This window comes from Mesorhizobium sp. M1334 (assembly GCF_040317995.1).
GTDB lineage: Bacteria > Pseudomonadota > Alphaproteobacteria > Rhizobiales > Rhizobiaceae > Mesorhizobium.
This window is the reverse complement of record NZ_JAMYLM010000004.1, coordinates 227,181-283,243: the sequence shown is the minus strand read 5'-3', so window position 1 is coordinate 283,243 and position 56,063 is coordinate 227,181. Positions and strand designations below refer to the sequence as shown.

Sequence of the window (56,063 nt, the reverse complement as noted above, 5' to 3'; positions counted from 1 at the left end):
GACCTTGCGGCTTTCGCCCTTGCTGGCCGAAGTCACCAGCCAATAGCCGAGCCCGCTCTGGGCGCGTATGCCGAACGGCGCAACGAGACGGTCGTCGGCCAGCGCGTCGGCGGCCAGCAACTGCCAGCCGAGCATGACGCCGTGACCGGCAATCGCCGATTCCAGGCACAGCATCGGATCTGTGAAGCGCGCGCCTTTCATGAAGGTGACCGGCTCCACCCCGGCCGCTTCGAACCAGCTCTTCCAACTGATCATCGACCTTTCGTCGGTGATCGCCCAGGTCAAAGCAAGGTCCTCGATCGCTTTCAGCTTGCTGGCGATCACCGGTGCACAGACCGGAAACACCTCTTGCGCCAGCAGCAATTCGGCCCGCCCGCCCGGCCATTTGCCGTCGCCGAGCCGGATGGCGACGTCGATGTCCGAACGATCGAGATCGGCAAGCCGCACCGAGGCATCGATCCGCAGGAGCACGTTCGGATGCCGGGCAAAATGCCGCGACAGCCGCGGCAGCAGCCATTTCGAGGCGAACGCCGGCGCCACCGAAACCACCAGCGTGCACTCCGAGCTTTCATCGGCAAGCGCCACCGCCTGTGCGAGTTCGCGAAACCCGGCGCTGAGCCGCGCGGTAAAGACGGTGCCGAATTCGGTCGCCACCAGGCCAGCTGGCGTCCGGTCGAACAGCGCCCGGCCGAGCTGCTTTTCTGTCCGGTTGATCTGCTGGCTGACGGCGCTGACCGAGACGTTGAGCTCGCTGGCCGCCGCCGCAAGCGAGCCCAGGCGGGCAACGGTTTCCACGGCGCGCAAGCCGTTGAGATGGACGCGGTTCAAAGTAGCCATACAGTTTTTCTAAACTCGAACGGCTGAAATCTCAATTGCCAGACACTGCAGGATGCCGGATTCTAAGTGGGTTACGCAGAGTGAGGAGGCAAATCCGATGAAGATTTTGTCATGGCTCGGAGCCTTTTCCCCGATCGGAACGCAGCCACACCGTCATGTCAGCGAGGCCACCAGCTGGGTGACCGATCCGCTGTCGCATCCGCTGCTCGACACCATGTCGGAGCGCGAACTCGCCGACATGCCGTTCAGGCTGACCGCGCGTCGTACCCGCTACGAGACGGCCTTGACGAGGACCTGCTGCGGCAGAGTCTCCTGAACGAAGCACCTCAGGCGAGCCAGCCGCCGACGCGGCTGCGCAACCCCTTCTGGCTCAACAAAAGGCGGATTGTCTCGCGAGCAGGCGCACTTATTGTGCACCGCGATGAACATCGCTTCGCCCTTGCGCCTGGCAATCGCCGGCATGATCGCCCTGGCCGTCGCCATGGGCATCGGCCGCTTCGTTTATACGCCGATCCTGCCTGGCATGATGGACGAGCTCGGCCTGTCGCCGGCTGATGCCGGCTGGATCGCATCTGCCAATTATCTCGGCTACCTCGTCGGCGCGCTTGCCGCCACCGGCGGCTGGGCGCAAGGCCGCGAGCGCCAGCTGATGCTGGCCGGCCTTGCCGCCACTGCGATACTCGCCGGGCTGATGGGCCTGACCGGCACGATGGCCGCCTTCCTCCTCATCCGCTTCCTTGCCGGCCTCGCCAGTGCGTTCGTGCTGGTCTTCATGACCAGCATCGTTTTCGGTCATCTCGTCGCGACGGGGCGAAACGACCTGCAGGCGCTGTATTTCGGCGGTGTCGGTCTCGGCATCGCGACGTCCTCGGCGCTGTTGGCGCTCCTCGTTACCGAACATGCCGGCTGGGCGGCGGGCTGGCTGTGGTCCGCGGCGATTTCGGCCTGCGGCTTTGCCGCCGTCGCCTTGCTGGCCGGCGGCACCTCGGCCGCGAACAGCATCACCGGGAGCGAGCCGGCATTGCCGAAGCACCGGTCGCTGGTGAAGATCATCGTCGCCTACGGCCTGTTCGGCTTCGGCTACATCGTCACGGCAACCTTCCTGGTCGCCATTGTCCGGCAAGGCGGCGGCGGCCGGGTCTTCGAGGCCGTGGTTTGGATGGTCACCGGCCTTGCCGGTTTCCCCTCGGTCTGGCTGTGGCAGAAGCTTACGGCCAGGATCGGGCTTTACGCCACCTATGCCCTGGGGTGTCTGGTCGAGGTGGTCGGGGTCAGCGCCAGTGTCGTCATGGACGGACGCACCGGGCCGCTGCTCGGCGGCCTTCTCGTCGGCGGCACCTTCATCGCCATCACCGCGCTTGGCCTGCAGGCCGGCAGGCAGCTTGCCCCGCAAGCACCACGCCGGATGCTGGCGGTGATGACGGCCGCCTTCGGCCTTGGCCAGATCGTCGGCCCGATCGTCGCAGGGCTGCTTGCGCAGGCTTCAGGTAACTTTTTCCTTGCCTCGATCGTGGCCGCCGCCGTCCTGCTGACCTCGGGTGCGATCGCCTGGTCGGCTGCGCCAAAATCGCCATGATTATGGTCTTGCTCGACGACGGGCATTGGGTAGCGGGCATTTTCTTTCCCACTAATGTGTGACTTTATGCCCGCTGACCAACGCCGCTGATTTGCGCATCGAGCGAGGATTTCGTCACAGTGTTTGTATCCTTCTTCCCGCAGCCGAAGCTCTTTTTTATCTCGGCCGCCCTGTGGAGTGCGGTCATGGTGGCCGTATGGTTTCTTGGTGGCGACCAGCTGGGGGCCTTGATCGGATTGCCGCCCCTCGCAGCGGACGCGGCGCCCATCATCGGCGTTTCCGTCTTCTGGTCGCCTCCATTCATTTGGTTCTACATCTACTTTACACTTGGCGTGCTGCTCTTTTACGCCTTCTGGCATTGGTACTCCCCGCACCCGTGGGATCGCTGGTCAATCCTGGGTTCTTCGCTGATCTTGTTCACGACCTATTTTCAGGTGCAGGTGAGTGTCGCAATTAATGCCTGGTACGGGCCATTCTGGGACCTTATTCAGGGCATTGTCAGCAAAAGTGTGAAGGCCACTGAGAATGATGTTTATGCGCAGTTAATAACTTTCCTCGGCATCGCTCTGGTGGCTGTTACTGTATACGTTCTGACAAACTTCTTTGTGAGCCATTGGGTGTTTCGGTGGCGTACAGCGATGAACGACTACTACATGTCTTACTGGCCTAGGCTGCGCTATATCGAGGGAGCTTCCCAGCGCGTACAGGAAGACACGATGCGGTTCTCCAAGATCATGGAAGATCTTGGAACCAGCTTCATCGACTCGATCATGACCTTGATAGCCTTCATGCCGATTTTGCTAGCCTACTCAAAGCACATCACCGTGTTGCCGTTCGTCGGTCAGGTGCCGCAGCCGCTGGTTATAGCTGCGATCTTCTGGGCGATTTTTGGCACCGTGTGTATTGCCAGCGCTGGCATAAAGCTCCCTGGCTTACAATTCCGCAACCAGCGCGTCGAAGCCGCCTACCGCAAAGAACTTGTTTACGGTGAGGATGATTCGTCCCGGGCGCAGCCGCCAACCGTTTCCGAGTTGTTCGGAAACGTGCGCCGCAATTACTTCCGACTCTATTTCCACTACGTGTATTTCAATGTGGTCCGTTATCTGTATTTGCAATTAAATAACATATTTGCTCTTTTCCTGATGACTCCGTCGATGGTCGCCGGAGCTTTGACGTTGGGTCTTATAAACCAGGTAAATTCGGCGTTCAGCCAGGTGACAACCTCGTTCCAGTACCTTGTCAATTCCTGGTCAACAATCGTCGAGCTCTTGTCAGTTCACAAGCGCCTGCGCGCTTTCGAAGCCACAATCAAGGGCGAACCGCTTCCGGACATCGACCAGCATTATCTGGAACGAGAGCAAGCCGGCTTGCGCCCTGAGGACCAGCCGGCAAGCTGATGACGGCGGGCGGCGATGGGCTTCAGCCGCCCACCGCTGCCTGTCTTTCGCCTCGCCGCGAAACATAGTCGCGAAAGCTGATGCACTCGACGTCGGCCTTGACGCAGACCTCGCCGGCAAAGCGTTCCAGCGCGTTCCAGTAGGCGCCGTCATTCATCAACGTGAAGTGAAAGCCGAGCTCCAGCGGAATGCGCTTGCCCTCGTATTGCGCATCGAAGGCGGCGCGAAAGGCGTGGTAGGTCCGGTCGGCGAACGCTTCCGCCATGCTCGGCCGCTCGAAGCCGCCGGAATGCCCGACATAGAGATTGTAATCCATGGCGATCACCCGCCTTGAGCTCGGCCCTTCCGGGATCTGCGGCAGCGAAAAGCGCGTGATGCCGTTGACGGTCGGCGGCTCGACCGGCCCACGCGAAACGCCGCTTGCGTCAAGCAGGAAGCCGGCCGCGGGCAGCGCCTCGTAAAGCGCCCTGTTTGCCGACAGGTAGGGCGCGCGAAACCCGACCACTGCCCTGCCTGCGAAATCGCGCCAACCCTTCGGTTCGGGTGCAATGCCGTTGATCGAATAGGCGTTTTGGAGAATGTGCTTGAACGAGCCGAACTCGCTCAGCCAGTCGGCCTTGCTCCAGTCCTTGCCATCGAAATGACCGCAGCCATGGCTGCCGATGTCGTGGCCTTCCCTGGCGGCGAGGTTGATCTGTTCGAGCCGCTCGGCAACTTCCTGTTTGGAGGCGGCAAAGCCGATATTCGATTTGCCGGCCGTTTTGCCCGGCGCGGTGTATTCCTTGCGTGTCTCGGGTGACAGCAGGAATACGCAGGAGACAAAATAGGTGAAATGCGCACCTGTGCGCGCGGCCAGCGCCCGGCTGCGCTGCCACTGCGAAATGTCGCGGGCGCTGTCGAACGAGATGATGACCGTCTGCTTCGGTTTTGCCGGCGCCGCCGGCGGGTCGGCAAAAGCCGCGCCGGCAGCAAGCGCGGCAATCGAAAACGCAACAACGCGGGACAAACGGGGCAAAGGCATTTGACCAGATCAAGGAATGTAGAAGCACCGCCTACCGGCGAAATATGGCACGGATACGATCGATCTGTGCGGCCGCCGTTGGCGGTGGCTGCCTCGTGAATGGGCGATTTTCCTGCCGAACCCCTTCCATGCCGGCAAAATTTCGCTAAAACGCGGGCTCATCAACCGCCCCGGCCGGGGGCATGAATGGTTTTGATCCATGTCGGACGACAGTTTTATCCGCGAAGTCAACGAAGAGATTCGTCGCGACCAGGCGCATGCGCTGTGGGACCGTTTCGGTCCCGCCTTGCTCGTATTGGCCGTGCTGGTGGTGCTCGGCACTGCCGCTGTCGTTGGCTACCGCTATTGGGACGAGACCCGCGCCAACCGCTCGGGCGATGCTTTTTCGCAGGCGCTCAAGCTCGCCAATGAGGGCAAGAACGACGAGGCGCTTGCCGCTCTGGAGGCGTTGGAGAAGGACGGCTACGGCGCCTATCCGCTTCTCGCCCGTATGCGCGCGGCAACCGTCAAGGCGGACAAGGGCGACGTCGACGCCGCCGTCAAGGATTTCGACGAGGTCGCCGCCGACACCAAGATCCCCTCGGGCATTCGCGACATGGCGCGGCTCAGGGCTGCGCTGCTGCTGGTCGACCACGGCTCTTTCGCCGATGTCTCCAGCCGCGTCGAGTCGCTCACCGCCGAGACTAACACGCTGCGCCATACGGCGCGCGAGGCGCTTGGCCTTGCCGCCTGGAAAGAAGGCAAGGCGGCGGATGCATTGAAGCTGTTCGACCAGATCGCCGCGGACGACGGCGCCCCGCGCAACACGCGCGAGCGGGCGACGTTGATGTCCGAGCTGATCCGCGGCTCGGGCGGTGTATCGTAACAACGGATGACCTTCAAAGTCGCCATCATCGGCCGGCCTAACGTCGGCAAATCGACCCTTTTCAATCGGCTGGTGGGAAGGAAGCTGGCGCTTGTCGACGACACGCCCGGCGTCACCCGCGATCGACGCGTCCATGCCGGAAAGCTCTACGATCTGCATTTTGACGTGATCGACACCGCCGGCTTCGAAGATGCTGCTGCTTCGACGCTGCCCGGCCGCATGCGCGCCCAGACCGAGATCGCTATCCGCGAAGCCGACCTGATCTTTTTCACGATCGATGCCAAGTCCGGGCTGATGCCCGACGACAAGACCTTCGCCGAGATCGTGCGCAAATCCGGCAAGCCGGTTGTCGTCGTGGCCAACAAGGCCGAGGCGCGGGGCGCCCAGGGCGGCATGCTGGAGGCCTGGGAACTCGGCCTTGGCGAGCCGATCCCGGTCTCGGCCGAACATGGCCAGGGCCTGCCCGATTTGCGCGATGCGGTGATCGCCGCACTGGGCGAGGCGCGCGCCTTCGGCGAGGACGAAGAGGCCGGCGAGGAGGAGATCGCCGCCAGCGAGGTGCTGATCGGCGAAGACATCACCGACCCGGACGCCGAGCCGAGCTATGACGATACCAAGCCGATGCGCATCGCCGTCGTCGGCCGTCCCAACGCCGGCAAGTCGACGCTGATCAACGCGCTGATCGGCGAGGAGCGGCTGCTGACCGGCCCTGAGGCCGGCATCACTCGCGATTCCATCTCGGTCGACTGGGACTGGCATGGCCGCCGGCTAAAACTGTTCGATACCGCCGGTATGCGCCGCAAGGCCAGGATCCACGAAAAGCTCGAGGTGATGTCGGTGCAGGACGGCTTGCGCGCCATCCGCTTTGCCGAGATCGTCATCATCGTGCTCGATGCTACTATTCCCTTCGAGAAGCAGGATCTGCAGATCGCCGACCTGATTATCCGCGAGGGCCGTGCCCCGGTAATCGCCTTCAACAAATGGGACCTTGTCGATCATCCCCAGGAGCTGCTGGCCGAGCTGCGCGAAAAAACCGAGCGGCTTCTTCCGCAGGCGCGCGGCATGCAGGCGGTGCCGGTGTCAGCCGAGACCGGGCGCGGGCTCGACAAGCTGATGGATGCTGTCATCAGGACGCATCGAGTTTGGAACAGCCGCGTCTCAACCGGCAAGCTCAACCGCTGGCTGGAGGGCATTCTGGCGCATCATCCGCCACCCGCGGTTGCCGGACGCCGGCTGAAGATCAAATATGTCACGCAGGCCAAGACGCGGCCGCCGGGCTTCGTCGTCTCCTGCTCACGGCCGGACGCGATGCCGCAATCCTATGTCCGTTATCTTTCGAACAGCCTGCGCGAGGCTTTCGACATGCCTGGCGTGCCGATCCGCATCGCCTTGCGCACCTCGGACAACCCGTTCGCCAACAGGGCGAAGAAGCGCCGCTGAGCGCCGCTTCTCCTTTACGCCACGTTGCGAAAGACAGGCGTCGATTGCGTCTGCGGCAACGCTTCCAGTGCTGCCTGCAGCAGGATGTCGCCAAGCCGCGCCGCTATCGGGTCGGGCTCGGCCTCCTTGCGATGCAGGAACAGCGCCATCTTGGGCAAGGCGGACAGCCCGGCGATCTCCGGCGTCATCGCCCTGAGGGTGGCCGGCGCGAGTGGGGGCCGCCTCTGCACCTAATGGGCGGTGTAAGCTCCGTCCACCAGATGGTAGCTGCCAGTAATAAAGCTGGCCTGGTCGGACAAGAGGAAGCATACAAGAGCCGCTACCTCTTCCGGTTTCCCGCGCCTGCCCATCGGCTGAAGACCTGCCATGCGCCGGCTGGCTAATGCCTCCATTTGCTCCGATAAAAGAGGCGTTTCGATCCAGCCGGGGCCGACGACATTGATCCGGATGCCCATCCTCGCATATTCAATCGCCGCAACCTTGGTTAATCCAACGACCCCGTGTTTCGCTGCCGTGTAAGCGGACGCAGTTGGCAAGCCGACGGAACCGAGAACGGAGGACATGTTCACGATGGCGCCTCCGCCTCGATCCAGCATCGCGGCGATTTCGTACTTCATGCTGTAGAAAACGCCATTTAGATTGACGTTTATCAGCTTGTGCCAGTTGTCGAGCGGATAGTCTGCCGTTGCTTTTCGAATGCCGTCGATACCTGCATTGTTTACCGCCATATCCAGTCCGCCGCATTTCTGGACAGTGAACTCGATCAGCTTTTGCACGGCTGCCGCATCCGTGACATCTACCGCAAAGTCGTAGGCCCTGCCGCCTTGCGAGCTTATTTCGGCGGCTCTGCAGTGCGCGGCCTCGGCATCAAGGTCGGCGACAACAATCTCGGCTCCTTCTTGCGCGAGTTGCCGTGAAACAGCCGCCCCTATTCCGGAGCCTGCGCCGGTAACAATCGCGACTTTACCATGGAAGCCAGGATTCATCGTCTCTGTCCTATGCCAATTTTGACATAACCGAACAGAGGCAGACGGTTATCGCAAGAAGTTTCGCTCCAATTCGCTTGTCAATCCTGTGAATTCATTTTGCCACCACACAGCGAGACTTGGCGCGCAGGCCTTGGAATGGTAGAGACGAGGGCGGCGGTAGATGACCAGTTTCCTAGCAGGTACAAATGGAAGAACACCACATTGCGCGCCGGGGGCTCGTGCTGGGTAGTCTGGCTCTGATGGTCTCCGGATGTACGTCGATTTCATCCGCGTTCGGACCAAGGCTTGGCCTGAATCCTCGTTACCGACGACAGCACGTGCGGTACGACGGAAACGAGCCGGCCGGAACGATCGTCGTCGATACTTCGCAACGCTTTCTCTATGCCGTCGAGACGGACGGGTGGGCGACGCGCTACGGCGTTGGCGTCGGCGAGCAGGGACTTTCGTTCAAGGGTACAGCGACCGTCGGCCGCAAGGCGGACTGGCCGTCGTGGACACCCACCGCCAGCATGATGCAGCGCAAGCCGCGCCTGGTGAAGTATGCAGGGGGGGTCCCTGGCGGACCAAACAACCCGCTTGGTGCGCGTGCCCTTTATCTCTATCAAGACGGGCGCGACACCCACTTCCGGATACATGGTACAAACGAGCCATGGACGATAGGCACAGCGGTATCGAACGGGTGCATTCGTATGATAAATGACGACGTCATTGACCTCTACGACCGTACTCCTTTGGGCACGACGGTGGTGGTTGTTTGATGGTGGGCAGGCCTGATCTCCGTTGGATGGTGAACCTGCCAGCACGTCACCGCAAGGGTGCCGCCGGCAACTGGGTGCCAACTGTGTCATTTCTGCACTAGGCGTTGGTGTAGATCGCAGCTAACTTGGTGGGGCTGCATATCGTTTTAGTTGTGGCGATTCTATAGGCTATTCCGCCCCCGGGGAAAGGATTGCTTGATGAACAGGATATTGGTTGCAATGGTTGCTGTGCTCGCCGTTGCCAGCCTGAGCGGCTGCGCGAACGACTGGATCGGCAAAGGAAAGGGTAAGGCTCCGGCACCCGCTCCGGTAGAAGAACCAGTGATTAAGTAAGGACCGGCTTGCATGGGGAAGGGTGCCAAGCCCTTCCCCATACATACGCAGCCGGGGCTTTGGCCGGCTTCATAGCGTACGGCGCGGTTGGCGGGCATAGGCCGTTATTAGGTCTGTGCATTGTGAAGTTCGGGAATGGACGCGGCGATGACGCTTGTAAGTAGCCGTCTCTTGCTTGTGGCGTTGGTGGCCCTCCCGGCAGCGGCATGTCAGACGAAAGACCTGCCGCCCCAGCCGAATTTCGTATCTTATGCCGATGGCGGAGCTGCGCCTAAAAAAAACGACGAGCGGTACTTCATCGAGTTCCGCTCCCGCTACGCCCTAAGCTACGGCCACACCTACGCAGTTTTTGGGCGCCTGGACCGGGCCGGGAGAATGATCGATCCCCAAGTCGCGGGCCTTCACCCGGCTTCGAACAGTGCGGTTCCCTATGTTCTGGGCCATATCGTGCCGGTGCCAGCCGAAACCGGGTGGAGCGACGGTGATCTGGAAGAACCATACAGATCCGCAAGCTGGCAAATCATATTGACCCGGGCCGAATACGACAAAGTCGTTGCCTACATCCGCAAGCTGCAGGCGAGCTCGCATGTCTGGCAGGCGACGGTCTTGAACTGCAACGGCTTCGTGGCGGACATCGCTCATTCCATGGGATATAAGACTCCCGCCATTCAGCTCCGGCCGCAACAATTCATAACCGAGCTTCGGGAGATGAATACATAACCAAGATTCGAGGGATGAATGGGACCGAATGCGATCGGTACTGCCCCTCCGGCTTTCGCGTGTGCGGACTAACTCGGAGAGGATCGCTGCGCCTGAAGGTCGGCCGGTGACGAAATCGAGGCGATGGGTGAAGTGGCCATACTCAGGGGCAGCTGCTACAGTCGCGATCGCAGAAAGGGCGCTGGTGACCTGAAGTGACCATTGCTTTAGCCTCACTTGGCGAGATCATATGGGTGATCGGCATCGTCGCTTGGTACGTGATCCGGTATCCCTTCGAGCGCCGGGCAAGGCGCGTGCGAATAGTAGCTGGCGGCCGCTCAAGTTCCGACACCGTCGGGCTTGCATCGGCTCTCCTTGGCCTGGCGATCCTGCCTGGCTTCTATGTCGCCACCGGCATCCCCGCAGCGGCTGATCATCCGGCCAGCGTGTGGTCGGTGGCGCTCGGAACCATCATCTTCTGCTCGGCGCTGTGGATTTTTCGCTTATCCCACAAGGAACTTGGCCGTAATTGGTCGATTACGCTCGAGATTCGCGAACGGCATGAACTGGTCAGCGCCGGGCCATATGCCTTGGTCCGTCACCCTATGTACACCTCCTTCCTGCTTATGGGGCTCGGCCAGCTCTTTCTGCTGCCGAACTGGGTTGCGGGCATATCGGGTTTGGTTGGTTTCGCAGTCCTTTTCCTGCTGAGAGTGGATAAGGAAGAGCGTATGATGCTGGAGAATTTAGGCTCGCAATACCGTGTCTATATGGAAAGGACCAAGCGAATATTCCCTTATCTTTATTAGAGGTCGTTTTATGCGAGGCCGAGCCCTCAAGCTTTCCGCGCCCCGGCGCCTTGTTGGCGACCTGATGAGGTTTTCGATCGGCGTGCCACGGGTCGCGGTGCAGCGTCAGATGAATCTCGGCCCACTCGTAAGGGCTAGAATGGCGCAGCAGACCAGGCCCTCGTGGACCGCGATCTTCCTGAAAGGGTATGCGCTTCTTGCCCTAGAGATCCCGGAGTTGCGGCGCGCCTATGTCAAGTTGCCCTGGCCGCAGCTTTACGAGTATCCGGCAAGCGTAGCCTCGATTGCCCACGAGCGCGAGTATGATGGCGAGCCGGCCGTTCTGCTGAGCTGCATCAAATGCCCGGAGCGCTACTCCATCACGGAACTTGAGCGATCCATCCACGCGGCTCGATCACGGCCGATCCAGGAGGTCCCGGAGTTTCGGCGTGCCTTGCGGATGGCAGGTGCGCCCGCGCCAGTCAGGTGGCTGCTTATGTGGCTAGGGTTGAACATCGCCCGGCAAAGGGCAAATTACTTCGGTACCTTCCAACTGTCCGTCTATTCTGGTCTCGGTGCGGAATCACTCAACCCGCTGACACCACTGACCACCCTTCTAAACTACGGTCCGATCGGCAAAGACGGATCGGTGAATGTCCGCATCCACTACGATCACCGGGTCATGGATGGAGCGAACGTCGCACGAGCACTGGAGAGATTCGAAAAGATTCTGAACGGCACTGTCGCCAATGAAGTGGTGCTGCTCGGTCAAGGTGTTTCCGCTCCTGCAAGACAGAGGAACGCGACGTGATTTCGCACTGTGAATTCCGGCCAGCTATCGTCGTGATTGGCGGCTCGGGCGGAATTGGCCGGGCGATTGCGAGCGTCGCTGCAAGGGAGCGCGGTGCGGTTGTGCTGGTTGCCCGCTCGCCTGAGGGTTTGGCCGCCGCGGCGTCTGAGGTCAGGGAGGCGGGCGGCGAGGCATTCACGCTCGAGTTGGATCTCGTGGCAGGCGATGCGCCAACGCGCCTGGAGGGCTTTCTGTCCGCACACGGCCTGGTCTGTGATGTCCTGGTCAACAGCGCCGGCTATGGCCTGCGGGGCGCGACGACGGCGCTGCCTATTGATGGTCAACTCGGCATCATCGATCTCAACATACATTCCCTCACAGAACTGACCCTCCATTTTCTGCCGGGAATGGTGGCGCGCCGACGGGGCGGGGTGCTCAATCTCAGTTCCGTGGCCGGGTTCGTTCCCGGGCCTTATATGGCTCTGTACTTCGCTAGCAAAGCTTTCGTGCGCTTCTTCTCAGAGGCGCTTCACCAGGAATTGCGCCGAACCGGTGTGACGGTCACATGCGTTGCACCAGGCCCGGTGTCGACGGAGTTTCTCGAAAGGTCAGGCGCCAATCAGACGGTGCTCTTCAACATCTTGCCCAAGGTGGATCCGCAGTATGTGGCCGAACAGGCGTGGCGAGCGTTCAAATCCGGTCGTCGCCTCGTCGTACCGGGAATCTCGGGCAAGTTGGCTGCCCTTGTGGCAGCGCTCCTGCCTTCCGCGGCGCTGCTGCCCCTGGTCGGCCGGCTGCAGCGCGGCGGCAATGATCAATGTCCTTGCGGTTCAGGTATGAAGTTCAAGAAATGCTGCGGTACCCGCCAGATTCAGCTACGCCGGGGCCCTCGGGGAATTATCCCCTGACCGGACCAGCACGTCACCGAAAAACCTCATTGAAACAAGAGACCGCTCGCCGATGACGGGCGTTAAGTAAGCATGTTGGTAGCATAGAGGCGAGGCTTTCGACATGCTCGGCGCGCCGATCCGCATCGCTTGCGCACCTCGGACACCTGTTCGCCGGCCGGGGGAGATTGGCCGTTCCCTCCGCTTTTAGCCAATCTCCGACGCCGAAAGACGGGTGGGACGGCGAAGCTGCTAATCTCCCCCTCGAGCGGCCCTCGAGGGGGAGATATCCGGCAGGACAGAGGGGCGCGCGAGGGATCGCCAGCATTACTGCTTCTTCGACCGACTAAGTTATGGAGCGCCCTGCGGCCCTTTCGGCTCGTCTGCGCTAAGCCGCTTTCCTCAGACCATCCGCGTCGCCACTTCCCGGCAACGCTTCGAGCGCCGCCTGCAGCAGGATGTCGCCAAGCCGCGCCGCTATCGGGTCGGGCTCGGCCTCCTTGCGATGCAGGAACAGCGCCATCTTGGGCAAGGCGGGCAGCCCGGCGATCTCCGGCGTCATCGCCCTGACGCTGGCCGGCAGGCCGATATCGGTGCGGATCGTCAGTCCGAGCCCCGCGGCGACGGCTGCCCAGATGCCGCCAAGGCTCGGGCTGGAGAAGGCCATCCGCCATGCCAGGCCGGCGCGGTCCAGCGTCTCGGTCGCCACGCTGCGCAGCAGGCACGGCGCTTCGAGCGCCACCAGCGGCAACGGCTCGCCATCGCGCAGGCAGGTCTCGATCTGTTTTGCCGGGCCGATCCAGCGCATCTGGACGCCGGCGACATGCCGGCTGTAGGGCAGCGTCGCGCCATTGTGCCAGGCAAGCGCGATATCGAGGCTGCCCGAAATGATCCTTTCGGCAAGCTCATGGCTGCGCGCGATCCTGGCCTCGATCTTGACCTTGGGATGGGCGCGGGCGAAGCGCCCGAGCACCTCCGGCAGCACCGCCTCGCCGAAATCCTCCTGTAGCCCAAGCCGTACCCAACCCTCCAGCTCGACATCATGGATGGCGGACGCGGCCTCGTCATTGAGCTCGATCAGCCGGCGCGCGTAGCCGAGCATGGTCTCGCCCGCGTCCGTCAGCGCCAGGCCACGCCCAGATTTGCGGAAGATCGGCGTCGCCGCCTGCTCCTCCAGTTTCTTCAATTGCGCACTGATTGCCGAGGTCGAGCGGCCAAGCCGGTCGGCGGCCTTGGCGAAGCTGCCCAGCTCCATGCCGGTAACGAAGCTGCGCAGAACGTCGAGATCGAATGTCACACGTCGCATAGCGATAATCCTGATATTTGGGACATTACGTGAAAAACTTCCTGATTTTCAGTACGAAATTATGGCGGTAGAGACAGCGCGTCAAGAACCGAACGCAACCAGCCCATGCAGGAGCTGAACCATGTCCGCTGTCGCCACACGAGCAGATTGCAAACGCGTCGCCCGGCCGCCGTTACCAGCCTGTCAGAGCAGGCGGCGCTTCGACCCAATCATCGCTGGAAGGTGCTGGGCATCGGCGTCGCCGCCAATGCCTGCTTCTCCGCGACATTCTCCGGCATTCCGGCCACGGCCGTGTTCCTGCGCTCGGGCTATCATCTCTCCAATGGCGAGCTCGGTCTGGCGCTTGGCCTTCTCGGCTTGGGCGTGGCGCTGAGCGAATTGCCGTGGGGGCTGCTGACCGATCGCTGGGGCGACCGCCGCGTGCTGCTGACCGGGCTCGGCGCAACCGCGGTGTGGCTGCTCGTCATGGCCGCGCTGGTCGTGCCGTCACCAGCCCAAATTCCCGGCGTCGCGCTTCTCGCCGCTGCCCTGCTGGTCACCGGATTGCTCGGCGGCAGCGTCAACGGCTCCAGCGGCCGCGCCATCATGGCCTGGTTTGGCGAAGGCGAGCGTGGCTTTGCCATGAGCATCAGGCAGACGGCGGTGCCGCTTGGCGGCGGGCTTGGCGCGCTGGTGCTGCCGTCGCTCGCTTCGGCCCATGGCTTCACGGCGGTCTTCGGATTTCTGGCGGCTGCGTCCGCCGTCTCGACCTCGCTCGCCTGGCGCTGGCTGCATCAGCCGCCGGCGCACGACCATGCCCATTCGAGCAGCGCGGCAAAGCCGGCCGGCCCGGCACCGCTGCGCAACCCGGCCGTCTGGCGCATCGCGACAGCCATCGGCCTGCTGTGCTTCCCACAGGTGGCCGTGCTCACCTTTGCTTCCGTCTTCCTGCATGATTTTGCCGGCATGGGAACGGCCGTGATCAGCGCCAGCCTGGCTGCCGTGCAGGTCGGCGCCATGGTCATGCGCGTCTGGAGCGGCCGCTACACCGACCGTCACGGCAACCGCCGGTCGTTCCTGCGTCTGTGCAGCATGCTGAGCGTGGCCGCCTTCGCCGTGCTTGCGGCGCTCGTCTTGTTTTCGGGCCAATACTTGTCAGGCCAAGCGCCGATGCTGTCGCCGGCGATCGTTGCGATGCTCGTCGTGGCCGGCATCTGCGTCTCCTCCTGGCATGGCGTCGCCTACACCGAGCTTGCGACTCTGGCCGGCGCCAGCCAGGCCGGAACGGCGCTCGGCCTTGCCAACAGCCTGGTCTTCATTGCCTTCTTCCTGGTGCCGATCGCCATTCCCGGGCTTCTCGTGCTCTGCTCGTGGGCAGGCGTCTGGCTGGGTGCGGCTATTTGCGCGCTGATCGCCTGGCCGATCTTTCTTCCGCCAACGGACAGCCGCAAAAGCGCCTGACTTCGACACGAGATGGGAAAACAACGTTCTAAGCTGTTAACGCCCCATCAAGGTTAATGCATCATTGTAGCTCTCCAGTGGGGTCCGTTGCGTTTCTGGAGAGTTCCGTGCATCGACGTGTTTTGACGCGGCTTGTCGCCGCCGCCGGTGAGAAAAAGCGTTCCTTCCTGTCTCCGTTTATTATTGGCCTTGGCATCTGGATCGGCTTTCCGACGGTCGCTGCCTATCAGGACATGACAAGCCTGGTCTCCGGCCTGGAGGCGCCGAGCGTCCGCTGGAACGCCTATGTCGAGAAATCCGTCGCCGGCTCGGTTCACGCCGCCGAAATGCCCTTCCTCGATTCCAGCAGCACCGGCTCGCTGTCCGGCTCCGGCGTGCAACTGCCCGGCATCGGCGCCGTCTCGTTTCGCGGCAAGGGCGGCATCGCCGGCACCACGCCGGACGAAAACCGCATCACGCGTGCCGACAAGAAGGGCCGCATCATCCAGGTCTCGCCCGTCTCGCCGCCGAAGAACTTCAACGCCGGCTCGATCTTCGAGCGAACCTCCTCGCTGCTCCGCCCAAGCATGGACAGCGGCCTGAGGATGGCCTTCGCCAAGCCCGAGATCAAAGGCAAGGAAATCCAGATCGCCGCCTCCTTCCACACGCGTGTCGACAAGAAGCCGGATTCCGGCGTGCCGGCGATGCTTGCCGCGCTGGTCAACAACGATCATCCCGACGTGCTGGCGACCGCCTACGCCTCGTCGGCCCCCGATTACGCCAAGGCGTCGCCTTTCGAGGCCTTGCTGCAGGACGAGGACCCGAACGATGGCCGCTTCATTCCGCCGCTGAGCAAGGGCGATCATTCTTGGATGCAGACGCCGCTGCCGGCGAGCGTCTTTTCCAAACCGGAGCAGGCCTGTCTCGCCAACGGCATCTACTTCGAGGCGCGCGGCGAGTCCGTGCGCGGCCAGGCCGCCGTCGCCCAGGTCATCCTCAACCGTGTCCGCAACCCGGCCTATCCGAACTCGATCTGCGGCGTCGTCTACCAGAACGACAACTGGTTCAACCGCTGTCAGTTTTCCTTCGCCTGCGACGGCAGGAAGAAGCGGATCGACAACCCCGCTGCCTACAAGACCGCCCAGGATGTCGCCATGGCCGTCACAGCCGGCAAGATCTTCATTCCGGAAGTCGGCTCGTCGACCCATTATTACGCCAACTACGTCCATCCGGGCTGGGCGCGGACGATGCAGAAAATGACCAGGATCGGCCTGCATATCTTCTACCGCACCTATGGCGGCGGCTGGAGCTAAGCGCTCTGGCGGCCCTTGCATCTTTCCCGCGAGAGCGGCCGATGGAAGACGCATCGCTGTGGGGATTCGGCCGCAGCCCGCCGGAGACCGCGTCGGGCACGATGTCGCACCCAGGCAAGTAGCTGATTCATAACGAAAAAATACTTGAGCTTGAAGATCCGCCCGTGGCTTGACGGGCGCGGACCCTCTAACTATGTTGCCGGCGACTTTAAGAAGCGGACGGACGGTGACGGTCTGACCGGGCAGGGGGGTTGCGTGGCCGACAAGAATGGGCCAGACGGAACCGGCAAAACCGGCCGCGGCAAGCAGCATGAAGCCGACATCCGCGACGACGATCTTGAGCGCCGCCGGCGCGACCTTGAAGCATCGCTTGCGACAAGGCGGCCGGGTCGGCTCGAGGGGAAAGACGACGCGAAAACGGGCAGTGTGGCCGGGTACGGCCAGGCGCTCAAGCTGTCCAGCGAGTTCATCGCCGGGATAGTGGTCGGTGCGGCTCTCGGCTGGTTTATCGATCGCGTGGCGGGGACATCGCCGTGGGGTCTGATAGTCGGGCTGCTGCTGGGTTTTGGCGCCGGCGTGCTCAATGTCCTGCGTTCAGCCGGGCTTGTGTCGGAATTCGGAACGGGCGACAAACCGCGCGATCCGAAAGAATGAATTGAGGCGCCGCATGCCGGCGCATTGAACAGAATGCTGAAGCCGCCTGCGGCTTTGATGGGGATTTAAAGTGGCTGCTGACAAGGTCGATCCGATCCACCAGTTCCAGATCCATCCGATCGTTCCGATTCACATCGGCGGCTACGACCTGTCTTTCACCAATTCGGCTCTGTTCATGCTTGCGACGGTCGCTGTCGCATCAGCGTTTCTCTACCTCAGCACGTCGAGCCGCAGCCTGGTTCCGGGCCGCCTTCAGTCGGTCTCGGAAATGGCCTATGAATTTGTCGGCAACATGCTGAGGGACGCCGCGGGCACGCAGGGCATGAAGTTCTTCCCGTTCGTGTTCTCGCTGTTCATGTTCGTGCTTGTCGCCAACCTGCTTGGCCTGTTCCCGTATTTCTTCACCGTCACCAGCCATATTATCGTCACCTTCGGCCTCGCCGCGCTGGTGATCGGAACGGTCGTCGTCTACGGCTTCATGAAGCACGGTCTCGGCTTCCTGAAGCTGTTCGTGCCGAAAGGCGTGCCCATCGTGATGATGTTGCTTGTCGTTCCGATCGAAGTGATTTCCTTCGTATCGCGCCCGGTCAGCCTCTCGGTTCGTCTGTTCGCCAACATGTTGGCCGGCCACATCACGCTGAAAGTGTTTTCGGGATTCGTCGTCAGCCTCAGCGCTCTCGGCACGCTTGGCATTGCGGGTTCGGTCCTGCCGCTGGCGATGGCCGTGGCTTTGACGGCTCTGGAGTTGCTCGTGGCGCTTTTGCAGGCCTACGTCTTCGCCGTGCTGACCTGCATGTATCTGAACGACGCCCTGCACCCTTCGCACTGATTTAGAGTTTCCGGCATTGCCGCCGGATGGAACCGCAACGGAATTTTAGATCCAAAGGAGTTGAACAAATGGACGCAGAAGCAGCAAAGTACATCGGCGCCGGCATCGCATGCCTCGGCATGGGCGGCGCGGGCGTTGGCCTCGGCAACATCTTCGGCAGCTATCTGGCGGGCGCGCTGCGCAACCCGTCGGCCGCCGACGGCCAGTTCGGCCGTCTGATTTTCGGCTTCGCCGTGACCGAAGCGCTGGGTATTTTCTCGCTTCTCATCGCGCTTCTCGCCCTGTTCGGCTGAATATTTGTTCGGCTGAACATTGGGAAGAATTGAACAGGCAGGCCGCGATCCTGCGGCGGGCCTGAATTTCGGGGATAGTCCATGTTCGTGACATCTGCCTTTGCGCAAGAGTCCGCGCCAGCCGCAGCGGAAGGCGACACGCACGCCGGCACCGGCGTGCCTGCCGAGGCGCACGGCACGTTCCCGCCATTCAATCCGGCGACGTACCCGTCACAGCTGCTGTGGCTGGCAATCACTTTCGGGCTGTTCTACCTCTTCTTGAAACGGGTAGTGATGCCGCGCGTTGGCGGCATCATCGACGTTCGCAACGACCGCATCACGCAGGATCTCGATCATGCTGCCCGGTTGAAAAGCGAGGCCGATGCCGCCGTTGCCGCCTATGAGCAGGAATTGGCGGAAGCCAAGGGCAAGGCCAATGCGATCGGCCAGCAGGCCAACGATGCGGCCAAGGCGGAAGCCGAAGCTGCCCGCAAGACGATCGAGGCAGCGCTTGACCAGAAGCTTGGCGAGGCCGAGGCGCGTATTTCTTCTATCAAGGCCAATGCGATGAAGGAAGTCGGCACGATCGCCGAGGACACCGCTTCGGCCATCGTCGAGGCGCTTGTCGGCGGCAAGGCCAGCAAGGCTGAAATCGCGGCCGCGGTCAAATCCGTGGCCGGGTGAGGAGCGCATCATGGACGCCACATCTCTCGCGACGCTTTGGGCAACGGTTGCCCTCGTAATCTTCCTCGGCATCGCCATCTACATCAAGGTGCCGGGCATGATCGCCAAGGCGCTCGATGCGCGGGCCGACAAGATCAGCTCCGAGCTCGGGGAGGCGCGCCGGTTGCGCGAAGAGGCACAGCAGCTGCTTGGCCAATACCAGCGCAAGCGCAAGGAAGCCGAGCAGGAGGCGGCGGCCATCGTTGCCGCCGCCAAGCGTGAAGCCGACATGCTTGCCGCCGAGGCGCACCAGAAGACCGAGGACTATGTCGCCCGGCGCACCGCCTTGGCCGAGCAGAAGATCGGCCAGGCCGAGCGCGAAGCGATCGGCGAAGTGCGTGCCAGCGCTGTCGACATTGCGGTCGAAGCCGCGCGCGCGCTGCTGGCCGGCAAGATCGACGCCAAGGCCGGCGCCGACCTGTTCAACGCCTCCCTGCAGGATTTGAAGTCGAAACTGAATTAAGCGACTTCGTCGAGAAATTCATCGGAAGCCGCCGGGGAAACCTGGCGGCTTTTTTGTTGGCGAAAGCGGCAGAGCGCACAATCTCCCCCCTTGAGGGGGAGATGTCGCCAAAGGCGACAGAGGGGGTCGGTACGTCCTGGCGCGACACCACGTGGGACGAAAGAGAACGTTGGCGCTTCACGCGAGGCGACCCCCTCTGGCCTGCCGGCCATCTCCCCCCTCGAGGGGGGAGATTACGCGCTCAGCCGCTTTCGCCAATCTCAATCCAAACCCGAAAAAACCTCTTCCTCCAGCACCTCGGTGCCGCCGAACCGGAACGGCGCGAAGGAGGCGCGGTGCAGCCGCGCCACCGGCCCGTGCAGATCGATCGCCGTGCGATGGCGCACAGTGGCGTAGCCCATATGCAGTTCGAAGCCGTAACGCGCATGATGGCTGCCGCAGCCGCACATCATGCGGTCGCGCAACACCTTGGCGACGATCGAGGCTGCGGCGATCGACTGCGAGCGCTGGTCGCCCTTGATCAGCGCTTTGCCCTCGCAGGGCAGGCCGGGCGGCACGTCGCGGCCGTCGGCCAGTGCCAGCTTCGGCCGGATTGACAGGCCGGCCACTGCACGGCGCATCGCCTCCAGGCTGGCCCTGAGAATGTTGGAGGCATCGATGCCTTCGGCGCTGACCGAGGCCATCGACACGGCGAGTGCGGAGCCGAGGATTTTCATGAACAGCGCCTCACGCTGCAAATGCGTCAGCCGCTTGGAATCATCGAGGCCGTCGGGGATGTTGGCGGGATCGAGCACCACCGCTGCCGCCACCACCGGCCCGGCGAGTGGGCCGCGGCCGGCCTCGTCCATCCCCGCCACCGGCCAAAGGCCTTCGGCCATCGCTCTCGTCTCGAACGAGAAGTCGGGTTTCTCGACGATTTCGAAGAGAAGCGGAGAATCGGAACGCGGGCGAGCCATGGTGCGGCGAGGTTCGCATCGGCTCCGATTCTCCGCAAGTCCCCTCCGGGTCGGGCGGGGCACCGGACCAGGAGGGGGCTACCGTCTGCAAGCCCGGGGACAGGACAGGCCGGACGGGATTTTTCGCCTGCTGCGGCCGCTTCAAAGCGGCTGGCGCGAGACGCTTTGTCACAGCAGCATCAGCTGCTCGGTTGCCTTGGCAGCGGGGACGAACTGGTCGGTCCTGAGCGAGCGCCGTTCGGCATTGAGGCCGAGCCGTTTGGCGGCGATCTCGAAACGCCGGCCAATCTGCCAGGCATAGGGGCCGGAGCCTTTCATGCGCTTGCCCCATTCCGAATCGTAGTCCTTGCCGTCGCGCATCGAACGGATCAGCGACATGACGTGGCGATAGCGGTCGGGATAGTGGCGCAGCAGCCAGTCCTTGAAGATCGGCGCGACCTCCAGCGGCAGGCGCAGCAGCACATAGCCTGCTTCACGCGCGCCCGCTGCCTGCGCCGAATCGAGGATGCGCTCCATTTCCGGGTCGGTCAGTCCGGGGATGATCGGCGCGACCATCACCGAGGCCGGAATGCCGGCGTCCGAAAGCTGTCTGATCGCCTCCAGCCGCTTGGTCGGCGTCGACGCGCGCGGCTCCATCGTTCTGGCCAGCATCCTGTCCAATGTCGTCACCGACAGCGCCACCTTGGCCAACCCGCGCTCGGCCATGCGCGACAGAATGTCGATATCGCGGGTCACCAGTGCCGATTTGGTCACGATGCCGACCGGATGGCCGCGCGCCTCCAGCACTTCGAGGATCTCACGCGTGATCCGGTATTGCTTCTCTATCGGCTGATAGGGATCGGTGTTGGTGCCTATGGCGATGGTGCGCGGCTGGTAATTATCCCTGGACAATTCCTTGTCGAGCAACCGCGCCGCATCCGGCTTGGCAAACAGCTTCGATTCGAAATCCAGCCCCGGCGACAGGCCCATGAAGCTGTGCGTCGGCCGCGCGAAACAATAGACGCAGCCATGTTCGCAGCCGCGATAGGGATTGATCGAGCGGTCGAAGGAGATATCGGGTGATTCGTTGCGGGTGATGATGGTGCGCGGCTTCTCGACCTGTACCTCGGTCTTGAAGGGCGGCAGCTCCTCCAGCGAATTCCAGCCGTCATCGAACACATGCCGGCTGACCGGCTCGAAACGGCCGGACGGATTGATGCCCGCCGACCGGCCGCGATTGCGGTCCGGACGGACGCGCATGCCGCTCTGCTCGATCATCGCATTCGCCATCTCGGCCCTGCCAGCGCCGAAGGCGGCAATGTCGGCACGCACGATCTGTTCCATTTTGGCCCTTTCCCAGGGACTGTCCGCCCGCTGTCGAATCGCTCTGCTCATGAATGTATTCCTATCGCATTGACGAGAACAAAGCAAGAACTTTCTCGCGGCGCGCCGCAAAAACTGGCGCTGCCCACCGCTTTCCGCTATTCGGCTAAACATGCTCAGCGTCCTGATCGAAACCCTGAATGACGAGGAGGGCCTTGCCCGCACGCTCGCCTCGCTGATCGGCGGCGCGGTCGAGGGCGTAGTGCGCGACGTTCTCGTCTGCGATACCGGCTCGACCGATCAGACGCACCGCGTCGCCGAACATGCCGGCTGCCACTATGTCAGTGGCGGCATCGCTGCGGGCATCAGGCAGGCCAAGGGCGACTGGCTGCTCTTGCTGGAACCGGGCGCGCGGCTGGGGGAGGGCTGGATCGACGAGGTCGTCGCCCACACCGCCAGGCAAACCATGGCGGCGCGATTTTCGCGGGCCCGCGGCAGCCGCGCGCCCTTCCTGTCACGCGTATTTGCCGGAAATCGCGCTCTCGCCGAAGGCTTGGTGATCAGCAAGCGTCAGGCCGCCGCGCTGTCTAAGAGCGCCCGCAGCGCCGAAGCGATCGCCCGCGGCCTGGCGACAAGAAGGCTCCACGCCGAGATCTGGGTGGCGCCGCGGAAGTGACGGCTTACCATCCCGGGCCTAGGGAATGCCGCCCAAGCAAATTTTCTGGCGCGTCGTCGCTTATTGTGCATTGCACAAAATCTGGCCGGGGGTTACCATTCCCTGCGAAACGGGCGAATGGGTTTGGGGTGTGCCGGAGCGGCGGCGACGATTATGTCGATGCTGTTCCCCCGACATTTGAGGACCCCGATGACCCTTTCAAGCCCCGACAAGTCCGGCGCTGCAAGCCTCGAGGCGATCGCACGCAACGGCGGTACGCTGCGCCGCATCGCCGCCCGCATCCCGACCTATCTTTCCGACCTTCGCGAGAATCCGGCATGGCTGCCGATGTTCATGCTGGCCCGCACCATGCCGGCGCGGCGGCTGCACTGGCGCGGTGCAAAGCCCGTTCCGCCGGCGCGCAATGTCGGTGAAACGATGTTCGCCGGCGTCGATCGCGATGCCGTCGTCGGCGCGCTGCGGACGGAGGGGCTCTATTCGGGCCTGATGCTGCCGGCCGCCATCCATGAGGAGATCGCCCGCTTCGCCGAGCGCACGCCATGCTTCGGCAATTTCGACCGCCGGCTGGAATTCCTGCCCGAAAAACACGCCGATGCCGAAAAGCATTTCGGCCGCCCGCTGCTCAGCGGTCACTATTTCGAACGGGTCCTCGACTGCAACGCTGCGGTCGCCGTGCAGCGCGATCCGCTGCTTCTCGATATCGCAGCGCACTATCTCGGCAGCCAGGCCAAGCTGATCACCACCCGCGTCTGGTGGAGCTTTCCGACCGGTGGCGTCTCGGACGCCGACAAGAACATGGCCTCGCTCGGCAAATACCATTTCGACCTCGACGACTGGCGCATGTTGAAGTTTTTCTTCTACCTGGTGCCGGTCGACAACGACACCGGGCCGCATGTCTATGTCCGCGGCTCCCACAACCGGCGCATCCTGAAGCACCAGCTGACGCTGCTGGTAGGCCATTCGGCGGAAGAGGTGCTGGGCGTGTACGGCGAGCAGAGCCCGGTAACGCTGACCGGGCAGGCCGGCCTCGGCTTTGTCGAGGACCCGTTCGGCTTCCATATGGGCACCGTGCCGACGCGCACCCCGCGGCTGATGATGGAGGTCGGCTTCGGCGTGTCGCCGCCCTCGCGCCGCCGTTTTCACGGCGAGCCGGTCATTCGCTAAACCGAGGTCGCTTGGCTGACACCTTGGCTCGCCTCAGCCGCGCCGCAAATGCTCGTCCAGCCGCGGCATGATCTCGACGAAGTTGCAGGGCATGTGCCGGTAGTCGAGCTGGGGCTTCAAGATACCGTCCCAGGCGTCCTTGCAGGCGCCGGGCGAGCCCGGCAGCACGAAGACGAAGGTGGCGTTGACGACGCCACCGGTTGCCCGGCTCTGGATCGTCGAGGTGCCGATCTTGTCGTAGGAGATGCGGTGGAACACTTCGGAAAAGCCGTCCATGCGCTTTTCGAAGATCGGCTCCAGCGCTTCCGGCGTCACGTCGCGGCCGGTGAAGCCGGTGCCGCCGGTGGTGATGACGACATCGATCGCTTCGTCCCTTGACCAACCCAGGACCTTGTCGCGGATCTTGTCGCGGTCGTCGGTGACGATGTCGCGGGCGGCGAGGATGTGGCCGGCCTCGGCAATACGGTCGGCCAGCGTCTGCCCGGATTTGTCGTCGGCGAGGCTGCGCGTATCGGAAACGGTCAGTACCGCGATGCGCACGGGAACAAAGGGGCGGCTCACGTCAATCCTGGCCATGGGCCTCAGCCTCCGATGTCATGCTTCGCGTCGCTGCGACAAACCAGTCTGGATGGCGGCCGCGAATATCGACGGCCGCGCGCTTGGCCACGTTGCCGGTCTCGAACAGCCCGAAGCAGGTGGCGCCGGAACCCGACATCCTGGCAAAACCGGCTCCGGCCTTGTTAAGCACGGAAAGCGCCTTGCCGATGGCGGGCTGGATTGCACGCGCCGCAGGCTCGAGATCGTTGCGGGTGATCTCCAGCCAGTTGCGGATGCTGTGGAAGTCGAGGCTGTGCGGCAGCGGCGGCAGCCCCGCATTGTCCCGGCGGCCAAGCGCCTCGAACACGTCGGCCGTCGAGACGGCAGTGCCGGGATTGACGAGCACCAGACCCAGCGCCGGGAAACCCGGCACGAGCGTCAGCTCGTCGCCGACGCCGTGGGCTATCAGCGGCTTGGCAGCGAGGCACATCGGCACGTCGGCGCCGAGCGACAGGCCGATCCGCGCCAGTTCGGCATCGCCGACATCAAGTCCCCAGGTCTGGACCAGGGCGCGCAGCACAGCCGCCGCGTCGCTCGATCCGCCGCCGACACCGGACGCGACCGGCAGGTTCTTTTCGAGCCGGATGGCGACAGCCGGCGCGTGTTGGGAACCGGCCTCGCGACGCAGTGCGTCGCGCGCTCTCACCACCAGATTATTGTCGTCGACCGGCACCGCGGAGGCGTATTTGCCGGACACGGAAAACCCATCGCTGTCGGCAAGTTCTGTCTCGATGCGGTCGCCGAAGCGGGTGAACACAGCCAGGCTTTCGATCATGTGATAACCGTCGGCGCGCCGGCCGGTGACGTGCAGCGCGAGATTTATCTTGGCGTGCGCATGCAATCCCCGGACGCTGGTCTCGGCGTTCATGGGCTCGGCCGCGAGGGGGACGACGGTCAATCCTTGGCCAGACGGTATTCGCCGGTCTTCGGATCCTTGACCAGTGTTCCCATGGTGCCGTTGGCCGTCTGCTTTTCGGCCCGACGTACCTTGGCGGTCACCCGCTCGGCTTCCCTGATGAAGGAGCGGTAGCCGAAATAGGCGGCAATGCCGACGACGGCGAAGAAAATGATCTGCGGCATGTCAAACTCCTCCCTCGCAAGGCCGGCAAGGCCGCCGGTCGGGTCGGTTGATGATTTATGCTAGACGCTTTCACCGGCTTTTCAAAGCCCGAAGCGCGCCCACAGCGCGCGCTCTTCCGCCGCATCGATGACGCCGCTTGCCGCGGCGGCAGCGATGTCGGGCGCCGACAAGCTCGAGCCGAACAGGCCGAAGCGGCCGAACAGGCCGCGCGGCGCGGTGATCAGCTTGAGCTGGGTTTTCGGCCCGAAACGGCTCTTCAGCACGCTGCGCATGTCGCCGAGCGCATCGACCAGCCCGAGTTCAAGCCCCTTCTTGGCCGTCCAGAACAGGCCAGTGAACAGGTCGGGATCGTCCTTGAGCTTGCTGCCGCGCCTGTCCTTGACGAGGTCGATGAAGGTCTCGTGGACCTCCAGTTGCAGCGCCTTCAGGCGCTCGACGTCCTCCTTCTTTTCCGGTTTGAACGGGTCGAGCACCGCCTTGTTCTGGCCGGCGGTGTGGACGCGGCGCTCGACGCCGATCTTCTTCAACAGCTCGGGAAAGCCGAACGAGGCCGACACCACGCCGATCGAGCCGACGATGGAGGACGGGTCGGCAAAGATCTCGTCGCCCGCGACCGCAATCATGTAGCCGCCCGATGCCGCCACGTCCTCGACGAAAACCAGGACCTTCTTGTTCTTCTCGCTCGCCAGGTCGCGGATGCGCCTGAAGATCAGCCGCGACTGCACCGGCGAGCCGCCTGGCGAATTGATCGAGATGGCGACCGCCGGCGCATCGAAGGAAAACAGCTTTTCGAGAAGACCGGCGGTGGAAGCGAGCGACAGGCTCGGCCGGAACTGGCCGCCGCCGGGCATGATCGTGCCGTGCAGCCGGATGACCGGAATGGTGACGACGGTGGAGCGCCAGGATTTCGGCAGCAGGCGGTTGAAAAGGCGTTTCACGAGGGGGCGGTCTCCGGTCGATTTGCTTGAGGCATGTAGGAATTCGCCGGCCAACGGCAATGCCGTCACCCCGGCAATCAGAATGGATCAGTCTCCGAACAGCGACGCCAGCCCGTTATTGATCAGCTCTGCCCGCTCCGAAGGGCCATTGCCTGAGTAGGCATGCAGCATCAGCGGCGGCTGGATCGACAGTTTGCCGCGTGCGCCGAGTGCCGCCCGGACGACGATGCGGATCGCTGCCGCCTCGGGGCGAGGATGGACGGCCAGCATCTCGGCGTCGCCGAAGCGGCCGGCAACGGCATCGAGGATGGCGCCGAGCTGTTCCGGCCGGGCGATGACGGCCAGCCCGCCACCCGGCCTGACCACCGCGGCCGCGCTGCGGATCCAGCTGTCGAACAATCCATCCTCCGAGACATGTGCGGCTTTTCTCAGCGGATCGGGCGTCGCGCGATCCTCGGCGGCATTGAACGGCGGGTTCATGATGACGAAATCGAAGCTGTTGTCCTCGAGGCCGGCGGCCGTTCGCGCCCGGCCCGACAGCGCGACATCGGCGACGAGCACCGAGGCGCGGTCGCTGAGATGCGCATTGCCGGGATGGGCAAGCGTGGTGGTGGCGAAGGCCGCCATTTCCGGGGAACGCTCGACAAGCACGGCCGCGGCAGCGGGGCATCGCGACAGCACCGCCAGGCCGGCGGCACCGGCACCCGCGCCAAAGTCGGCCAGCCGCCCGGCGAAGGAGGACGGCACGGCAGCAGCCAGCATCATCGCATCCATGCCAGCGCGGTGGCCGGCCTTTCTCGGCTGCACCAGCCAGAAGCGACCGCGATGGAAGGCATCGACCGTGTGAGCCGGCATGTCGGGGACAAGGGCAGCGGGCGACGCGGACATTATTTTTGGCGGATCTCGTTGGCGATGCCGGCATCCGTCAGGATGCGCCGCGCCGCATCGGCCTTGTCGGCGTCCACCATGACACGGCGGGGCAGGATGCCGATCGAGCCGTCGAGCACGCTCATGTTCTGGTCGGCGACGAAACAGCCGATACCGGCATCGCGCATCAGCGATTCGACAAACGAAATGATGACGGCGTCGTTGGTGCGGATGAGCTCTATCATCGGATGAAACTCGCAGTTTGCAGCGTTGATGTAAACGTAGGCGTGATCATGTACCAGAGCCGGCGCGCCAATTCGCCTCTTGCCGCACCGGTGGGTGACACCCTAGAGTCTGTCCAGGGACCATGTTGCCGTCGTGCATATCGAGGTTGGGAGTTTTGCCGTGGGTGTCGTTCTCAACATTGAAAACGGGAAGCGCGAAGCCGCCTCGATAAAGGACCTCATCGACCTGACCGCGGCCGACATGGGGCGCGTCAACAAATTGATCCTGTCGAAGGCCGGCTCCGATGTCGAGATGATCCCGGAGATCGCCAACCATCTGATCTCATCCGGCGGCAAACGGCTGCGGCCGATGCTGACGCTCGCCGCCGCCCAGATGTTCGGCTATTCCGGCGACGGCCATGTCAAGCTCGCCACATCGGTCGAATTCATGCACACAGCGACACTTCTCCACGACGACGTTGTCGACGAAAGCGGCATGCGGCGCGGCAAGAAGACGGCGCGCATGATCTGGGGCAACCAGGCCAGTGTTCTGGTCGGCGATTTCCTGCTCGGCCAGGCCTTTCGCATGATGGTCGATGTCGCCTCGCTGGAAGCGCTCGACATCCTGTCGAGTGCGGCCTCGGTGATCGCCGAAGGCGAGGTGATGCAGCTTGCCGCCGCCAAGAACCTCGAAACCACCGAGGACGAGCACTTCGCCGTGATCAAGGCCAAGACCGCGGCGCTGTTCTCAGCCGCCGCCGAGGTCGGCCCGGTCATCGCCCAGGCGACGCGCAACGATCGCGCAGCACTCCGCTCCTATGGCATGAATCTCGGCCTTGCTTTCCAGCTGATCGACGACGCGCTGGATTATGGCGGCACCAGCAAGGATCTCGGCAAGAATGTCGGCGACGATTTCCGCGAAGGCAAGGTAACGCTGCCGGTGATCCTCGCCTATCGGCGCGGCACCAAGGCCGAGCGCAGCTTCTGGAAACGCGCCATCGAGGACAATGCCGCCGACGATGCCGGACTGGAAAAGGCAATCGGCCTGATGCTCCGCCACGGGGCGATTGCCGACACCATCGGGCGCGCTCGCCATTTCGGCGAGATCGCCCGTGACGCGCTGGCGCCGCTCGAAGCGACGCCGCAGAAGTCTGCGCTGATCGACGTCATCGATTTCTGCATCAGCCGGGTGAATTGACAGCCATCGGCGCCCGCGCCGTTCTCATCGCCCCTTTGCCGGAAGAACCATTGCTGCGAGCAGGCTGGCGGCGATGCCCGCCGCCGCGAACCAGAAGGCGACCTGGATGCCGTCGGCGACGGCAATTTTCAACGCATCGCCGGACAATTCGCCGATTTGGCTGTTCGCAATCGCGATCAGCACGGCCATGCCGATGGCGTTGCCGACATTGAGTGTCGTCGAAGCCATGCCCGAGGCGACGCCTTGCTGATCGTGGGCAACGCCGGAAGCGGCGGCAATCCACATTGCGGTCCAGACGATGCCTTGTCCGACGCCGGAGACGATCAGGCCGGGTACAAGGGACAGATAGCTGCTCTCCGCGGTTGTGCCTGATACCATCAATGCAGTGCCGACCGCGCCGACGATCATGCCGCCGACCAGCGTGCTGCGCGTCGAAAAGCGCGTCGCCAGACGCTCGCCGGCTTGCGTGCCGGTGGCGATGGCGACCGACGGCACAAGAAAGGCGAGGCCCGTCTGCAAGGCAGTGAAACCGTGCACGTTCTGCAACAGCACGGTGAGGAAGTAGGGCAGCGCTCCGAAAGTCGCCATGTAGAGGAAGGTTATCGTCATGCCGGCGACGAGGCTGCGGTTGTAAAACAGGCGTAGCGGCATCAGCGGATCGGCGCTCTTCGCCTCGATCATCGTGAAGGCGATCAGGAAGAATGCCGCCAGTGCTGCGCTGACGATGATTGCGGTCGATCCCCAGCCATATTCAGGCCCCTGAACCAGGGTGAAGACAAGCAGCGTCGCGCCGGCGGTGACGGTCAATGCGCCCGGCAGATCGAAGCTGCGGTGCTCGTGCCGCTTGCGATCGCGCGGGATGATGGTGAAAGCCGCGATGATGGCGATCCCGGCCAGCAGCACGTTGACGTAGAAGACCGACGGCCAGCCGAAGGCGCTGGTCAGAAACCCGCCGGCAAGCGAACCGAGCGTCAGGCCGCTGGCGCCCGCGCCGCCCCAGACGGCGAGCGCCCGGTTGCGTTCCGGTCCTTCGGCGAACAGACGGTTGATCAGCGACAGCGTCGCCGGAAACAGGAATGCGGCGCCGATGCCTTGTACCGCACGTGCCGCAATGATGATTTCCGGTGACCATGCCAGGCCGCCGACAAGCGAAGAAAGCGCGTAGAGCCAGAGTGCGAAGATGAAGACGCGGCGCTGGCCGATCAGGTCGGCGGCCCGGCCGCCGAACAGCAGGAAGCCGCCGGTAAAGACCGTGTAGGCGCTCACCACCCATTGCAGGGTCTGACCGGAAAATCCGAGGCCGGCGCCGATCTCCGGTAGCGCCACGAAGACGATGTTGAGGTCGAGCGAGATGATGAGCTGCGCGAAGGCGAGCAGCGCCAGCGTTGCGCCGCGCTTCACACCGGTTGTCCCTTGCGCTGCGATTGCCCCGAGCGGCGCGCCTTGATCCAGTGAACTCATGTCGGTCTCCTTGTCGACAATTATTTAATGATCGACAAAGAATTAAGATTTGCAATCCGAAGTCAAGCGGATTATTTGTTGATCGACAAAAATTGGAGGTCGCAATGGCGGGAAGGCCAAGGGAGTTCGACCGCGACCAGGCGCTGGAGAAAGCCCGGGACGCTTTCTGGAGACGTGGCTACGAGGGCACCTCGATGGCCGATCTCGTTTCGGCGCTTGGCCTCGCATCGGCGCGCATCTATGCCGCCTTCGGCTCGAAGGAGGATCTGTTTCGCGAAGCGGTGGGACTTTACGAGGCCAATGAGGGCGGCTTTGCCACACGCGCGCTGCAGGAAGAACCAAACGTCCGGCGCGTCATCGAGCGCATGCTTCGCGACGGCGTCGAAATCTATACGCGGCCGGGGCAGCCGCAGGGCTGCATGGTGGTGACGGCCGCCACCAATTGCGCTGTCGAAAACGCCGCCGTGCAGCAATGGCTGGCGGAGCACCGGCTGGCGCGTACCGCATCGATCGTCGAGCGATTGAAGCAAGCGGTGCGCGAAGGCGAATTGAAGCCGGGTACCGACGCCGAGACGTTGGGTGATTATTACGCCACGCTGATGCACGGCCTTTCGGTGCAGGCACGCGACGGCGTGCCGAAAAAGCGGCTGCACGATCTTGTCACCGTCGCCATGCAGGCGCTCGATGCAAGCCTTTCGCAAACGTCCTGAGTTCCGGGCCGTGACGCCGGTTTCCCATTGCCGGATTGTCGCAATGCGGTCGTGCGACCTCTTTCGGCATGGTTTATTAATTGCTTGACCCGATTGTGAATTCGGGCCGGGTTGAAGCGTGACCCCAAAAAGGCCATGCTTTACCTGTAAAGATCGAGTCTACGGCGATCCCGCTGACGCGGAGATGGCGTTTGGCTGAAAGGGATATGATGCGGCAAGGATATGCGCGCTGGCTGACGGGGCTGGCAATCGCGACGGGCATGGCGATCTCGGCTTTGCCGGCGCATGCCAGACAGACCGCCGAGGCGGTCAGGATCACATCCTTCTCGGGAGCGTATCTCGCCGCGCGGATTGCCGAAGGCGACAACGACCTCGACAGCGCCATTTCCTACTACAAGCAGGCGCTCGCCTTCGATCCGAACGATACGGGACTGCAGCAAAGCCTGATGCTGTCGCTGATCGCGCAGGGGCGCTTCGACGAGTCCCTGGTCTACGCCGACAAGCTCAAGGCGGTTCCCGACGTCGAGCGCTTCTCGCGCCTGGCGCTGGCCATCGATTCCTTCCACAAGAAGGATTTCTCCAAGGCCGAATACTGGCTCAAGCTGTCGCTCGAATCCGATCTCGACCGGCTGATCTCCGGCGTCATGACCGGCTGGGCCAAGCAAGGTGAGGGCGACGCCGGCGAGGCCATGGCTTCCATCGACAAGCTGCAGGGCCCCGACTGGTTCAGCCCGTTCAAGTCGTTCCACCGTGCCTTGATTGCCGACGTCTCGGGCCTGCCCGACAGGGCGGATGCGCTCTACACCGCCACCCTGCAAGATACGGCCGCTGGCGGTGCGGCCCCCGAAACATGGATGCGCAACGCGCAGGCCTACGCCTCTTTCCTCGCCCGCAAAGGCGACAAGGCCAAGGCGCTGTCGGTGCTCGACAAGGCCGAGGCGTTTGCGCCCGGCAAGGTCGAGATTGCATCGCTTCGCGACAAGATCAACAAGGGCGAAAAGATCGAACCATTCGTTGCCGGTCCCTCGGACGGCGCCTCGGAGATCCTGCTCGATCTCGCCACCGCGCTCAACCGCGGCGGCGGCGAGCCGTTCGTGCGGCTCTATCTGCGATATGCCCTGGCGCTGCGGCCCGGCAACGACGCGGCGCTTGTTCAGCTTGCCGCCGTTGCCGAGCAGTTGAAAGACGGCGAGGGCGCCATCGCGCTCTATCGCCGCATTCCCGCCGGCTCGCCGCTGAAGGAGCTTTCGGACCTGCAGCTTGGCCTCAACCTTGCCGATCTTGACCGCAATGACGAGGCGATCGCTCACCTCAAGGCCATCGTCGATGCGCATCCAGACGACATGCGCGCCTATCTGGCGCTCGGCGGCGTCTATTCCGCGAAGGAGGATTTCCGCTCCGCCGCCAATCTTTACGACAAGGCAGTCGAGGTGCTGAAGACGCCGACCGCCGCCAACTGGAACATCTTCTACCAGCGTGGCATTGCCTATGAGCGGCTGAAGGAATGGTCGAAGGCCGAGCCGAATTTCCGCAAGGCGCTGGAGCTCTACCCCGACCAGCCGCAGGTCCTGAACTATCTCGGCTATTCCTGGGTCGACAAGAACATGAACCTCAAGGAAGGCCTCGCGATGATCCAGAAGGCCGTCGACCTGAGGCCGAGCGACGGCTACATCGTCGACTCGCTGGGCTGGGCCTATTACCGCCTTGGCCAGTTCGACGACGCGGTGCGCGAAATGGAACGCGCCGTTTCGTTGAAGCCGGAGGATCCGGTGCTCAACGATCACCTCGGCGACGCCTACTGGCGCGTCGGCCGCAAGCTGGAAGCCACCTTCCAGTGGAACCAGGCCCGCGACCTGAAGCCGGACCCGGATGTGCTTGCCGCCTTGCAGCAAAAGCTGATGAAGGGCCTGCCGCCGATCGAATCCAACACGGCGCAGGAAACCCCGAACGTAAAACCCGAGCCGGCGCCCGCCCCGAAGGGGTGACCCCATCGCCTTGACGGTCGCGGAGCGGCACTCTACGAGGTGCCGCATCCAGCCGGAGGCCGCCGTGACCATTGATATCCCTGCCCACATGCATCCCAGCCGCTCGTTCCAGGGGCTGATCCTGACTTTGCATAATTACTGGGCGGACTATGGCTGCGTCGTCCTCCAGCCTTACGACATGGAAGTCGGCGCCGGCACATTCCACCCGGCCACGACATTGCGCGCGCTCGGCCCAAAACGCTGGAACGCCGCCTATGTCCAGCCGTCGCGCCGCCCCAAGGACGGCCGCTATGGCGAGAACCCGAACCGACTGCAGCACTATTACCAATACCAGGTGATCCTGAAGCCCAACCCGCCCAATCTGCAGGAGCTTTATCTCGGCTCGCTGGCGGCGATCGGCATCGATCCGCTGCTGCACGACATCCGCTTCGTCGAGGACGACTGGGAAAGCCCGACGCTGGGCGCCTGGGGGCTGGGCTGGGAGTGCTGGTGCGACGGCATGGAGGTGTCGCAGTTCACCTATTTCCAGCAGGTCTGCGGCATCGAATGCGCACCGGTAGCGGGCGAGCTCACTTACGGGCTGGAGCGGCTGGCCATGTATGTGCAGGGCGTCGACAATGTCTACGACCTCAATTTCAACGGCCGCGAAGGCGCCGACAAGGTGACCTATGGCGACGTCTTCCTGCAGGCCGAGCAGGAATATTCGCGCCACAATTTCGAATTCGCCAACACCACGATGCTGCTGCGCCATTTCGAAGACGCCGAAGCCGAGTGCAAGGCGCTGCTACAAGCCGGCGCGCCTATCTCCTCCCTTGAGGGGGAGATGCCCGCGAAGCGGGCAGAGGCGGTCATCTCAGAAGGCGCCTCAAGTCAAGCATCGAGCACTGCACGAGCGACCCCTCCCGGCCCGTCGGGCCACCCTCCCCTCAAGGGGGAGGGGTATCACCGCATGGTATTCCCCGCCTACGACCAGTGCATCAAGGCCAGCCACGTCTTCAACCTGCTCGACGCACGCGGCGTAATCTCAGTCACCGAGCGCCAGAGTTACATCTTGCGGGTGCGCAATCTGGCCAAAGCTTGCGGCGAGGCGTTTCTGCTGACGCAGGCGGGCGGAATGGCGGCTTAAAGCGCGTTCGACCGGCTTCATACGACGCGCTTTAAGTTCTTGTTTTGATGCATGTCGTTATCGCAAAACCGCTGCACACTTTTGCGCGACATGCACATTACCTCCAGGCGATTTCGACAGGAGCGCTGATTGGCAACGTACCTTGGCCGCTTGCACCGGCTATTGTCCGCAGCGCTTGCCTGACGCCGGGCATCGAGAACGTGCCATGCACCTGTGCTGTAAAACAGGCGCTGAGCGCGAGGATCTGCAGGAATGTCGATGCCGTTTTCATTCGTTCACCCAATAGTTCTCTGCCTGAGCGTTGGTCGCTTCAGCGCTGCGTTCGGTTCATGGAAATCTTTGACCCAAGGACGGGCGGACCGCTTCGTGTCCGACAGGCGGCTGAATTTTTTCGGAAATCGCGGTTGGATGCCTTGATCGTGCTGGCCCGATCTTGCTGGGAAGGGTGACAGCGGCCGGCCGAGTTGCTATGCCCCGCCCGGACCATTTGCCGCGTGAGCACAATCAATGCCCGACCTGCTCCTAGAACTCCGTTCGGAAGAGATTCCTGCTCGTATGCAGAGGAAAGCTGCCGGCGACCTGAAGAAGCTGCTGACCGACGGTCTGGTCGAAGCCGGGCTGACCTATGAGGCGGCGCGCGAATATTGGACGCCGCGTCGGCTGACGCTCGACATTCGCGGCCTGACCGCCCGCTCGAAGGACATCAACGAGGAGATCAAGGGCCCCTCGACCAAGGCGCCGGAGCAGGCGGTGCAAGGTTTTCTGCGCAAGGCCGGCCTTGCCTCGATTGCCGACGCGCATGTTCATTCCGATCCGAAGAAGGGCGACTTCTACGTCGCCCATATTGCCAGGCCGGGCCGGCCGGCCGAGCAGATCATCGCCGAGCTGGTGCCGGGCATCATCCGCAACTTTCCCTGGCCGAAATCGATGCGCTGGGGGCCGGCTTCGGCCAAGCCCGGCTCGTTGCGCTGGGTGCGGCCGCTGCAATCGATCCTGTGCACCTTCGGCCCCGAAACCGAGGAGCCGGTGGTGGTGGATTTCGAGATCGACGGCATCCGCTCGGGCAATGTCACCTACGGCCACCGTTTTCATGCGCCGGGCGCCATCACGGTGCGCCGCTTCGACGATTATGTCGCCAAGCTTGAGGCGGCCAAGGTCGTGCTCGATGCCGACCGACGCAAGGAGATCATTCTTGCCGATGCCAGGAACCTCGCCTTCGCCAGCGGGCTCGACCTCGTCGAGGACGACGGGCTGCTGGAGGAAGTGTCGGGCCTGGTCGAATGGCCGGTCGTGCTGATGGGCGAATTCGAGCAGGACTTTCTGACCATTCCGGCCGAGGTGATCCGGCTCACCATCCGCGCCAACCAGAAGTGTTTCGTCACGACGTGCCAAATCTCCCCCCTCGAGGGGGAGATGTCGCCGCAGCCGACAGAGGGGGTCGCCTCGCGTGGATCGGCGGCATCCCCTGTCCGCGATAGGGAGTCGCGTCAGGTTGTGCCGACCCCCTCTGGCCTACCGGCCATCTCCCCCTCAAGGGGGGAGATCAGCCAGTCGCCGCTCTCCAACCGCTTTATCCTGACCGCCAACATCGAGGCCAAGGACGGCGGCAAGGAGATCGCCCACGGCAACGGCAAGGTGGTGCGCGCGCGCCTGTCCGACGCGCTCTATTTCTGGAAGACCGACCAGGGCGACCTGCCGGATCTCGACCAGTTGCAGGCATCGGCGGAAAAGTTCGGGCTCGATCTGAACAAACCGCTCGACCAGCGCATGGCCCGCCTCGACCATCTCGGCGTCACCTTCCACGCCAACCTCGGCACACAGGGCGAGCGGGTGGAGCGCATCAAGCGCCTGGCGGAAGAACTGGCGTCGGTCGTGGTGCGCGCAATCTCCCCCCTTGAGGGGGAGATGGCCGGCAGGCCAGAGGGGGTCGCTTCGGCTGGCGCGACGCGATCTGGCCTTTCGAAGAAAGAGGAAGTCGGCGCTCCACGCGAGCCGACCCCCTCTGTCGCCTTCGGCGACATCTCCCCCTCAAGGGGGGAGATTACCGCGCTGGCGCGTCGCGCTGCCGTTCTGGCCAAGGCCGATCTCACCACCGAAGTCGTCGGCGAATTCCCCGAGTTGCAGGGTCTCATGGGCCGCAAATACGCACTGCTGCAAGGCGAGCATCCCTCCGTCGCCGCCGCGATTGAGGAACACTACAAGCCGCAGGGACCGTCCGATCGCGTACCGACCGATCCGGTTTCGATCGCCGTCGCGCTGGCCGACAAGCTTGATACGCTGGTCGGGTTCTGGGCCATTGATGAAAAGCCGACGGGATCGAAGGACCCCTATGCGCTCAGAAGAGCGGCGCTGGGGGTGATCAGGATCGTGGTTGAGAACGGCGTGAACATTTCGCTTCTCCGTTCGATGATGTCTCCGATAGTGGCGGCATATATGAAATTCCAACGTGAGGGATCGCGGCCTTATCTTGAGGCTGCGGATCGACTGACGTCAGCTGGGCTTGCTACAACAACTTACAGGGCCGAAGTTTATGACCGCCTTGTAGGGCTGTCAGGAAAAGAGGCCTTCACCGAAAAGACACCTGAGATGGCGTGGCGCTTGAGTCACGACCTCCTGTCCTTCTTCCACGACCGCCTCAAGGTCTATCTGCGCGACCAGGGCGCCCGGCACGACCTGATCGACGCCGTACTCGCGGCAGGTTCGCGCCCAATCTCCCCCCTAGAGGGGGAGATGTCGGCGAAGCCGACAGAGGGGGGCGCTGTCCCGCCGGCCTCTCGGCGCGAGGCGCCCCCCTCTGCCCTGCCGGGCATCTCCCCCACAAGGGGGGAGATTGGCCAATCACAAAACGACGATCTCCTGCAGATCGTCCGCCGCGTTGAAGCGCTCGGCTCATTCCTTGATACCGAGGACGGCAGGAACCTGCTTGCCGGTACCAAGCGGGCCGCCAACATTCTCACCGCCGAGGAGAAGAAGAAAACGACGATCGCCGACCATGTTGAGCCGGCTCTGTTCCGGGAGAACGCCGAAAAAACCTTGTTCGCGGCGGTGAATCAGGCCGAGAGGCAAGCCGGCGAAGCAATTCAAAACGAAGACTTTTCCGCCGCCATGCTGGCGCTTAGCGTGTTGCGCGAGCCAGTTGATTCATTCTTTGAGAAAGTCCTGGTAAACGATGAGGACCAGGCGGTGCGCGCCAATCGCCTGGCATTGCTCGCCCGCATCCGCGCGGCGACGGACCGGGTCGCCGATTTCTCGAAAATAGCCGGCTGACATCCGCGAAAAAATCATCGCTTGTGCTTCAGGCGCTATTTGGGCTGATCGGGAGCTGCTAGCGGCGCAGGCTGCGGCGCGGCCGGCTCAGGGGTTTTGCTGGCGACCTTTGGATCGGCCTTGCTGTTCGCGGCGGGCGCGGCAGCGGTGGCCGGCGCGGCTTTGGGCGCGGGCGTTGCAAAGGCATCGCCGACGATACCGCCGCGAATGATCATCGGGCTTTCGTTGAAGCCATGACTCGGCTGGCTCGGGATTGCCGCGACCTTTTCATCGGTGACGTTTTCATTAATGTCAGGCAACGGCGCGCCGAGCGCGACGATCGACGGTGTTTTCGCCCGTTCGAGCGCGCCGACACTTACCACCGACGGCGTTGCAGTCGTCTGCCCGACAAAAACCAGCGATGAAGCCTGCGCCGTGCCGGCCATAACCGCCAGGCCAAGCGCGCCAACGATACGCACCGAAAGCATGATAGTTCCCCTTGTCCAAGAAGACGGCACCATAGCCGAGGGCAATTGATGCCGGCTTGCGAGGAAACATAGCATTTTAGCGATTTGCGATTCGCCGACGCCTGGGCTTGCCCGCCCGGCGTCGCCGTATTAGGCACCCGCATCCGTGAGGTGACGACAGTGGCTGAAATTCGTGCCGTGGGCGAGGCGATGGAAAGGGCGTTGGCGCTGCTCGAGAGCGGCGATGTCGTCGCCATCCCGACCGAGACCGTCTATGGGCTGGCCGGCGACGCGACCAACGGCGTTGCCGTGGCTCGTATCTACGAAGCCAAGGGCCGACCTCGCTTCAACCCGCTGATCGCCCATATTGCCGATCCGGCGATGGCCGAGCGCATCGCGCTGTTCGATCCGCTGTCGGAAAGATTGGCGCAGGCATTCTGGCCGGGGCCGCTGACGCTCGTCCTGCCGCAACAGCCCGGCAACGGCATTCATCCGCTGGTCACCGCAGGGCTGGACACCATCGCGCTGCGCATGCCGAAAGGCTTTGGCGGCGAGCTGATCGCCAGGTTCGGTCGCGCGCTGGCGGCGCCCAGCGCCAATTCCTCGGGCAGGATCAGCGCCACGACGGCGGAAGTCGTGGCCGCCGACCTCGGCCCCAGGATCAAGCTGGTGGTCGATGGCGGCGCGACGCCGGTCGGGCTGGAATCGACCATCCTCAAGGTCGAAGCTGGAAAGCTGCGGCTGTTGCGGCCGGGCGGTATTGCCGCCGAAGAGATCGAAGCGGTCGCCGGGATGAAGTTGCTGCGCGGCGCTTCGGGCATCGAGGCGCCCGGCATGCTCGCCTCGCACTATGCACCAGGTGCGGCGGTGCGGCTCAATGCTGCGGAGGTCACACCGGGCGAAGCCTTGCTGGCCTTCGGCCGCAGCCGTGCCGAAGGCTGGCGCGATGCAGCCGCACTGCGCAATTTGTCGGAGACCGGCGACCTGCGCGAGGCAGCGAGCAATCTCTTCGCCCATCTGCAGGATCTCGATCGCAGCGGCGCCAAAACCATCGCCGTCGAGCCGATCCCGTTCGACGGCTTGGGCGAGGCGATCAACGACAGGCTTTCGCGCGCCGCCGCCCCGCGTGACAAGATCGCCCCTCGTGACAATATGGATTGGGCACCATAGTTTCCACCCATGAACGACATTTCCCCCGACCTCGACCCCGCCCTCGTCGCGCGCTTTGCGGCAATCGTCGGCGACAAATATGCGCTGCGCGACCAGCAGGACATCGCGCCTTACCTCACCGAGCGGCGCGGACTTTGGCATGGCAGGACGGCGCTGGTGCTGAGGCCGGGGACCGTCGAGGAGGTCAGCCGCATCATGCGGCTGGCGACCGAAACCGGCACGCCCATCGTGCCGCAAAGCGGCAACACCGGGCTGGTCGGTGCCCAGGTGCCGGACGCATCCGGCCGCGAGATCGTGCTGTCGCTGTCGCGGCTGAACCGCATCCGCGAAATCGATACGCTGTCCAACACGGTGACGGTCGAAACCGGCGTCATCCTGCAGACGCTGCAGGAAGCGGCCGATGCCGCCGACCGGCTGTTTCCGCTGTCGCTTGCCGCGCAAGGTTCCTGCCAGATCGGCGGCAATCTCTCCTCCAATGCCGGCGGCACCGGCGTGCTTGCCTACGGCAATGCGCGCGAGCTGTGCCTCGGCGTCGAAGTGGTGCTGCCGACCGGCGAAGTGTTCGACGATCTGCGCAAGCTGAAAAAGGACAATACCGGTTACGATTTGAAGAACCTGTTCGTCGGCGCGGAAGGCACGCTCGGCATCATCACCGCCGCCGTGCTCAAGCTTTTCCCCAAGCCCAAGGGGCGCGAGGTGGCGTTTGCCGGCCTGTCATCGTCCGAAGCGGCACTGTCGCTGTTCAGCCTGGCGATGGACCGTGCCGGGGCAGCGCTCACCGCCTTCGAGCTGATCGGCCAGAGGCCCTACGACTTCACGCTTGCCCACGCACAAGGCGTGGTGCGGCCGCTGGCCGGCGATTGGCCGTGGTATGTGCTGATGCAGATCTCGTCGGGCCGTTCGGCCGACGATGCAAGGGCGCTGATCGAGGAGGTGCTGGAGGCAGGCCTCGAGCAAGGGATCGTCGGCGATGCGGTGATCGCGGCAAGCATTGCCCAGGGCGACGCGTTCTGGAATTTCCGCGAGGTGCTGCCCGAGGCGCAGAAACCGGAAGGTGCCTCGATCAAGCACGATATCTCGGTGCCGGTGGCGTCAATTCCGCCATTCATCGAGAAGGCGGCCGGTGCGGTGCAGTCGGTCAGTCCCGGCGCACGCGTCGTCTGCTTCGGCCACATGGGCGACGGCAATCTGCACTACAACATCTCCCGGCCGGTCGACGGCGATGACGAGGCGTTTCTCGGCCTTTACCACGTCATGAACAAGGCCGTGCACGACGTCGTGCGCTCGTTTCATGGCTCCATCTCGGCCGAGCACGGCATCGGTCAGTTGAAGCGGGACGAATTGATCGCGACGGCACCGCCGATGACGATCGAGCTGATGCGCCGGGTGAAGGCCGCGTTCGACCCGGCCGGCATCATGAATCCCGGTAAGGTTATCTGATCCTTTCGCCGGCCTGCGCCGGTTCGCAATCCGATAACCATCCGCCCCGGATCAGCAAAATTTAACCGACTTTCTTAAGCGCGAGGATAAGAAGCTCGCGCTAATGTTTCTCCACAACGAGGCTGGGAAAACCGGCCCGGAGAACCGGAAACACCGGCTCTCAGGAGAAACAGGAAAGGCACGATATGAACACTGGACTGAAGCCAGTCTGGGCCGGCCGCAATATGCGTCTCGACCCATTCCGCCTGCCGCAGGTGGTGAGCTACGCCACGCGTGACGACTATGGCGACGTTACCTTCACCATCGACCAGCGAGGCGCGGTTATCCGCCGCACGCTGGAGATGAGCGGCGTGCCGGCGATCATCGCTCTGCCCGCCAATGCGTTTCGCGGCGTCGCCGCCCGCGCCATGGAGGATCCGGATGGCAATGTCACAGTGACGCTCGAGCTTCTGCACAACGATCCGATGCTGTCGGTGCCGCTGCTGGTCGCCGACGATCTCGACGATGTCGCCGCCGACTGGCGCGCCTGGGCCGACGCCTACCGCCTGCCCATGCTGCTGATCGAGGCCGACGGCATTGCCCGCACGCTGGAAGAATCGCTCGGCGCCGCCATCAAGGCGCTACCGGCGCAGGACCGCCGCAAGGGTCGCATTTCGACCATGCGCCGCCCGCGCTTCCTCGCCCGCCGCCGCGCCGGCGATCTCGGCCTCAGGCTGGTCATCGGCGGCGAGGAGCTTATTTCGCGGGAGTAGCTAAACCAGCGGCTTCAGCGTCACCCAGGCCGCGCCGCCGATCAGCCCGAGGAAGATCAGCCAGCCCACCTGGTTGTTCGATCTGAACAGCCTCAGGCACTGGTCCGGATTGTCGATGTCGAGCACGGCGATCTGCCGCGCCATATGCGCGCCGGCGGCGATCAGCCCGGCGAGCGCCGGCACCGGTGCCTGCGCCGAGGCAAAGGCAATGGCGAAGCAGACCAGCGCTCCGCCATAAAGCCCGGCCAGCCAGGCTTTGGTGTTATCGCCGAACAGGCGCGCCGTCGAGCGCACGCCGACGATGGCGTCGTCTTCCTTGTCCTGATGCGCATAGATCGTGTCGTAGCCGATCACCCACAGAATCGAGCCGATGTAGAGCATGATTGCCGGCCCATCGAGATCGCCGAACTCGACCGCCCATCCCATCAGCGCTCCCCAGGAAAAGGCAAGGCCGAGAACCAGTTGCGGCCAATTGGTATATCGCTTCATGAACGGATAGATGGCGACGATGACCAGCGAGCCGATGCCGAGCGAGATGGCAAAGCTGTTGAACTGCAAAAGCACGGCGAGGCCGACCAGTGCCTGCAGGACAACAAACATCCAGGCCTGTCGGCGCGTGACCTTGCCGGCCGGCAGCGGCCGCGAGCGCGTGCGTTCCACCTGGTTGTCGATGTCCTCGTCGACCAAATCATTGTAGGTGCAGCCGGCGCCACGCATGGCGAACGCACCGAGAAAAAACAGCAGCAGGTACCACGGCGATGGTAGCAGCGAGAGCAGCGGATCCGTCGGACGCGGATAGGCGCTCGCGGCAAGTGCAGCCGACCACCAGCATGGCCACAGCAGCAATTGCCAGCCGATCGGCCGGTCCCACCGGGCAAGCTGCGCATAGGGCCACAACCCCCGCGGCAGCGCGCGATAGACCCAGTGGCCGCTCGGCGCATCGGCGACGCGGCCTTGGGCCGCTTTCGACTGGACGGTTTCCATTTTGCTGAAGTGGCAGCAGAGGCGAATGCCGTCAAGCGTCAAGCAGCCCCCGCAGGCTCGCCACGCGCAATCGGCGCTTCGGCAGCCAAATGTCTTGACCCGTCGGGCGCGGCGCAATAGCGCAGTCCTGGTCTTGGAATGACGAGGAATCTGGGCATGCGTGTTTTACTGATCGGCTCCGGCGGACGAGAACATGCGCTGGCATGGAAGATGGCGGCGTCACCGCTGCTGACCAAACTCTATGCGGTGCCCGGCAATCCGGGGATCGGCCGCGAAGCCGAGCTGGTGAGGCTCGATATTGCGGATCACATGGCGGTGGCCCGGTTTTGCCGCGAGAATGAAATAGACCTCGTCGTGGTCGGGCCGGAAGGGCCGCTGGTCGCCGGCATTGCCGACGACCTGCGCGCCGAGGGCATCCGCGTCTTCGGCCCGTCAAAGGCGGCGGCACGGCTGGAAGGATCAAAGGGTTTCACCAAAGACCTCTGCGCCAAATACGGCGTCCCGACCGCCGCCTATGGCCGCTTCCGCGATCTGGCTTCGGCCAGGGCGTATGTCGAGAAGACGGGTGCGCCGATCGTCATCAAGGCCGATGGCCTAGCTGCCGGCAAGGGCGTCACCGTCGCCATGACGCTTGACGAGGCGCGGACCGCGCTCGACGCCTGTTTTGACGGCTCCTTCGGCCAAGCCGGCGCGGAAGTGGTGGTAGAGGAGTTTCTCATCGGCGAAGAAGCAAGTTTCTTCTGCCTGTGCGACGGCACCACCGCGCTGCCCTTTGGCACGGCGCAGGACCATAAGCGCCTCAGTGACGGCGACACCGGCCCGAACACCGGCGGCATGGGCGCCTATTCGCCGGCACCAGTGATGACGCCGGAGATGATCGACCGAACCATGCGCGAGATCGTCGAGCCGACCATGCGCGGCATGGCTGAAACAGGCGCTCCGTTTTCCGGCGTGCTGTTCGCCGGGCTGATGATTACTGACAAGGGGCCGAAGCTGATCGAATACAACACCCGTTTCGGCGACCCGGAATGCCAGGTGCTGATGATGCGGCTGAAGGACGATCTGCTCGTCCTGCTCAACGCCGCCGCTGACGGCCAACTGGCGCACACCTCGGTGCGCTGGCGCGACGACGCGGCGCTCACCGTGGTGATGGCGGCCAGGGGTTATCCCGGAGCGCCGGAAAAAGGCTCGGTCATCCGCGGCGTCGAGGCGGCGGCGGGCGAGGGCGTCGAGATATTTCATGCCGGCACCGCCATGAACGGCGGCGCACTCGTCGCCAATGGCGGTCGCGTGCTCAACATCACGGCGACCGGCCGCACCGTCGGCGAGGCGCAGAGGAAGGCTTATGCCGCGCTCGACCGGATCGACTGGCCGCAAGGCTTTTGCCGCCGTGACATTGGCTGGCTGGCACTGGCGCGCGAGCAGTCGAACTGACGCTTCAGGCGGCCTCCGGCTCAGTGCAGACCGCGGTAGAATTCGGTCGAGACGGTGACCGCACCGGCGGCGGAGACAATTCCAGGGTCCGATGCCGCACGCTTTTCGTTTCGCGTCCAGGCGACATATTCGGCAATCCCGCGGGGAAGGCTCGGCGCCGTCTTCCCTGCCGGCATTTGAAAGCCGCTGCTGAATTTGGCCAAGCGCGCCCTGAATACCGCGACCAGTTGCTCGAGGCTCGGGGTTGCTGCCACGGTGGCGTAGGTCATAGCAGTGCCGGCGAGCCCCGCCTCGCGTGAGAGCGGCACCGGTATCAAGGCGAGATAATCCGGCTGCACGTCGATCAGGCCGCCGAACGGCCACTGCGCGCGCAATTCCGTCGCGTTCATCGGCGCGACGCTGACGTCGATATCGTTGGGTGTGCCCGCGACCCGGTAGGGACAGCGGAATCGGCCGCAATTTGCTCGCGCCGAAAACTGCCAGAGCGCATACCCCTGCCAGTTGCCCATCGGAAAATGCAGACCGATGTCTGGCTTGTAGCGCGCATACCACAGCGGCAGCCGGGACAGGAGCGGGTATTTATACCTGTTGTCGGCGATATGCCTGGCTGTCGTGCCGTTGGTGTAGAGCACCGGAAAGCGGCCAACCCGACGATGCACATGGCGCACGAATTCCTCGGCATCCTCGAGCGACATCCATTGGGTGGGATCATCGTCCTCGATATCGAGGGCAAGCAGGTCATCCGGCCCGGGTTTCACGAAATTGATGAAATTATTGGCCTGTCCCACGGGGTTGCCGGGGCGGGCGAGATGATAGGCACCCCATTTCAGGCCCAGTGCCCTGGCCACCACCTTGCGCGTCTGGAACAGTTCCTGTGCCATCGCATGGCGTTTCCAGAGCGTCTTGCACAGCCGCAGCTCGGTCTCGTCTCCGAAACAGAAATAGGGTGGCGGCATTCCGTCCGATGCCTTGTTGATGAAGCCGACAAGACGCTTGTCGGCGGCTAGCCGGGTCCAGTCGATGGAATTGTATTCGTAGGCGTCGACGACCAGTGCCCGGTCCGCATCCTTCCACGGTTCGGAGAAATCCGAGGCCTTTGCCGGCGTCAGCGCCAGCGTCATCGCCGCCGCGACAAGGAGAAGCGCTGAGCGGACAAGGGGGCGCGCCGGCGTTTTCAAGCAGCAGATCCTTGCTGGCCAAAGCCAAATCCTGAACCGCCATGGTTAAGGAAATGCTCTCGATCGCGGCCCGGGGACGCCACGGCTCGGACAGCTTCTCCGTCGATGGTTTTGATGGTCGTCAATGTCGAGAGCGGGTTTGAAACGGGTCGGGCGCCGGCACTTGCGACAGGGTTCCCGCCGTCTCGCGCTTACGGTGATGGGCGAGCGAGCATTGCGGCGAGCACAATATGCCGCGATCAGACCAATAGGCTGCTCCGTTCTCCATCTTACCTTCGTGATAGCAAAAACCGGTCGCCCGGTAGGGCAGGCCGCATTCGATGCAGCGATAGGCGTCAGGTCTGGCGAGCACGGGCGGTCCGATCCGGTATTCCTGATTCCGCCGGTCGAACTTATCCCGGCTTTTGGCGAATTTAGCCTGCGTCGCAGCAATTGGCAAAATCCGCGTGACAAAGTTTGACGTTTACGTAAAAAGAAGATCGCCAGGGAAGCCGAAAGCAGATGATTTTGCCTCGGCACGGGTCTTAAGTAGACCTTCCGGACTGAGGGCGGCCGGACGGAGGAGGAGCGAGCGCCATGTATCGGGCACCGGTCGAGGAAATCGCCTTCACCCTGAAGCATGTCGCCGGCTTGAAGCCGGCGCTCGATGCCGGCACTTTTGGCGAACTCGGTGAGGACCTCGTCGACGCCATTCTGGCCGAGGCGGGCCGCTTCGCCAGCGAGGAGGTGGCGCCGCTCTACACGATCGGCGACCAGCGCGGCGCGGTGCTCGACGGTGCTGCCGTCACTACCCCGCCCGGCTGGAAGGAAATTTATCGCCGCTGGATCGGCGGCGGCTGGAATGCGCTGTCGGCGCCTGAAGCGTATGGCGGCCAGGCGCTGCCGGCCATGCTCGGCGTCGCCGCGCTCGAAATGTGGAACTCCGCCTCGATGGCGTTCGGCATCGCCCCGACGCTGACCATGGGCGCGGTCGAAGCACTCGACAAGCATGGTTCGCAGGCACTCAAGGCCAGATATCTGGAAAAGCTGGTCTCCGGCGAATGGATGGGCACCATGAACCTGACCGAGCCGCAGGCAGGCTCGGACCTGAATGCCTTGCGAACCCGCGCCGAACCGGCCGGCGACGGCACCTACCGCATCTTCGGGCAAAAGATATTCATCACCTATGGCGAGCACGATTTCACCGACAACATCATCCATCTGGTGCTGGCGCGGCTGCCGGACGCGCCGGCCGGCACGCGCGGCCTGTCGTTGTTCCTGGTGCCGAAATTCCTGGTCGGCGACGATGGCGCGCTGGGCGCACGCAACGACGTCTTCTGCTCCGGGCTGGAGCACAAACTGGGCATCCACGCTTCGCCGACCTGCACGATGATTTATGGCGATGGCTTCGAAGGTGCTATGCCCGGCGCGATCGGCTGGCTGGTCGGCGGGGAGAACAAGGGCCTCGCCTGCATGTTCACCATGATGAACAATGCGCGCCTTGCCGTCGGCATTCAGGGCGTCGCGGTCGCCGAGGCGGCGACGCAGAAGGCGCTCGCCTATGCAAACGACCGCCGGCAAGGCAAAGCGGCAAGCTACGGCGGTGCCGGCATGGCGCCGATCGTGCATCACCCCGACATCCAGCGCAGTCTTCTGACCATGAAGGCGCTGACCCAGATTGCCCGTGCCATCTGCTATTCCTGCGCCCACGCCATCGATCTTGCGTCGCAGAGCGAAGATGCAAAGCACTGGCAGGAACGCGCCAATCTGTTGACGCCGCTGGCCAAGGCCTTTTCGACCGACGTCGGCGTCGAGGTCGCCTCGCTTGGGGTGCAGGTGCATGGCGGCATGGGGTTCATCGAGGAGACAGGGGCCGCAGCACTTTATCGCGACGCGCGCATCGCGCCCATTTACGAAGGCACCAATGGCATCCAGGCGATCGATCTGGTGACACGCAAGCTGCCGCTCGGCGGCGGCCGGCATGTGCATGGCTACATCGCCGAACTCAAGGCCGTCGCCGATGCGGCGCGAGCGTCGAACCTTGAAGGCTTCGGCCGCACCGCCGATCGCCTCGACCAGGCGCTCGACGAGCTCTCCCAGGCAACCCGTTTGCTGCAAGACCTGCAGGCCGAAGGCCGATCGGACGAGGCGCTGGCCGGCGCCACGCCCTATCTCAGGCTGATCTCGCTTGCCGCGGGCGGGGCCTATCTGGCGCGCGGCGCGCTTGCCGACCAAAACCGCATCGCGCTTTGCCGGTTCTTCGCCGAGAACCTGCTTGGCGAAGTGGCCGCGCTCAAAGAGCGCGTCGTCGGCGGCGCCGACAGCCTTGCCGTTGCCGGCAAAGCGCTGATTTCAGCCTGACGTTCGCACGCGCCGAAATTCACAAAGGCCCGAAATTCACAAAGGACCAATCCGTGACAGACCACATCCTCGTCGAACGCCAGGGCGCCATCCAGATCATCCGCATCAACCGTCCGGACAAGAAGAACGCCTTGACCCGCGCCATGTACGCGACGATGTCGGCGGCTCTTGCCGGCGGCGACGCCGATCCGGCGATCCGCGTCCATGTCTTTCTCGGCATGCCCGGTGCCTTCTCGTCCGGCAACGACCTTGCCGATTTCATGGTCGTCGCCTCGGGCGGCGAAGGCGGTTCCGAGGTTTGGGATTTCCTGATGGCGCTGGCCAAGGTGGAAAAGCCGATGGTTTCCGGCGTCGACGGCATTGCCGTCGGTATCGGCACCACGCTCAACCTGCATTGCGACCTGACCTTCGCCACGCCGCGCACACTATTCCGGACGCCCTTCGTCGATCTCGGCCTTGTGCCGGAGGCCGGTTCGAGCCTGCTCGCACCGCAGATCCTCGGCCGCCAAGGCGCCTTCGCGCTGCTTGGCCTCGGCGAGGGCTTTTCGGCCGAGCGGGCGAAGGCCGCCGGGCTGATCTACGAGGTGGTCGAGGAAGAGGCACTCGAAGCATCGGTATTGGCGGCGGCGGGCCAGATCGCTGCCAAACCGCCGCAAGCGCTGAAGATCGCGCGCGACCTGATGCGCGGCTCGCGCGACGCCCTTGTCGAGCGCATCGGCCAGGAAAGCCAGCATTTCCGCGAGCGGCTCAAATCCGACGAGGCCCGCGCAGCCTTGATGGCCTTCATGACCAGGAAGAAGGCCTAGACCTTCTGCCCTTGTCTCGCATCGTGGACCCGCCGGCAGCAACCGGCGGGTTTTCTTGCCATGATCTCTTTGTCACATCGCCATTTTTTTACATTCGGCCTGGGCCTTTGCCGAAGACGTGTCGATCATGAATGTCTTGCCTTTGGCGTCGGTCATCAACATCATGCAATGCTTGATCGGTTTCGCCATTTTCATCATTTCGGCGCTCATCTTCGCGTCGGGCATCATGGTGCCCATATGCCCATCGGGCATGATCGCCATGACCTCTCCACCCTTCATCACCGTCATTGTCCCCATCGCATCCTCCGCAAAGGCCTGCGAAGCGAAAAGACAGGCAAGACCGGCCATCGTGACCAACCTGAGTGAATGCATTGTTTCCTCCTGAATTTGCGCCAGCGGCGCGTTGAGCCCTTTCCTGGTTCGTCCACGCAAGCTGGAACGTTTCACGCACACGAGATCGTGATCGTGGGAATTGGAAATCCGCCAGAAGCGGCCCGGCCTTGGCCGCCTTCATGACCAGGAAGAAGGGCTGAAAAAATGGGCGCCGGTGCGGAAGCTGCCGATCCGCCCCACAAGGGGGAGATCGGCGCTCCACCGTCGTGCCCTACGGATAAAGCCTCATTTTGTCCCAGCCGCCCTCGGCGTTGCGCGAAAACACGACACGGTCGTGCAGCCGGAACGGACGGTCGTGCCAGAACTCGATGCTCTGCGGCACGATGCGAAAGCCCGACCAGTGTTTTGGCCGCGGGATCTCGCCGATCGCGTGGCGCGCCGTATATTCGGCAACCGCCTTTTCCAGCGCGAAGCGGCTTTCCAGCGGCCGCGACTGCTTGGAGGCCCAGGCGCCGATGCGGCTGCCGCGCGGACGCGTCGCATAATAGGCATCGGCTTCGGCGTCGGTGACGATCTCCACCGGGCCCCGCGCCCGCACCTGCCGGCGCAGAGATTTCCAGTGGAAGCACATCGCTGCTTTCATGCTGCCAAGGATCTCGCGGCCCTTGGCGCTCTCGAAATTCGTGTAGAAGACAAAGCCGCCCTCATCGAACCCCTTGAGCAGCACCATTCGCACATTCGGCATGCCCTCGGCATCGACCGTCGCCAGCGCCACGCTGTTGGGGTCGTTGATCTCGCTCTTCGTAGCGTCGTCGAGCCACGCCGCAAAAAGCCGGAACGGCTCCGCCGCCTCGGTAAAGTCACCGCTTGTTAACCCGGTTTCGCTCATAGTTTTCCCAAATTTGTCGCCGGCTGGGGAGATTGCCGATTGTCGCGTATCGCGCAAGCTTTTGACAGTGGGCAATGGAGCGTTATCGCTTCGGCCAGCGCCAAAGCCATGATCGTGACAATCATCCTGCCGCTTGCCGCCTGTGGCGGGGGCGGCTTCAGCCTGGAGCAGGCGGAGGTGGACCGCTCGATACTGACCTCGAGCACGCCGGCCTCAGTCACGCCGCTCGATCAGGACCGCGCTTCCGACCAGGCTACGATCCGCAACGCCGTGTCCTCCGCCGACGTCGAGCAACTGGCCGGGCAGGCCATTCCCTGGGCGAATGCCGACACCGGCTCGCGCGGCTCCATCACCGAGCTCGCAGAATTCAGGGCTAACGGTGAGACATGCCGTCGCTTCACCGCGTCGCGCGAGAGCTTCGACGGCATCGCGCTGTTCAAAGGCGAAGTATGCCTGGCCGGCGGCAGCGCCTGGCGAATGCAGGACTTCAAGGCGCTCTGATTTTCCGCCGGCTATATAGCGGTAAGCCACTGGAATTTCTTCCTATGCAAGCGCATATAGGAGGCGATCATGGAACCACTCCTTCTCCAGGGCAGTAAGCATGCGCGACCCCTATGACGTGCTGGGCGTTGCCAAGAACGCATCGGCCAAGGACATAAAATCGGCGTACCGGAAGCTCGCCAAGAAGTATCATCCGGACCAGAATCCGGATCCCAAGGCAAAGGAGCGTTTTGCCGCCGCCAATCAGGCTTACGAGATCGTCGGCGACGAGAAGAACCGGGCGGCTTTCGATCGCGGTGAGATCGACGCCGAAGGCAAACCGCGGTTTCAGGGTTTCGAGAGTGCGGCCGGCGGCGCCGATCCTTTCGCCGGTTTCCGCCGGCAGCAAGGGCCGGGCGGCGCGCATTTCGAATTCCGCACGGGCCGTCCCGGTGGTGACCCGTTCGACGGCAACAGCGACATCTTCAGCCAGATCTTCGGCGATGCTTTCAGCCAGCAGCGCGGTTCCGGCATGGGCGCCGGCCGCCGGATGCCGACCGCAGCCGACCTCAACGTGACGCTGGACGTCACCATCGAGGAGGCCGCAACCGCCGAGAAAGTGACGGCGATGTTCCCCGACGGCCGCAAGATGGCGGTCAAGTTGCCGGCCTATGTCGAGGACGGTCAGACCATCCGGTTGAAAGGCCAGGGTGAGCAAGGACCGGGGCAGCCGGGCGATGCGCTGGTCAAGATCCGTTTCCGCCGGCACCCGCGCTACCGCGTCGAAGGCCGCGACCTGCATGTCGACCTGCCGGTGGAACTGGCCGATGCGGTGCATGGCGCCAAGGTGGCGGTCGAAACCCCGACCGGCAGGATTGCGGTCAACGTCCCCCCTTGGTCGAGCTCGGACAAGGTTCTGCGGCTGAAGGGCAGGGGCCTGCCGGAAAAGGCCGGCGGTCACGGCGATCTCTACGCACACGTGCGGCTGATGCTGCCGGAAGGCGGCGACGCCGAGCTCGAGGCGCTGATGCGCCGGCGAAAGCGCTGACGGTCGAAAAGGCTGGCGCTTGATACCGTGTGTGAAAAGCGGGCGCGAGTGGTTTCATGCCATCGATTATCGACAGCAAGCGAGCAATCAGCGCCAGGAGCCGCCATTTGGCCGAAGTAGGTTCAACGTCAGCTAACGCCTCAAAGGCCGACATTTGCACGCGCCGTAGTTCCGCTTCGCGAACACGGTCGACGCCAGTCGACCGACTGGCGATGAGCCAGTTCGGCGGGGGTTAGCCGCACAAGCTTGTAGGGGTCGATCGATGCAGTCGCCAGGCCAGCAAGGTGGAGGGTCGCACCGCTGACCATCACCAGCGCATCGACGCCTGCGCCATTCTCCCTCTTGCCAGCCTGCTCGACGTGGCGGGCGAAATTTACCTCCGAGCCGACCAGAAAAGAGAAATCCCGCTGGCGATCGTTGACGAACATCACCTCGCCGGAGTGTAAGCCGATCCTGATGCGGCGCGACAGGGAGCCCATTGAACGCTTCCAAGCGTTGCCGAGCGAGATTTCCGGTATCAGTTCCGCGACGGCGGCCAGCGCCTTTAGCGCCGTTTCGCTGGGCGTCATTTCGCTCCCCAGCCAGAGAGCTAGCACGCCGTCGCCTGTAAAGTTTTGAACGATCCCCCCATTGGCCACCACGACCTGGCGGGTCAACGTGAAGTGCTCGATCATGAACCGCGTGGTTTCGACCAGGCCAAGCGCGCTCGCCAAGCCGGTCGAGTCCTCCACGTCGGTAAACATGATCGTGGCGATGGCGCGCTGGAATTTCGTTTCACCCATGCCGAATGACGGGAGCACGCGGTCAGTCTGTGGATTCGTATAGGCAGTGATCGGATGCATTGGAGTCCGGCCCCCGAGCGGTTTCAAATGTCGCTCGAATATGACTGGACGGCGTAGGCGGATCGTAAGCCCGCCGTGGCGGGCACGTCAGAATTACGTCAGAAATCCATTCGGGCCCGGCTTTGGCGGCTTGCAGCCGACCTTTTAGTCAAAATTCGGCGGGACCCTCAGCTCAGCAACTTACGGAGGTCAAGCAGCCCCGCTCCAAACTGCTGATCGAACGAAGGCACCCTTCTCTCGCAATTAGGGCTGTCCGGTAGAATCGGAACGTCAGCTTCAAGCCAAGGCCATGAAACCTCCTTTGCGCCTGACTGGGTCATCTTCGCCTTAACCTCTATGCCGTTGAGCGGTCTACCGGCGGAGCGATGTTTCGACTGCAACAAAGCGGCTGCTCCCGCGACGATGGCCGAGGCTGCAGATGTTCCGCCAAATACTGTGTAGAGCCCGGCGCGGTCTCTGCTTTCGACGCCCGGTGGCTGGATTCCTTCCAGCTGTCCGCCGGAATAGCCGTGGTGGCCCGGGATGTCGGTGGTGAGCACGCCCTGCGGCGCGTATTCAACCTGGGGGAGCTTCTCGTAGATCTCGAAATTGTGGTCACGTGAACGCAGCGACTCACGGTCCAGTCGTATTTGGCAGCGTGTACACACCTCCTGGTCGTCGGACGGCGCGGAAATGGTGACGGAATTGTCGGTCGGATCGCCGCTGTAGTTGGAATATGCTGAACGTCTCGCCCGATAAGTGGCGGCCGCCACCGCAACCACGCCATTGCTTTCGCCGGCCTTGCTCGCCGGGTAAATCAGATGGTCGTAGCCATCGTTGCCGGCTGCGCAGATGATGGGGATTTCCTCGCTGATCGCCTCGAAAAGCGTCTCGAAATAATCCCAAATTGGCTTTGCCTGTTCGACCGAAGTATATCTGCTGTCGCCATATCCAGGATAGGAACGGTGCGCTCGCCATGGATCGGGTACTTCCCGGGGAAAGTGTATGACTGAAACCTTCTGGTCGCGGGCATAGAGGAACGCCAGAATGAGCTGCGCTGCGTCGGGCCGTGCTGAAATCTCGATCGGCAGGAGTTCAGCGCCTGGGGCGACCCCCCAATAAGGTATTGCGCCTTCACCGTTGCTAAATTGCCTCAACTTCGTGGGCGGGGCCGCAGGGGCGCCGACCATCAGCCCAGCGCAGGCGGTCCCGTGCGCTGAGTAGCGCATACGCGAGGTCTCAGCAGTCTCCTGAATTACGCCGCGCCCATCTTTCAGTGCTCGAAGCAGCGATTTCTGAACCTCGACTTCCTGCGCATTGTTCCTCGATTTGATCAGGCTTGCCGCCCACGCCCAGGTATCGTCGCCCACAAAGCTCTTGCTCTGCTTTTTTTCCGGCCCTCGCAAGACGAGCGGTTGCTGCTTGGGTGTGACGTAACTCAACCCGAAAGGGTGAGCGGCGAAGCTGACCGCAGAAAGGATACGAGGCTCGAGATTGGGATGGCTTGAGTTCACTCCCGTATCGATCTGGGCAATGACCTCGCCGTAACCGGGCTTGTCAGTACCCAACAAATCCCAGGCGTCGGCCTCCAGCAGGTATGCGGCCTCGTGCGGCAACCGCGCTTCAGGGATGCGCGGACGATCGCGTAAGGCGCCGATTGCGATCAGGTGCCACAGGTAGTGATACCAGTCATAACAAAGATGGCCTTCGCCCTTCTTGATGTCGTCCATCATGGCACCCACCTACCATTCGCTCTGGGCGCGTCGGATCGTTTCATCCATCGCGTCCACCAAGTACGGAGAAATGCGCGCAGCCAGTTCCTCGCCGGCATCGGTGTCGCTGGCGTAGTGCAGCCCGGCCCATTCCCTGTTCTCGGCCACCCGGCGGGCGCGCTCATAAACCGCGGTTACGCCGGCATGCTCAGGCAGCATCCGTTGCAGAACGTTCGCCACTGCAAATGACTGAAATGAATGGTTGGACGGGTAGGAAGCGTGCGAGGGAACCGGAAGCGCCGGCCGCAGCCTCGGCTCAATGATGTTGGGCCGTGGCCGATTGAATCGATCTTTGTAGTTGAGCCCGATCTCCTCCGTGAGTTCGAGGATCGCAACGATCAATGCGCATGTCCCCTCGAAGCCCGCGAGAGTGTCTATTCCGAGCGGCGCCGTGTAGTCCAAAATCCCGAACGATGCCTGGCGGACGATCTCCTCGCGCCGCAGCGGGTCACCTTCCCTCCTCTTCTGCAGATCGATAAGCGCTTCTGTCTCCCTGAGGCTCTCTGAAGGTCCGGGCGGGGGATCCATAAGAATGTCCTCCCAGATCGCACCGAGATATTTGTTGGCGACGCTTAGTCCGATCCTGTGCAAAGCACGCTTGTCGTGCCACGCCGGCAAAGCCTCCTCGCCAGTTTCGAAAGCCGTTTGCCCCCTGCCGCGTCCCCGTCCTCGTCCGCGCCCTCTGCCCCTGCCTCGACCTCGACCTGCGCTCGGCCCCGCCAGGAAGGCTGGCGAAAGGCGCATGGCACCCTCCACAGGGTCATCAGAAATCGTTATCACGATCTGCTCTTCTTGAATCGACAGAACGCTGCTCTTGGTCATCATAGACGCGAAAGGATGCAGTTTTTCGCCGCCTCTATTTTTGATGTATTCCTCAAGAGATTTTTCAGGACTTGCGTCACCCAATATCAGCGGATATTGCCTTATGGCCGATCCACTTACTAAGAATCGGGCGCTAAACAACTTGTTATTGAGATCAATTGTCGACATCATGTCCACCCCTCAACTAAAGCTTCTAAATTTGATCCGCGCCAACTGTTGGTCGGAGCCTCGACGTAACGCCTGCGGTGCGCAGCGCTAGGGTGCGTACCTTGGCAGCGTTATCCGCGACAACCCGCTCTTGATAACCGAAACTCCGAGTACGCCTGCAATTGGATAATTCTCCTCCGAAAGCAGCTCGAGCGAGAAATCCGGCTCCCAGGCGCGCAAGCGTTCGATAGTTCGAACTGCCTCCACAGTCTGCCCCAAATGCCCGTGGCAGGCAGCCGAGTATCTCAAAGCGGGTAGGTATGTGGGTTGCTGCGCAAGGACACGCTCGCCGTGACGTATCCCCTCCTCGAAGCGCCCGTTCAGAGTTGCCAAGATGCAGCACGTGGTATCGATGCAGTAACGATACAGGGGAGGCCCGCCCAGTGCACGTGCGCGCATCGCATCCTCATAGCCACGCTTCACTTCGCCGAGATAGCCGAGCGTCAAGGCACGCATGTCCCAGCAAATGGCTTGTAGCGGGTTAGCGGCTATCGCTCGATCGGCGAGTTCCAGTGCCTGTGCGTATTCACGAAAGACGAACGAATGGGCATGAGCGGCCAACGCCAGGGTGATAGGATTGAAGGGGGCCACTTCGACGGCGCGACTGGCGCATTCCCGAACCTGATCGTGAAAGGTGCCCGAGCGGCCGACCCGTCTCTCGCCAAAGCGGGTGACAAACACAAACAGCTGCCACGCCAGATACGTGCTACGCGGGTCGAGCTCATATGCTTCGGCGAGCATGCGCTCCGCCGAATCCAGGTCCGTATCGCGCATGCGGAATACCTGTCGCAGCGCTGTCAATGCAAGCCGAGACGCCCGGTGTCGGGGCTCGTCGCGGATGGACTTAGGATCGAGAACGAATTCGAGGATCGAAAACACGATCTGATTGACGAACGACATCAGCTTCAGGCTCGCCGGGCCAGTCAGGTCGGCCGGCTCGAGAAAATCCGTATGCGACCACAAGAGCCGGCTGTCACCGGGCGCAATTAATGCAAATGTCAGGCCCACTCTGTCGCCCACCACCGTTGCCCTGGTTTGCAACAGCCAGTCTGGTAGCGCAGTGTCAGGCGCTTGGGTCAGCGGTCCCTGCGCTTGAAAATCCACGACGTCGACCACTTCGAAATTCAGGATCGATCGAACCACCAGATCCAGGACAAGGTCGCTGACGGCCCTGTTAGCGGAGCCCTCCGTCCACCTGGCATCGCGAACCAGGCCCAAGCATAGCCGCGACGAATTCAGAAGTGAGGCGCTTCGCTGTCCGGACAACTGATCTGCCGCGGCAACAGGAAAGACGTTTGCTGGCACTGTGCGAGGCCGGGGCCATTGGCTTCTTTGCTCACGAAGCCAATCCTCGAACTCTGGATCGCGAATATCGAGGCCCTCAAGCAGATCACGCGTGGCAGAGCCTTCGGGTGGATCGTTCAAATCGATGCCGATCGAAGCGACGTCGAGTCGAACCACATCACGATCGGTCGAGATTAGATCAATGCCGGCGCTGCGGAGCGACTTCCGAACCTCGGACAGCTCCTGCCGCAAGCTTGCTGCACCCTGCTCCTCGCCGCGAGTGCTCCAGAGCTTGCTTTGCAGCCATTTTCGGCTCCGCGTACCGTTGGGTGCCAGGGCGAGCATGGCCAAGAGCGCCTTAGACCGTCTGCCATGCGGCGTGACGTCCGCGCCATCCGCGCTCTCAATCGCGAATGGCCCAATCAATCTAAGGAAAGGACGGCAATCCGAGTACACTAGCGGCCCCTCGCGTCCCCGCACCCTAATATAGCATCTGCTAATATAAGTCTATCTGTAATTCTCGGCTTCCGTGAGGTCAAACCTACACGTGGCAAAGGATTCGAGACGGGATTTCTGCTGTGACGGAAGGACTCGGTAGCGACATCAAGCGGTCGTTCGATGTAAGCGGTCCCATTGTCGGCTTGGGGTCATGAGCGTGACTTCGGCCGCTGGCCAACGAAACTTCCGCCAAAGGGTCATCTTCCGCCGTGCCACACGGACACCAAGTGTCGGATTTGCCCACCGGCCCACGACCGCAAGGTCAAAGCGCTACAGCGTCCTTTGCACGTCCAAAGGACGCGCGGCACTGCTGAGCAACCGCTTTGTCCCGCGAACTGTCCGCTTTGAACGCTTGAAGGGGCACTGTGGCTGTGCGATAGGCACTCCACAAAGCAGAGAACCTTGCGGAGAGCGCTGACATGGCGGGTGAACGGGGCCTTATGGCCGG

57 protein-coding genes and 2 pseudogenes (2 of these 59 cut by a window edge) are annotated in these 56,063 nt (G+C 63.1%); 35 read left to right on the top strand and 24 right to left on the bottom strand.

All coding sequences use genetic code 11. The features are described from left to right. Positions 1-837: the 5' portion of a LysR substrate-binding domain-containing protein gene (locus NKH17_RS11030; protein WP_502910590.1), read on the bottom strand. It extends 78 nt beyond the left edge of the window; 837 of the gene's 915 nt are visible here — the first part of the coding sequence; the start codon lies at positions 835-837; its stop codon lies beyond the left edge, outside the window. 97 nt (positions 838-934) lie between these two features. On the opposite strand from NKH17_RS11030, the gene NKH17_RS11025 reads away from it, so the two are divergent. The 3 genes from NKH17_RS11025 (at position 935) to sbmA (ending at position 3,810) form a co-directional block, all read left to right on the top strand. After that, positions 935-1,153, top strand: a complete 219-nt coding sequence (locus tag NKH17_RS11025; RefSeq protein ID WP_352895885.1) for a hypothetical protein — start codon at positions 935-937, stop codon at positions 1,151-1,153. 105 nt (positions 1,154-1,258) lie between these two features. Then, positions 1,259-2,413 carry a YbfB/YjiJ family MFS transporter gene (locus tag NKH17_RS11020; RefSeq protein WP_352895882.1) on the top strand — a complete coding sequence of 385 codons (1,155 nt, stop codon included), beginning with the start codon at positions 1,259-1,261 and terminating at the stop codon, positions 2,411-2,413. Positions 2,414-2,532: 119 nt separating this feature from the next. Further along, a complete protein-coding gene (gene sbmA, locus NKH17_RS11015) occupies positions 2,533-3,810 on the top strand; it encodes a peptide antibiotic transporter SbmA (protein ID WP_352895879.1) in 1,278 nt (425 codons plus the stop codon). A gap of 22 nt (positions 3,811-3,832) precedes the next feature. On the opposite strand, the gene NKH17_RS11010 is transcribed toward sbmA, so the two are convergent. Next, positions 3,833-4,825 carry a polysaccharide deacetylase family protein gene (locus tag NKH17_RS11010; RefSeq protein ID WP_352896046.1) on the bottom strand — a complete coding sequence of 331 codons (993 nt, stop codon included), beginning with the start codon at positions 4,823-4,825 and terminating at the stop codon, positions 3,833-3,835. A gap of 205 nt (positions 4,826-5,030) precedes the next feature. On the opposite strand from NKH17_RS11010, the gene NKH17_RS11005 reads away from it, so the two are divergent. Both NKH17_RS11005 and der read left to right on the top strand, forming a co-directional pair. Beyond that, a complete protein-coding gene (locus tag NKH17_RS11005; protein ID WP_352895876.1) occupies positions 5,031-5,696 on the top strand; it encodes a tetratricopeptide repeat protein in 666 nt (221 codons plus the stop codon). Between the two features lie 6 nt (positions 5,697-5,702). After that, positions 5,703-7,136: a ribosome biogenesis GTPase Der gene (der, locus tag NKH17_RS11000; RefSeq protein ID WP_352895873.1), complete on the top strand. Its 1,434-nt coding sequence runs from the start codon at positions 5,703-5,705 to the stop codon at positions 7,134-7,136. A 14-nt stretch (positions 7,137-7,150) separates the two neighbouring features. Here der and NKH17_RS10995 read toward each other — a convergent pair whose 3' ends face one another. Then, positions 7,151-7,324: a hypothetical protein gene (locus NKH17_RS10995; RefSeq protein WP_352895870.1), complete on the bottom strand. Its 174-nt coding sequence runs from the start codon at positions 7,322-7,324 to the stop codon at positions 7,151-7,153. A gap of 42 nt (positions 7,325-7,366) precedes the next feature. Next, positions 7,367-8,122 (bottom strand): SDR family NAD(P)-dependent oxidoreductase, encoded by a 756-nt coding sequence (locus tag NKH17_RS10990; protein WP_352895868.1) that lies wholly within the window; start codon positions 8,120-8,122, stop codon positions 7,367-7,369. A 188-nt stretch (positions 8,123-8,310) separates the two neighbouring features. Between NKH17_RS10990 and NKH17_RS10985 the strand changes: the two genes are divergently transcribed. From NKH17_RS10985 to NKH17_RS10960, 6 genes are all read left to right on the top strand, one after another. Continuing rightward, on the top strand, positions 8,311-8,883 hold the full coding sequence (locus tag NKH17_RS10985) for a L,D-transpeptidase (protein WP_352476623.1): 573 nt from the start codon (positions 8,311-8,313) through the stop codon (positions 8,881-8,883). Positions 8,884-9,081: 198 nt separating this feature from the next. Then, entirely contained in the window at positions 9,082-9,216 is a 135-nt protein-coding gene (locus NKH17_RS10980; protein ID WP_254820414.1) for an ABC transporter, read from the top strand. Between the two features lie 147 nt (positions 9,217-9,363). Further along, positions 9,364-9,936, top strand: a complete 573-nt coding sequence (locus tag NKH17_RS10975) for a hypothetical protein (protein ID WP_352896043.1) — start codon at positions 9,364-9,366, stop codon at positions 9,934-9,936. A gap of 200 nt (positions 9,937-10,136) precedes the next feature. Continuing rightward, the gene (locus NKH17_RS10970; protein ID WP_254820426.1) at positions 10,137-10,724 is read left to right on the top strand and encodes a protein-S-isoprenylcysteine O-methyltransferase; all 588 of its coding nucleotides are present in this window, start codon (positions 10,137-10,139) and stop codon (positions 10,722-10,724) included. Between the two features lie 10 nt (positions 10,725-10,734). After that, the gene (locus tag NKH17_RS10965; protein WP_352645516.1) at positions 10,735-11,514 is read left to right on the top strand and encodes a hypothetical protein; all 780 of its coding nucleotides are present in this window, start codon (positions 10,735-10,737) and stop codon (positions 11,512-11,514) included. Further along, a complete protein-coding gene (locus tag NKH17_RS10960; protein ID WP_352895864.1) occupies positions 11,511-12,401 on the top strand; it encodes an SDR family NAD(P)-dependent oxidoreductase in 891 nt (296 codons plus the stop codon). The genes NKH17_RS10965 and NKH17_RS10960 overlap by 4 nt, the downstream gene beginning before the upstream one ends. 367 nt (positions 12,402-12,768) lie before the next feature. Here NKH17_RS10960 and NKH17_RS10955 read toward each other — a convergent pair whose 3' ends face one another. Then, positions 12,769-13,686: a LysR substrate-binding domain-containing protein gene (locus NKH17_RS10955; RefSeq protein ID WP_352895861.1), complete on the bottom strand. Its 918-nt coding sequence runs from the start codon at positions 13,684-13,686 to the stop codon at positions 12,769-12,771. Positions 13,687-13,833: 147 nt separating this feature from the next. Here NKH17_RS10955 and NKH17_RS10950 point away from each other — a divergent pair, with 147 nt between their 5' ends. The 7 genes from NKH17_RS10950 (at position 13,834) to NKH17_RS10920 (ending at position 19,359) form a co-directional block, all read left to right on the top strand. Further along, on the top strand, positions 13,834-15,126 hold the full coding sequence (locus tag NKH17_RS10950) for an MFS transporter (protein WP_352895858.1): 1,293 nt from the start codon (positions 13,834-13,836) through the stop codon (positions 15,124-15,126). 107 nt (positions 15,127-15,233) lie between these two features. After that, a complete protein-coding gene (locus NKH17_RS10945; RefSeq protein ID WP_352645469.1) occupies positions 15,234-16,418 on the top strand; it encodes a cell wall hydrolase in 1,185 nt (394 codons plus the stop codon). A gap of 255 nt (positions 16,419-16,673) precedes the next feature. After that, positions 16,674-17,072: an AtpZ/AtpI family protein gene (locus NKH17_RS10940; protein WP_352895855.1), complete on the top strand. Its 399-nt coding sequence runs from the start codon at positions 16,674-16,676 to the stop codon at positions 17,070-17,072. A gap of 70 nt (positions 17,073-17,142) precedes the next feature. Beyond that, entirely contained in the window at positions 17,143-17,901 is a 759-nt protein-coding gene (locus NKH17_RS10935) for a F0F1 ATP synthase subunit A (RefSeq protein ID WP_352645472.1), read from the top strand. A gap of 68 nt (positions 17,902-17,969) precedes the next feature. Next, on the top strand, positions 17,970-18,194 hold the full coding sequence (locus NKH17_RS10930; protein WP_254820421.1) for a F0F1 ATP synthase subunit C: 225 nt from the start codon (positions 17,970-17,972) through the stop codon (positions 18,192-18,194). Between the two features lie 81 nt (positions 18,195-18,275). Beyond that, positions 18,276-18,857 (top strand): F0F1 ATP synthase subunit B, encoded by a 582-nt coding sequence (locus NKH17_RS10925; RefSeq protein ID WP_352645474.1) that lies wholly within the window; start codon positions 18,276-18,278, stop codon positions 18,855-18,857. Between the two features lie 10 nt (positions 18,858-18,867). Then, positions 18,868-19,359 (top strand): F0F1 ATP synthase subunit B, encoded by a 492-nt coding sequence (locus tag NKH17_RS10920; protein ID WP_352895852.1) that lies wholly within the window; start codon positions 18,868-18,870, stop codon positions 19,357-19,359. Positions 19,360-19,619: 260 nt separating this feature from the next. On the opposite strand, the gene rnhB is transcribed toward NKH17_RS10920, so the two are convergent. After that, entirely contained in the window at positions 19,620-20,315 is a 696-nt protein-coding gene (gene rnhB / locus NKH17_RS10915) for a ribonuclease HII (RefSeq protein ID WP_254818401.1), read from the bottom strand. A gap of 168 nt (positions 20,316-20,483) precedes the next feature. Then, the gene (locus NKH17_RS10910; RefSeq protein ID WP_352896040.1) at positions 20,484-21,638 is read right to left on the bottom strand and encodes a PA0069 family radical SAM protein; all 1,155 of its coding nucleotides are present in this window, start codon (positions 21,636-21,638) and stop codon (positions 20,484-20,486) included. 151 nt (positions 21,639-21,789) lie between these two features. Between NKH17_RS10910 and NKH17_RS10905 the strand changes: the two genes are divergently transcribed. Both NKH17_RS10905 and NKH17_RS10900 read left to right on the top strand, forming a co-directional pair. After that, positions 21,790-22,293, top strand: a complete 504-nt coding sequence (locus NKH17_RS10905; RefSeq protein WP_023716858.1) for a glycosyltransferase — start codon at positions 21,790-21,792, stop codon at positions 22,291-22,293. Between the two features lie 189 nt (positions 22,294-22,482). Next, the gene (locus tag NKH17_RS10900) at positions 22,483-23,457 is read left to right on the top strand and encodes a phytanoyl-CoA dioxygenase family protein (protein WP_352476633.1); all 975 of its coding nucleotides are present in this window, start codon (positions 22,483-22,485) and stop codon (positions 23,455-23,457) included. 33 nt (positions 23,458-23,490) lie between these two features. Here NKH17_RS10900 and moaB read toward each other — a convergent pair whose 3' ends face one another. The 6 genes from moaB to NKH17_RS10870 form a co-directional block, all read right to left on the bottom strand. Continuing rightward, positions 23,491-24,033: a molybdenum cofactor biosynthesis protein B gene (moaB, locus tag NKH17_RS10895; RefSeq protein WP_352801424.1), complete on the bottom strand. Its 543-nt coding sequence runs from the start codon at positions 24,031-24,033 to the stop codon at positions 23,491-23,493. After that, positions 24,020-24,922 (bottom strand): 4-(cytidine 5'-diphospho)-2-C-methyl-D-erythritol kinase, encoded by a 903-nt coding sequence (locus NKH17_RS10890; protein WP_352970740.1) that lies wholly within the window; start codon positions 24,920-24,922, stop codon positions 24,020-24,022. The genes moaB and NKH17_RS10890 overlap by 14 nt, the downstream gene beginning before the upstream one ends. Before the next feature lie 26 nt (positions 24,923-24,948). Next, on the bottom strand, positions 24,949-25,134 hold the full coding sequence (locus tag NKH17_RS10885) for a hypothetical protein (protein WP_254818406.1): 186 nt from the start codon (positions 25,132-25,134) through the stop codon (positions 24,949-24,951). Positions 25,135-25,215: 81 nt separating this feature from the next. Then, positions 25,216-26,073: a S49 family peptidase gene (locus tag NKH17_RS10880; RefSeq protein ID WP_352505244.1), complete on the bottom strand. Its 858-nt coding sequence runs from the start codon at positions 26,071-26,073 to the stop codon at positions 25,216-25,218. Between the two features lie 87 nt (positions 26,074-26,160). Further along, positions 26,161-26,961, bottom strand: a complete 801-nt coding sequence (locus tag NKH17_RS10875; protein WP_254818408.1) for a tRNA1(Val) (adenine(37)-N6)-methyltransferase — start codon at positions 26,959-26,961, stop codon at positions 26,161-26,163. Continuing rightward, complete coding sequence (locus NKH17_RS10870; RefSeq protein ID WP_023674082.1) at positions 26,961-27,185, bottom strand: putative signal transducing protein; 225 nt, start codon at positions 27,183-27,185, stop codon at positions 26,961-26,963. Before NKH17_RS10870 ends, NKH17_RS10875 begins: the two co-directional genes overlap by 1 nt. A gap of 160 nt (positions 27,186-27,345) precedes the next feature. On the opposite strand from NKH17_RS10870, the gene NKH17_RS10865 reads away from it, so the two are divergent. Then, positions 27,346-28,362 carry a polyprenyl synthetase family protein gene (locus NKH17_RS10865; RefSeq protein ID WP_254818409.1) on the top strand — a complete coding sequence of 339 codons (1,017 nt, stop codon included), beginning with the start codon at positions 27,346-27,348 and terminating at the stop codon, positions 28,360-28,362. Between the two features lie 24 nt (positions 28,363-28,386). Here the strand turns inward: NKH17_RS10865 and NKH17_RS10860 are convergent, their stop codons facing one another. Then, positions 28,387-29,823, bottom strand: coding sequence for an MFS transporter (locus tag NKH17_RS10860; protein ID WP_352895843.1), 1,437 nt, complete (start codon positions 29,821-29,823; stop codon positions 28,387-28,389). Positions 29,824-29,927: 104 nt separating this feature from the next. Here NKH17_RS10860 and NKH17_RS10855 point away from each other — a divergent pair, with 104 nt between their 5' ends. The 5 genes and pseudogenes from NKH17_RS10855 (at position 29,928) to NKH17_RS10835 (ending at position 36,911) form a co-directional block, all read left to right on the top strand. Then, positions 29,928-30,533: a TetR/AcrR family transcriptional regulator gene (locus NKH17_RS10855; RefSeq protein WP_352895840.1), complete on the top strand. Its 606-nt coding sequence runs from the start codon at positions 29,928-29,930 to the stop codon at positions 30,531-30,533. Between the two features lie 209 nt (positions 30,534-30,742). Beyond that, positions 30,743-32,518: a tetratricopeptide repeat protein gene (locus NKH17_RS10850; protein WP_352896037.1), complete on the top strand. Its 1,776-nt coding sequence runs from the start codon at positions 30,743-30,745 to the stop codon at positions 32,516-32,518. An 88-nt stretch (positions 32,519-32,606) separates the two neighbouring features. Beyond that, positions 32,607-33,344, top strand: a pseudogene (locus tag NKH17_RS10845) (glycine--tRNA ligase subunit alpha); the annotation flags it as partial. 117 nt (positions 33,345-33,461) lie between these two features. Next, a pseudogene (locus NKH17_RS10840) lies at positions 33,462-33,644 on the top strand (glycine--tRNA ligase subunit alpha); the annotation flags it as partial. Between the two features lie 555 nt (positions 33,645-34,199). Then, positions 34,200-36,911: a glycine--tRNA ligase subunit beta gene (locus NKH17_RS10835; RefSeq protein WP_502910589.1), complete on the top strand. Its 2,712-nt coding sequence runs from the start codon at positions 34,200-34,202 to the stop codon at positions 36,909-36,911. Positions 36,912-36,946: 35 nt separating this feature from the next. Here NKH17_RS10835 and NKH17_RS10830 read toward each other — a convergent pair whose 3' ends face one another. Further along, the gene (locus tag NKH17_RS10830; RefSeq protein WP_352895834.1) at positions 36,947-37,336 is read right to left on the bottom strand and encodes a hypothetical protein; all 390 of its coding nucleotides are present in this window, start codon (positions 37,334-37,336) and stop codon (positions 36,947-36,949) included. Between the two features lie 201 nt (positions 37,337-37,537). Between NKH17_RS10830 and NKH17_RS10825 the strand changes: the two genes are divergently transcribed. From NKH17_RS10825 to NKH17_RS10815, 3 genes are all read left to right on the top strand, one after another. After that, on the top strand, positions 37,538-38,527 hold the full coding sequence (locus NKH17_RS10825; RefSeq protein ID WP_352895831.1) for an L-threonylcarbamoyladenylate synthase: 990 nt from the start codon (positions 37,538-37,540) through the stop codon (positions 38,525-38,527). A gap of 9 nt (positions 38,528-38,536) precedes the next feature. Next, a complete protein-coding gene (locus NKH17_RS10820) occupies positions 38,537-39,967 on the top strand; it encodes an FAD-binding oxidoreductase (RefSeq protein ID WP_352895829.1) in 1,431 nt (476 codons plus the stop codon). A gap of 185 nt (positions 39,968-40,152) precedes the next feature. Then, a complete protein-coding gene (locus tag NKH17_RS10815) occupies positions 40,153-40,719 on the top strand; it encodes a DUF6101 family protein (RefSeq protein WP_352645864.1) in 567 nt (188 codons plus the stop codon). Here the strand turns inward: NKH17_RS10815 and ubiA are convergent, their stop codons facing one another. After that, positions 40,720-41,703 (bottom strand): 4-hydroxybenzoate octaprenyltransferase, encoded by a 984-nt coding sequence (gene ubiA / locus NKH17_RS10810; protein ID WP_254818417.1) that lies wholly within the window; start codon positions 41,701-41,703, stop codon positions 40,720-40,722. A gap of 156 nt (positions 41,704-41,859) precedes the next feature. Here ubiA and purD point away from each other — a divergent pair, with 156 nt between their 5' ends. Beyond that, on the top strand, positions 41,860-43,137 hold the full coding sequence (gene purD, locus NKH17_RS10805; RefSeq protein ID WP_352895826.1) for a phosphoribosylamine--glycine ligase: 1,278 nt from the start codon (positions 41,860-41,862) through the stop codon (positions 43,135-43,137). Positions 43,138-43,157: 20 nt separating this feature from the next. On the opposite strand, the gene NKH17_RS10800 is transcribed toward purD, so the two are convergent. Together NKH17_RS10800 and NKH17_RS10795 are read right to left on the bottom strand one after the other, a co-directional pair. Next, positions 43,158-44,315, bottom strand: a complete 1,158-nt coding sequence (locus NKH17_RS10800) for a glycoside hydrolase family 25 protein (RefSeq protein ID WP_502910588.1) — start codon at positions 44,313-44,315, stop codon at positions 43,158-43,160. A gap of 121 nt (positions 44,316-44,436) precedes the next feature. Continuing rightward, complete coding sequence (locus NKH17_RS10795) at positions 44,437-44,667, bottom strand: hypothetical protein (protein WP_352701618.1); 231 nt, start codon at positions 44,665-44,667, stop codon at positions 44,437-44,439. A 224-nt stretch (positions 44,668-44,891) separates the two neighbouring features. Between NKH17_RS10795 and NKH17_RS10790 the strand changes: the two genes are divergently transcribed. Beyond that, the gene (locus NKH17_RS10790) at positions 44,892-46,655 is read left to right on the top strand and encodes an acyl-CoA dehydrogenase family protein (RefSeq protein WP_352895823.1); all 1,764 of its coding nucleotides are present in this window, start codon (positions 44,892-44,894) and stop codon (positions 46,653-46,655) included. A 53-nt stretch (positions 46,656-46,708) separates the two neighbouring features. Beyond that, positions 46,709-47,461 (top strand): crotonase/enoyl-CoA hydratase family protein, encoded by a 753-nt coding sequence (locus NKH17_RS10785; RefSeq protein ID WP_352895820.1) that lies wholly within the window; start codon positions 46,709-46,711, stop codon positions 47,459-47,461. 72 nt (positions 47,462-47,533) lie between these two features. Here the strand turns inward: NKH17_RS10785 and NKH17_RS10780 are convergent, their stop codons facing one another. Then, positions 47,534-47,809, bottom strand: a complete 276-nt coding sequence (locus tag NKH17_RS10780) for a hypothetical protein (protein WP_023674100.1) — start codon at positions 47,807-47,809, stop codon at positions 47,534-47,536. A 256-nt stretch (positions 47,810-48,065) separates the two neighbouring features. Continuing rightward, a complete protein-coding gene (pdxH, locus tag NKH17_RS10775) occupies positions 48,066-48,683 on the bottom strand; it encodes a pyridoxamine 5'-phosphate oxidase (protein ID WP_352470672.1) in 618 nt (205 codons plus the stop codon). Positions 48,684-48,722: 39 nt separating this feature from the next. On the opposite strand from pdxH, the gene NKH17_RS10770 reads away from it, so the two are divergent. Both NKH17_RS10770 and NKH17_RS10765 read left to right on the top strand, forming a co-directional pair. Further along, a complete protein-coding gene (locus tag NKH17_RS10770; protein ID WP_352895818.1) occupies positions 48,723-49,184 on the top strand; it encodes an RT0821/Lpp0805 family surface protein in 462 nt (153 codons plus the stop codon). 100 nt (positions 49,185-49,284) lie between these two features. Then, entirely contained in the window at positions 49,285-50,211 is a 927-nt protein-coding gene (locus tag NKH17_RS10765) for a DnaJ C-terminal domain-containing protein (RefSeq protein WP_352970732.1), read from the top strand. Between the two features lie 140 nt (positions 50,212-50,351). Here NKH17_RS10765 and NKH17_RS10760 read toward each other — a convergent pair whose 3' ends face one another. The 4 genes from NKH17_RS10760 to NKH17_RS10745 form a co-directional block, all read right to left on the bottom strand. Then, the gene (locus NKH17_RS10760; RefSeq protein ID WP_352895813.1) at positions 50,352-51,053 is read right to left on the bottom strand and encodes an adenylate/guanylate cyclase domain-containing protein; all 702 of its coding nucleotides are present in this window, start codon (positions 51,051-51,053) and stop codon (positions 50,352-50,354) included. Positions 51,054-51,220: 167 nt separating this feature from the next. Further along, positions 51,221-52,765: a S8 family peptidase gene (locus NKH17_RS10755; protein WP_352895810.1), complete on the bottom strand. Its 1,545-nt coding sequence runs from the start codon at positions 52,763-52,765 to the stop codon at positions 51,221-51,223. A 9-nt stretch (positions 52,766-52,774) separates the two neighbouring features. Next, positions 52,775-53,797, bottom strand: a complete 1,023-nt coding sequence (locus tag NKH17_RS10750) for a phosphatase PAP2 family protein (protein ID WP_352895808.1) — start codon at positions 53,795-53,797, stop codon at positions 52,775-52,777. An 84-nt stretch (positions 53,798-53,881) separates the two neighbouring features. After that, a complete protein-coding gene (locus tag NKH17_RS10745; RefSeq protein WP_352895805.1) occupies positions 53,882-55,462 on the bottom strand; it encodes a hypothetical protein in 1,581 nt (526 codons plus the stop codon). A 572-nt stretch (positions 55,463-56,034) separates the two neighbouring features. Here NKH17_RS10745 and fabI point away from each other — a divergent pair. Continuing rightward, on the top strand, positions 56,035-56,063 hold the 5' portion of the coding sequence (gene fabI / locus NKH17_RS10740) for an enoyl-ACP reductase FabI (RefSeq protein ID WP_352593325.1). Its footprint extends 790 nt past the window's final position; only the first 29 of its 819 coding nucleotides appear in the window; it begins with the start codon at positions 56,035-56,037; the stop codon falls past the right edge of the window.

Bases quoted from the DNA above. Each gene is read 5' to 3' on its own strand.
- NKH17_RS10755 (WP_352895810.1), bottom strand. From the start codon at position 52,765: ATGATGGACGACATCAAGAAGGGCGAAGGCCATCTTTGTTATGACTGG.
- NKH17_RS10930 (WP_254820421.1), top strand. From the start codon at position 17,970: ATGGACGCAGAAGCAGCAAAGTACATCGGCGCCGGCATCGCATGCCTC.
- NKH17_RS10750 (WP_352895808.1), bottom strand. From the start codon at position 53,797: ATGATGTCGACAATTGATCTCAATAACAAGTTGTTTAGCGCCCGATTC.
- NKH17_RS10980 (WP_254820414.1), top strand. From the start codon at position 9,082: ATGAACAGGATATTGGTTGCAATGGTTGCTGTGCTCGCCGTTGCCAGC.
- NKH17_RS10855 (WP_352895840.1), top strand. From the start codon at position 29,928: ATGGCGGGAAGGCCAAGGGAGTTCGACCGCGACCAGGCGCTGGAGAAA.
- NKH17_RS10890 (WP_352970740.1), bottom strand. From the start codon at position 24,922: ATGAACGCCGAGACCAGCGTCCGGGGATTGCATGCGCACGCCAAGATA.
- ubiA (WP_254818417.1), bottom strand. From the start codon at position 41,703: ATGGAAACCGTCCAGTCGAAAGCGGCCCAAGGCCGCGTCGCCGATGCG.
- rnhB (WP_254818401.1), bottom strand. From the start codon at position 20,315: ATGGCTCGCCCGCGTTCCGATTCTCCGCTTCTCTTCGAAATCGTCGAG.
- NKH17_RS10990 (WP_352895868.1), bottom strand. From the start codon at position 8,122: ATGAATCCTGGCTTCCATGGTAAAGTCGCGATTGTTACCGGCGCAGGC.
- NKH17_RS10900 (WP_352476633.1), top strand. From the start codon at position 22,483: ATGACCCTTTCAAGCCCCGACAAGTCCGGCGCTGCAAGCCTCGAGGCG.
- NKH17_RS10870 (WP_023674082.1), bottom strand. From the start codon at position 27,185: ATGATAGAGCTCATCCGCACCAACGACGCCGTCATCATTTCGTTTGTC.
- NKH17_RS11005 (WP_352895876.1), top strand. From the start codon at position 5,031: ATGTCGGACGACAGTTTTATCCGCGAAGTCAACGAAGAGATTCGTCGC.
- NKH17_RS10860 (WP_352895843.1), bottom strand. From the start codon at position 29,823: ATGAGTTCACTGGATCAAGGCGCGCCGCTCGGGGCAATCGCAGCGCAA.
- NKH17_RS10835 (WP_502910589.1), top strand. From the start codon at position 34,200: ATGCAGAGGAAAGCTGCCGGCGACCTGAAGAAGCTGCTGACCGACGGT.
- NKH17_RS11020 (WP_352895882.1), top strand. From the start codon at position 1,259: ATGAACATCGCTTCGCCCTTGCGCCTGGCAATCGCCGGCATGATCGCC.
- NKH17_RS10925 (WP_352645474.1), top strand. From the start codon at position 18,276: ATGTTCGTGACATCTGCCTTTGCGCAAGAGTCCGCGCCAGCCGCAGCG.
- der (WP_352895873.1), top strand. From the start codon at position 5,703: ATGACCTTCAAAGTCGCCATCATCGGCCGGCCTAACGTCGGCAAATCG.
- pdxH (WP_352470672.1), bottom strand. From the start codon at position 48,683: ATGAGCGAAACCGGGTTAACAAGCGGTGACTTTACCGAGGCGGCGGAG.
- NKH17_RS10920 (WP_352895852.1), top strand. From the start codon at position 18,868: ATGGACGCCACATCTCTCGCGACGCTTTGGGCAACGGTTGCCCTCGTA.
- moaB (WP_352801424.1), bottom strand. From the start codon at position 24,033: ATGGCCAGGATTGACGTGAGCCGCCCCTTTGTTCCCGTGCGCATCGCG.
- NKH17_RS10905 (WP_023716858.1), top strand. From the start codon at position 21,790: ATGCTCAGCGTCCTGATCGAAACCCTGAATGACGAGGAGGGCCTTGCC.
- NKH17_RS11025 (WP_352895885.1), top strand. From the start codon at position 935: ATGAAGATTTTGTCATGGCTCGGAGCCTTTTCCCCGATCGGAACGCAG.
- NKH17_RS10885 (WP_254818406.1), bottom strand. From the start codon at position 25,134: ATGCCGCAGATCATTTTCTTCGCCGTCGTCGGCATTGCCGCCTATTTC.
- NKH17_RS10765 (WP_352970732.1), top strand. From the start codon at position 49,285: ATGCGCGACCCCTATGACGTGCTGGGCGTTGCCAAGAACGCATCGGCC.
- NKH17_RS10965 (WP_352645516.1), top strand. From the start codon at position 10,735: ATGCGAGGCCGAGCCCTCAAGCTTTCCGCGCCCCGGCGCCTTGTTGGC.
- NKH17_RS10820 (WP_352895829.1), top strand. From the start codon at position 38,537: ATGAACGACATTTCCCCCGACCTCGACCCCGCCCTCGTCGCGCGCTTT.
- NKH17_RS10745 (WP_352895805.1), bottom strand. From the start codon at position 55,462: ATGCTCGCCCTGGCACCCAACGGTACGCGGAGCCGAAAATGGCTGCAA.
- NKH17_RS10760 (WP_352895813.1), bottom strand. From the start codon at position 51,053: ATGCATCCGATCACTGCCTATACGAATCCACAGACTGACCGCGTGCTC.
- NKH17_RS10955 (WP_352895861.1), bottom strand. From the start codon at position 13,686: ATGCGACGTGTGACATTCGATCTCGACGTTCTGCGCAGCTTCGTTACC.
- NKH17_RS10910 (WP_352896040.1), bottom strand. From the start codon at position 21,638: ATGGAACAGATCGTGCGTGCCGACATTGCCGCCTTCGGCGCTGGCAGG.
- NKH17_RS10875 (WP_254818408.1), bottom strand. From the start codon at position 26,961: ATGTCCGCGTCGCCCGCTGCCCTTGTCCCCGACATGCCGGCTCACACG.
- NKH17_RS10815 (WP_352645864.1), top strand. From the start codon at position 40,153: ATGAACACTGGACTGAAGCCAGTCTGGGCCGGCCGCAATATGCGTCTC.
- purD (WP_352895826.1), top strand. From the start codon at position 41,860: ATGCGTGTTTTACTGATCGGCTCCGGCGGACGAGAACATGCGCTGGCA.
- NKH17_RS10985 (WP_352476623.1), top strand. From the start codon at position 8,311: ATGGAAGAACACCACATTGCGCGCCGGGGGCTCGTGCTGGGTAGTCTG.
- NKH17_RS10995 (WP_352895870.1), bottom strand. From the start codon at position 7,324: ATGACGCCGGAGATCGCCGGGCTGTCCGCCTTGCCCAAGATGGCGCTG.
- NKH17_RS10830 (WP_352895834.1), bottom strand. From the start codon at position 37,336: ATGGCCGGCACGGCGCAGGCTTCATCGCTGGTTTTTGTCGGGCAGACG.
- NKH17_RS10850 (WP_352896037.1), top strand. From the start codon at position 30,743: ATGCGGCAAGGATATGCGCGCTGGCTGACGGGGCTGGCAATCGCGACG.
- NKH17_RS10780 (WP_023674100.1), bottom strand. From the start codon at position 47,809: ATGGCCGGTCTTGCCTGTCTTTTCGCTTCGCAGGCCTTTGCGGAGGAT.
- NKH17_RS10790 (WP_352895823.1), top strand. From the start codon at position 44,892: ATGTATCGGGCACCGGTCGAGGAAATCGCCTTCACCCTGAAGCATGTC.
- NKH17_RS10975 (WP_352896043.1), top strand. From the start codon at position 9,364: ATGACGCTTGTAAGTAGCCGTCTCTTGCTTGTGGCGTTGGTGGCCCTC.